Source organism: Kribbella sp. NPDC023972 (assembly GCF_040639075.1).
In the GTDB taxonomy this organism is placed as follows: domain Bacteria; phylum Actinomycetota; class Actinomycetes; order Propionibacteriales; family Kribbellaceae; genus Kribbella.
Window position 1 is genome coordinate 1,364,263 of sequence record NZ_JBEZZH010000001.1, and the last position, 55,423, is coordinate 1,419,685.

The following is a 55,423-nucleotide window of genomic DNA, read 5'->3' on the forward strand; positions in this document are numbered from 1 at the left end:
CGGACTCTGGCGAGATTTCCCTGGCAGTTCAAGGCTGCTGCCTCACCGGTCGCCTCACCGAGGTCGTGGAAGGCCGCAATCGCACGCCGCTGGTAGCTCTCTGCGGAGGCGTACTTCCCGACCGCCATCGCCAGCACGCCGGCGGCATGCAATGCCTCGGCATTGAGCCTGCCGTCGGTGCGAACCGAGCCGTCCGCCAGCGTCTCCTCCAGCATCTGCAGGCCCTCACACAAGTGGCCCTGACTGAACATGAACCGCCACATCCCAGTCGCCAGCGCAAGCGCGGCATCGGCGTGACCGCGGGCGCGCAGGTGCTGGTAGGCCGCCCGGGCGTTGGCCTGGTCCGACGTCAGCCGGCGAACATGTGCGGCTTGCCGTCCGCCGCGAAGATCCTGCTCGGCCTCGGCGACCAGTCGCAGGACGTACTCGGCGTGCCGGTCGCGCACCTCCTGCTCGTCCTCGGCGCTCCGCAGCCGTTCGACGCAGAACGCCCTGATCAGGTGCAACTGGTCGAACCGCGGCTCGCCATCCGCACCGACCGACGAAGTCAGCATCCCCTTGTCCAGCAGCGATTCCAGCAATTCCTCGGCTCGAGACTGCGTCAGCTGTACGACGGCCGCCACGGCCGCCGCAGTAAAGCCGCCCGCGAAAACGCCGAGCCTGACGAGCAAGTCACGCTCCTGTTTGGTCAGCAACTGATAGCCCCAGAGGATCGCCGCCCGCATGCTCTGCTGACGGCGCGGTACGTCGGTCAGTTCGAGGCGCAGGATGTCGATGCCGTCGCGGAGCCTGGCCAGCAGGGCAGGTGGACCGAACAGCCGGAGCTTCGTCGCGACGAGTTCGATCGCCAGCGGCAGTCCGTCGACCAGCCGGCAGATCTCGGCCACATCGCCCACGTTGTCCTCGGTCAGGGCAAAATCCGGTACGACTGCCCGGGCCCGTTGCACGAAGAGTGCGATCGAGGGGATCGCCGCGATCTCCGCCAATGGCATGCGCAAGGAGTGCACCAGCGGCAGCGGCCGGACCGGATACAACCGCTCACCGTAGATCCGCAGCGGTTGACGGCTCGTGGTCAGTACCCGCAGTCCGCGACAGTGCGACAGCAGACTGGCCAGCAGGTCGGCAACGCCGTCCGCCACGTGCTCGCAGTTGTCGAGCACCAGCAGCAGTTCGCGATCCCGCAACCCGTCGCGGAGATCGTCTGTGTGCCGGGAGTTGCTGTCGAACACGGCCCGGCAGGCAGCCATGACCGCGTCGGTGACCTGGCTCGGCTCGGACAGCGATGCGAGTTCGACAGGCCAGGCGCCGTCACGGAAGCCGGCCCGCACATCGCCGACCACAGCCTGAGCCAGCCGGGTCTTACCGGTACCGCCGGGGCCCGTCAGGGTGACCAGCTGTGCCGCGCCTTGGATGATCTGCCGAAGTGCGGCGCGCTCGTCGTCGCGGCCGACCAGCTGGTTGGGCGGCTGCACGCCGACCGCCCAGGCTGCGGCCGCCGGGACGATCCGATCCGAGGAACCACGGCCGCCGCCCTGCGGGTCGCCTGGTAGGCCCAGGGCTGCCGTATCACGTTGCCTTGCCACCAGTGCCTCCTAGTCCAACCTGGTGCCTGGAAACTCCGCTACCGCCTCCAACGACTGTTTCAAACACTCGGTGAGGCTAAACCCACGCTCGGTGTGTTGACGAAGTGGACAACCCCTCTCCCGTGGCCAGCTCCGACTCATCGCGCTGCGTAGCCGCCGTCGACCAGCAGGTCGGCACCGGTGACGAACGAGGCGTCGTCGGACAAGAGGAAGAGGACGGCGGCGGCGATCTCACCCGGCGCCGCCATCCGGCGCATCGGCGTCGCAGCCACGAAGTCGGCGACGAATTGCGCCGGCAGTGAGACAGTCATCGGTGTCTCGACCAGGCCAGGTGAGACGGCGTTCACCCGGATGCCCGCGCCCGCCAGCTCGACCGCCGCGGCGCGGGTCATTGCGGCCACAGCGCCCTTGGCCCCGTGATACGCGAACGCAGCGCCGGAGCCGACCAGACCGAACACCGAGGACACGTTCACGATCGCGCCGCCACCGGACAGGTGCATACACGGTACGACGGTCTGCATCCCCAGCCAGGTGCCGCGCTGACTGACATCGACGACCCGATCCCATTCGTCGGCTGTGACGCCGGAGAGGCCACGGCCCCCGAGGACACCGGCGTTGTTCACCAGCAGCGTCGGATAGCCGAAACACCGACGGGCAGTCCGGGTGAGCCTCGCCCACGCACCGGGGTCGGTGACGTCGGCCTCGGCCGCCACGACCCGGCCGGGGAGTCCGGCCGCTTCGATCTCCGCGGCTGCCGCCTCGCACCGACGGCCGTCGACATCAGCGAGCACGACCCCGGCTCCAGCCTCGACCAAACCCGCCGCCACCGCACGGCCGATGCCGCTGCCCGCACCTGTGACCAGGGCGCTGCGGCCGACCAGACCCGCGCCCGCTCGCCTTCGCGTCGGCCCCGCGGTCACGCTGCGGCCTCGTCGCGCCGGACCGGCAGCCAGGCCAGCGCAACGGCGTATCCGGCGGCATGGCTGAGAGAAACCCGCGGCACCACGAGATTGGCTTGCCTGCGCCACCGCTCGATCGCACCGGCCAGCAACACCACGGGTGCCGAAGGCGGCGTACGGAGAATCTCGATCTCCTTCCACGGAACCGGCCCGGGCCATTGCAGGGCCTCGGCGACCGCGTACTTCGCAGCCACCCGCGCGGCCAGGTGCTCGCCGGCGCGGGCGAGCCCCGAGCAGTAGGCCAGCTCTGCGGGGCTCACCAGTTGCCGCCAGGCTCGATCCGTCCAAGCATCGGAGGGAACCTGGACGACGCGAACACAAACAGAAGCCGGCGGTGTCACGGCCACGGCGTCAGCACCACCGATGCGTAGGTACCGCCCCAGTTGGCCGCCGTGATCAGTGCGGCACGTCCGGCGGGATCGTGGTCCGAGTCGACGTACGGCGCCAGCCCGGGCAGCGGGTCGCGCAATCCCGCGATCGGCGGCACCCAGCTGGTGCTGACACTCTCGGCCGCGGCGAGCACAGACATCAACGCAGTGGTGGCGTGGATGTGACCGACCTGGCCGGAGAGGTTGGCCAGTCGGGTCGAACTGGCCGGAAACACCGCAGCGACGGCCCTGGCCTCGGCCAGGTCGATTGCAGCCGTTCCACGGGCGTCGCCGTACACGACTCCGACGTCGGCCGGCGTCAAACCCGCCGAGTCCAGCGCGTTGCGGTGGCACTGCGCCCAGGCTTCCCCGGAGTCGTCATTGCCCGCCACCCGATAGGCGTCCCCTGTACTGGCGTGGCCGCGGACCTCGGCGAGGATCGTCGCCCCGCGCCGTTGCGCGTGCTCCAACGACTCGAGTACCAGGGCCACCGAGCCGGCACCGAGTGCGCAGCCGCCGGCTTCGCGGTCGTAGGGACGGACAACGTCCGAGGCCAGTATTCCGAGGTGGTCGTAGCCGAGGTGGAGCAGCCCGGTCAGCTCGTCCGCGCTCACCGCGGCCATCACTTCGGCTTCACCCCGCCGGATCAGGTCCGACGCATAGCCGAGACCGGCAACGCCGGAGGCACAGCCGATGGCCAGCGTGGACAACGGGCCCTTGATCTGCATCGAGAGGCAGGCGTGGCCGGGGGCCGCGTTCATGACCGAGTTCGGGAACAGCCGTGGGTTGACCCGGTGCGGACCCTCGGTGCCGATCGTCTCGGTCAGCTGTGCCACCGTTTCCAGCGGTCCGGTGCAGGTGCCGAAAACCATTCCGACCTCGGTCCCATTCTGCCGGGTGATCTGGTACCCGGCGTCCGAGAAGGCGCCTCGCGTCGCAGCCAGTACCAATGCTCCGAGCTGGTCCAGCCGCCGGGCATACGCCGGGTTGATCCAGCGCCGGTAGTTCTGGTCGGTGATCTCCGCCGCGAGCCGGCTTGCGGCCTGGCTGGTGTCGATCCGGGTCGCCGGCGCGATACCGACCGTGCCTGCCCGCAGGCCGGTGATCAGGCCGTCGCGTCCCAGACCCACCGGCGAAACCACGCCGGCACCTGTGATCACCACCCGGCGGTCCGGCCGCTGTGGCGCTGGTCCGGGCGTGCGGCCGAATACCAGGGAGCAGTTGTTGCCGCCGAACGCGAACGAGTTCGACACCACCAGTCCGAGATCGGCCGGCCGCGATGCGTTCGGCACGATGTCGTACGCCGGGCTGTCGGCCGAGGTGTCGACATTCACCGTGGGCGGCAGGGTCTGTTCGCGCATTGCCAGCGCGCAGACCACAGCCTCGAGCGCACCCGCCGCGCCGAGCATGTGGCCGACCTGCGACTTGGTGCTGCTCATCGGCGGCACCTGCCGGCCTCCGAACAGCGCTGTCACCGCTTTGCGCTCGGCGCTGTCGTTGGCCGGGGTCCCGGTGCCGTGGCCGTTCACGTAATCGACGTTCTCGGGGGCGTACCCAGCTTGCTCCAGCGCTCGCCGCATCGCTCTCAACGCACCGCCGCCTACTGGATCCGGCGCAGTCGCATGGTGCGCGTCACTGGTCAGCGCGTAGCCCAGGACATAGCCCAGCACCTGCGCCCCACGCGATTCGGCCAGCTGCGCGGACTCGAGCACCAGGACAGCGGCGCCCTCGCCGATGTTGAGGCCGCTGCTGCGTGAGTACGGCGCGCACGGCTGGTCGTCGAGCGCCTTGAGACTGTCGAACCCTGCCAGCGAGAGCACGTCGAGCACGTCCACGCCACCGGCCAGCATCACATCGGCCCGGCCTTCCCGGATCGCGTCCACCGCCCAGCCGATCGAGTTGGCGCCGGCCGCACAGGCGTTGGAGATCACCACCTTCGGACCCTTCAGTCCGAAGGCCGCGCAGACTGCATCGGTCGACGTGTACAGCGGGTACACCAGCAAGTGATGCTTCGAGGCGCCGGTGACGCCGTCGCGGAGCAACTGCCAGTGGTACTGCTCACCGGCGTCGAGACCGCCGACCGACGTACCCATGGCGATCCCGACCCGGTACGGATCGAACGCGGAGATGTCCAGCTTGGCGTCCTCTATCGCCTCTGCCGCGGTACTCAGCGCCAGGCTGATCGCACGATCGATTCGCCCTCGGCCCTTGAGCGGCGGTGCCGGGACCTCGCCGACCTCGCCGGAGTAGTGGCAACTCAGAGTGGAGGTGTCCAGGCGCCGGGTCCGGTCGATTCCGTTAGCGGCGTCGCGGACCCCGGACCAGACCGACTCGGCCCCGGTGCCCAGCGCGCAGGTCACCCCAATACCGGTGATGGCTACACCTGTGGCGTTCATGTGCTCTCCTCACGCAGACCTGTCGCGTTCATTCGAGCGGTACGCCGAAGCTGGTGGCGACCAGGAATGGTGCAGCGGTGGTTCGGACCGCCCGAGGGAGCTGCTCGAGGGTCAGCTTGAGACCGGCCGCAGCCACATCGGCGTCGACCCGGGCAGTGCCGATCACCCGGCCGAGCCGGGGTGAGTACACCGCGTGGGCGACGGCACCCACCGATACATCCTCCAGGACCAGCCCGCTGCCGGAGTCCGGGACCGACTGCAGCCGATCGGAGGCGATCCAGCAGACCGGGCGGCGCGGCGGACCAGCCTCCCAATGCGCGACGAGCGCCTCCTTACCGATGAACTCGTGACCGAAGTCGACCATCCACTGCAGGCCGACCTCGAACGGCGTCACGCCGGCCGCCTCCTGCTCCAGGTTCGCGAACCGCATCTCCATCCGGCAGATGTTCAGGGCAGCCTCGCCGACCTGCCGCGCACCGAGGTCCATGAGGTGCTCGCGCAACTCGTCGCCGGCGGCCACTGGGACGTGCAGTTTGTAGCCGTACTCGCCCGTGACTCCGGTGCGGCTCACGAGGAGCTCCAGGTCCTCGCGCCAGGGCGTCGTGACGAAGCCGGCGTACGACAGTGAGGTGATCGGGAACGGCAGGAACTTCTGCGCGACCGCGGGCGCCTGCGGCCCCTCGATGCCGAACACGCAGTACTCGTCGCCGACGTCCTGCACGGTCACGTCGTGCGCCCCGGTGTTGCCGGCGGCAACCAGGTATTCGGTCGCGGCGGCCGCCTGCGCCGGCCAGATCTCAACGAGGTAGTCGGCGCCGTGGCAATGGATCAACACCTCGGCCAGCACCGAACCGTCCGAGTTCAGCAGCAGCGCCGAAGAGATCTGCCCTTCGAGCAGGAAGTCGACGCTGCGGGTCGACACTTGGCTGAGGAAGGCCGCGGCCTCACTGCCGGCGATCCGGAGCAGGCCGAGACCGGTGTAGTCCAGCAGCCCGCACGCGCTGCGCAGCAGCTCGTACTCGGCGACGGTGTCGGAGTAGACGCTCTGCATGATTCTCCCCTTCATTGGCTTTCATTCCGTTCGGTCACGACGAGCCGGGTCGTCATCACCACGTCACGGCCGACCGACACCTGGCCGGTCACCGACATCAGGCTGCCCATCCTGGGACCGGTCTGGGCCCGGACGACCAGTTGGTCGCCGGGCACCACGGTGCGCAGGAACTTGGCCTGTTTGATCTCGGCGAGGTAGCCGACCCGCTCTGCGACGTCGGCCACCAAGTCGCCGGTGCTCCGAGTCGCCGCCGCGCTGCCGTAGATCACCGCGGCGAGCTGCGCGACACATTCGACGAGCAGGACGCCCGGGTACAGCATCCGGCCGGGAAAGTGGCCGGCCAGCACCGGATCGGAGGCGGTCACGTTCTTGATCGCTTCCGCCCGTACTCCTGGCTCGACCGAGGTGACCCGGTCCAGCAGGAAGAACGGGTATCGGTGCGGAAGCAGTCGCGCGATCTCGTCGGCCGACAGACCACCTGGTCGCACGGACGGCGTCACGGCCATACCCGTCACCGGTTGCCCGCCACGTAGTCGACGAGACGGTTGAGCGAGAGCAGGCTCTCGGTGTCGTCGTCGGTGATCATCACACCGAATTTCTCCTCCACGGCCATCGCCAGTTCGAGGGTGTCGATGGAGTCCAGCTCGAGTCCTCTACCGAACAGCGGCTGGTCGTCACCGATCAGCTCCGGATCCACCGAGAGGCCGAGCCGGTCCACCAGCAGGTGTTTGACCTCACTGCACAGGACCTGCCGAGCCTTTGCGGCTGTCTTCGTCTCTTCCAGCGTTGCCACCATGTGGCCTCTCCTGTCGCTTGTCGGATCGCCTTGTCATGGGACGGGAATGTGGGCTTGCACTCAGCAGGTGAGGCCGCCGTCGATGACGACGGACGCTCCGGTGACATAGGCGGACTCGGCGCCGAGCAGGAACCGCACGACCGGCGCGACATCCGCCGGTGTTCCGATCCGGCCCAGCGGTACCCGCTCCACGAAGGCGGTCAGCTGGTCCGGCGGCATCGAGCGCGTCATCGCGGTGTCGACGAAGCCTGGGACGACCGCGTTGACCCGGACGCCGTAGCTGCCGAGCTCCTTGGCCAGCACCCGGACCATGGCTAGCAGACCTGCTTTGGACGCGGCGTAGTTCACCTGCCCGGCCGGGGCGTTCACACCGCTGGTGGAGGCAACCGCGACGATCGCTCCGGCGCGCCGCACAGCCATCAGGCGGGCTGCCGCACGGCAGACCAGGAAGGACCCAGTGAGGTTCGTTTCCAGGACGGACCGCCACTTCTGCTCGCCCATCATCAGCGCGTAGCCGTCGTTCGCTATGCCGGCATTGCTGACCAAGCCGTCCAGCGTGCCGTGATCGGCGCGGATGCGGCCGAACATCCGGTCGACCTCGGCGGGCTCGGCGACATCGGCCTGGACCAGCTCCGCGTCCGGCTGCCGCTCGCGGACCTGATCGAGTGCCTGCTTGGCCTGCTCGAGGTCGCGCCGATAGTTCAGCAGCACCCTGCTGCCGGCGGCGGCAAGATCCAAGGCGATGCCGAGACCTATCCCCTTGGTGGCGCCGGTCACCAGAACCACGCTTCCGGACAGGCTCATGACTGGCTCACCGCGAGCGGACCCAGTGCTTCGCAACCGGCCAAATGCCTGGCGGTCCGGATCATGTTGCGCCCCAACCCGGTCAGCACCCGACCGGGGCCGACCTCGACAAAGGTTCGCGTATCAGTCCGGGCGAGCGACGCGACGGTATCGGTCCAGCGGACAGGCCGGGTGATCTGCCCGCCGAGCAGCTTCCGGTACTTCTCGATGTCCTGGACCACACCACCGGTCATGCTGGAAACGAACGGTATCCGCGGCGCCCGCAGGTCAGCCTCCGCGAGCAGCGGCGCAAGATCACGCTCGGCCGCGGACATCAGCGGCGAGTGATAGGCACCACCGACCGGCAGCCGCTTCACCCGCAGGGCCCCGGCCGCCTGGGCGGCGTCGACCACTCCGCAGACCTCATCAGTTGTCCCCGAGACAACCACCTGCCGGGGTGCGTTCAGATTCGCCATGACCACAACACCCCCGTCGGCCGAGAACTGCCTGCACAGTTCGGTCACCTGGTCCTCCGACAGCCCCGCGATGGCGGCCATCGCACCCGGTTGACGCCGCGCGGCATCGGCCATCGCCCGGCCTCGCCGGGCCACGATCGCCAGCGCGTCTTCCCAGCTGAGGCAGCCGGCGGCGACGAGTGCGGTGTACTCCCCGAGGCTGTGCCCGGCGACCGCTACCGGCCGACAGCCGGCTGCGGCGAGCTCGGCCGCCAGCACGCTGGACCAGACGAAGATCGTGAGCTGTGCGGCCTCGGGATCGGCCAGTGTCCTCTCGTCCGCCCGGGTCATCAGCTCGCCGACGGCAACTCCGGTCAGCCGCTCCGCCCGGACGATCAGATCGCGCGCCTCGACGCCGCAGCGGGTCAGCTCGCGGCCCATCCCGGGACGCTGGCTGCCCTGGCCGGGAAAGACGAATGTCGTGTCGGGCGCGATCATCGAGCCGCCTCCGTCTCGGTCGCGACCGCCCAGCACAGGTCGAGATCGGGCCCGAGTGCATCGCCGGAGGGCAGGACGCCCCCGGTCAGGACGACCCGGTGCTCGTCGGCCCAGCGGGCCAGCTCTCCCCGCACGTCGATGGGCCGGACACCATCGGTACCGGCCTGGGCGACAACGATGTCGCGGTAGCGGGCCCCGGCCGGCAGACCGCCGACCACCTTGACCACGCACTCCTTGATCCCGAACAGCCGGGCCAGGCGGGCCAAGTCCGCCGTACCAGGTAGCTGCTCGCACTCCGTCGAAGGGACCACGGCTGCCGCGGCCCATTCGGTGTCGTCGAAAATTCGCCGCAGCCACGCCGGACCGGTACGCCGTGCTGCCAGCGCGAACCGCTGCTGGTCCAGCAGGTCGACACCGGCACCCCGCAACCGGCCTGCGGGGACCCGGCAGGCATCGATGGCAGACATCATGAATTGCTCCCAACACGCGCTGAATCGAGGGGCGTATCGGCTCGGGTATTTATCTTCCAAGCCCTTGTTAGCGCGGGACAGAATGGATGTTAGGAATCGCGTCGACGCACTGTCAAGGAATCACCGTATGGCTGCTTCCTGCTAGCTCGAAAATGCAGTCAGGAGATAGCAGGGATCAGCCATGGCCCGCACTGATTGCTTGACACCAAGACAACCCGGACACCAGTCTGGGCGCAGCCCGTACGGCCTGGCTCGAAAATGTTGAGAGTCGCATCATCCGAGAAATATGAAGATTGTTTCATCTTTCTAAATCGAGCGGAAGGAAACGGCCTATGCCGCGCTGGGTCGAGACTGCGCCCCGGATCGTGCGCGGGGCATTCGTCGAGACGAGTGTCCGGGTGCGCTGGTCCGAGTGCGATCTGCAGCGCCACGCCTACTACGGCAACTACATGACCTGGTGCGACCTGGGCCGCGAGGCATTCGCCCTGGCCGCCGGCGTCGACTACCAGGACTACCTGGTCACCACGACCGAATTCCATATCCGATTCCACGCACCGGCCCACTACCTCGACGACCTGCTGATCCGGACCTGGACCGCGCCGCTCACCGTCCGGCTCGACTGTAATTACGAGATCTATCGCAAAAACGGTGGGCAACTGATCGCCGAGGCGAAGTCACAACACGCGCTGGTCGACCTGGAGAAAGGTCTCCTCCTGCGTGGCCCCGCATCCTGGCACGAGAAATTCGAAGCATTTCTCGAAAATCGGAAGGCTCACTTATGAATCAGCTACCGACCGATCGCCTGGCCGCGCAATTGCGCGGTGAACTCGTCGTACCGGGTGCTCCCGGCTACGACCACGCTCGCCGGGTCTACAACGGCATGATCGATCGTCGTCCCGCGATGATCGCACGCTGCCGGGGCGTCGCCGATGTGGTGCACTCTGTGCGCTTCGCGGTAGAACACTCGCTTCCGGTCGCGATCCGCGGCGGCGGCCATAGCGTCGCAGGCCACGGGACCTGCGACGACGGCCTGCTGGTCGACCTGTCCGGCATGCGCGACGTCCGAGTCGATCCGGCGGCGCTGACCGTGCGAGTCTCGGGCGGCGCCACCCTGGCTGACCTGGATGCCAACACCCAGCTGTTCGGCCTGGCGACACCCAGCGGCCAGGTTTCGATGACCGGTATCGCAGGGCTTGCACTGACCGGTGGCATGGGGATGCTGCAGCGTCGCTACGGCCTGACCTGCGACAACCTCCTGTCCGCCGACGTAGTCACCGCCGACGGAGCGGTCGTCACCGCCAGCGCTGACAGCCACCCTGAGTTGTTCTGGGCGTTGCGCGGCGGCGGCGGCAACTTCGGGGTGGTGACCTCGTTCGAGTTCCGCTGCCATCCGGTCGGCCCGACCATCCTCGCGGGCATGGTCGCCTGGCCGGTGGAGCAGGCGCCCGAGGTGCTGGCCTTCCTGCGGGACTTCATCGTGAACTCTCCTGAGGACCTGAGCGCGGATGCGGTCATCCAGTTCGCCCCGCCGCTCGACGTCATCCCAGACGAACACCGCGGCCGCCGGCTGATCGGGATCTTCCTGCGGTACTTCGGCTCCGACCTCGATCCCGAAGTGGTTCGGCCGGTCCAGGAGTTCGGCTCTCCCGTGCTCGACTTCATCTACCCGATGCCGTACGTCGCGGTGCAGCAACTGCTCGACCCGTTGAACCCGAACGGCAACCTGCATTACTGGACCGGGGAGTACCTTCCCGAGCTGGGTACCAAACAGATCGAAACCCTGGCCTCGTACGGCGCCACGCTCCCCACCGACCACTCGATCATCCAGGTGATCCCGTTCGACTCCGCCGTGACCAGGGTCGAGCCGGACGCGACCGCGTTCAGCCACCGGCAGGACAGCTGGCTGATCCACGTCATGGGCCAGTGGACAGACCCCGCAGACACCGACCGCTGCCGGACCTGGGTCAAGCAGGCGGGTGCGGACCTGCGCGCGATCGGATCAGGAGACAGCTACCTCAACCTGGTCACCGAGGACGAGGACGTGGACCGGGTGAGTGCATTCTGGAACGAGGAACGGCTGGAGCGGCTCGCGAAGGTGAAAGCGCAGTACGACCCACACAACACGTTCCGCTTCAACCACAACATCAAGCCGCGGAAGTAGCCGGAGTGTCGCTCGCGGCTACGACATCGCACCCGTATCAGTTCTCGGGCACACCTGGTCGACGGGTTGAGACGGTGAGGTCGATGAGGTGGATCGCGCCGTCGGTGACGAAGAGGCCCAGACGGCCTTGGGGGTGGTCATACAGGCGGAAGCTCAGTGCGATGCATTGGTCGACCACGACTTGTCCGGTGGTCGCCTCCACGAGAACCTGTACGGTGTGGCGGCCGGGTGGGAGTCGGCAGGGCCGTTCGAGTTCCACGGCATGCGGGACGTCGCCTTCGACCTGCCACTGGGCCGGACCGGTTTGCCCGCGCGGCCAGCGGTCGAAGACGATCCGGCCGCGTTGGGGCTCGATCCGGATGATGCCGGCTTCCTCACCGTCGGCGTTGGAGTGCAGCAGAAGTCCGAACGCGTGCGTACCGGCGGCCACATCGACCGTGAGGCTGATCACGCATCGTTCGGGCAGCGGGTCGCCGATCCAGGCGGCGTACCGATCGGCCGCTCCTTGGCCGGGCTCGGCCGCCGCACCGTCGATCGGCGCCAACGAGACGGGGCGCGGGTCGGAGTGGGCCGCGAGAATCTCCGCCGGGAACGCGAACGCGAGACTACCGTCCTCCTCCTGGTGCGCCTCCAGGATCGCGAGTTCGCCGGCCCACTGCCAGGAACCCGCATCGGATTCCCCTTGTTTTGTGGGGATCCAGCCGATGAAGAATCGCCGGCCTTGATGGTCGACCGACTTGGCCGCGTAGAACGCGCGCCCGTCGATGGTGTCGCGGCTGGGCGCGAGCCACGGGCCTTCCGCTTGGCGGGCGATCCGGTAGCGCGTCTGGAATGCGTCGCTGAACTCGGAGTACACCAGGTACCACCAGTCGCCCCACTGGAACACGTCGGGACATTCCTGGGTGATGAACCGGTGTGGCTGCCACAGGGGTTCCGCGATCGTCCACTGCTCCAGGTCGGGCGAGGTCAGTCGGGCCACGACTCCGCTCCGCCGATCCGGCTTACCGGAGTGACGGGCCGCCAGCACCATCTGCCACGGCTGATCGGGGCTTGTCCGGAATACGAAGGGGTCTCGCCAGTCCTGAGGCAGGTAACCCGACGGCGCACCGAAGGTGTGGTCGGGATGTTTGGTCCACCGCGTCGGATCCCCGTCGCTGGTCGCGTGACACACCACCTGGAACGCCCCGCTCGGGGTCCCCCGGCGCGGGTTGTGACCCGTGTAGAACAGATGCAGCCGATCGCCGTCGGCGATCACACTCCCCGTGTAACAGTCGAAGTCCTCGGCGTCCCGGTCTCCGCCGGGCAGTACGACGCCGTGGTCGGTGTAGTGGACGAAGTCGGTGGTTGACACCAGTGCCCACGGCATCCCGCTGGGGCCGGCTGCCGGGTCGTCCGGACGCTCGTCCAGCAAGTAGAACAGCCAGATGCGACCGGCGTGGCTGAAGGGGATGACGTCACCGACATAGCCGCGCTCTGGACGCCAGTGGACAGCGTTGTCGATCATGAACGGCGCCTTGCCGACGAATCCGCGCGCGGCCGGCGGCGACGCCGTGGCGGGTCGCCGACCGATTCCCGCTCGATCAGGTCGCAATCGACGACAACCCGCTCGGGCGCACCGTCGGGATCGGCCAGCACCAGTTCCCCGGCCCGGCGGCCCAGCATCAGGTGGGGCAACGCGGCCGTGGTCAACCGCGGACGGACCTGGTCCGCGACATCGGGCTGATCGTCGAAGCCGACGATGCTGACGTCGCGCGGGCACTCCAACCCCAGGTCGTGCAGCGCCAGCAGTGCCCCGATCGCCATCCGGTCGTTCCCGCAGACGAGCGCGGTCGGGCCGCTCTCGATCACCACCTCGGACGCCAGCTCGTAGCCCGACCCGATCGAGTAGTCGCCGTACCGATGCACCAGGTCAGCTGGACGCAGACCCGCCTCCCGGGCGGCGTCGGCGAAACCGCGCCGACGTTCCTTGCAGGCGTAGTTACTCCGCGGGCCGCCCAGGAAGGCCACCTCGCGATGTCCTCGCGCGAAGACCGACGCCGCGGCCGCACGACCGCCGCCGTACTCGTCGGCCAGCAGCACGGTGTCGGCCTTGCCCTCCTCGGGCCAGCAGTTGACGAAGATCGTCCGGATTCCGTCCAGTCGCGGGCTCCGGTGCAGCGGTTTGGGGTCGGGAGACGCGTACAGGATTGCCGCGACCCCCTGCCCCACCAGACTCGCGACCGCATTGTCACCCTGCTCCGGGTCGCCGGTCGTATCGACGACCATGCATACGTACCCGGCGGGCTGAACGGTCTGCTGGATACCGAGCACGATCAGACCGGCGTACGGCTGGGAGACGATCCCGCTGGTCACGACGCCGATCGTGAACGACCGGTTCGACCGCAGCAGCTGGGCGGCCCGGTTGGGCACGAAGTCGAGCTCGGCCGCGGCCTCGAGCACCCGGCGCCTGGTCTCCTCGGCGACCGCGACGTCGCGGCGGTCGTTCAGGACGAACGAGACGGTGGGCTGGGACACGCCCGCACGGCGGGCCACATCGGTCATCGTGATGCGCCTCGGCCGGCCGGCCGGATGGTTCGCCATGGTCCCCCTTGACGGTGCTCGACGTTGCAGCGGTCAAGAACATTCAGTATCACAGATCGGGCCAATACGTATTGCGCCCCAGCGTACGCCGCTGCTAATCTCCCCGCTCAATACGTATTGGGTGGCGAGCCGGGCCACTCAGCGGTCAAGGAGGCAGACCCATGACAGGCATCCATTCACCGGGTAACTCGATCGCTCGCCGTACCCTGCTGAAGGCCGGGGCCGGCGGACTCGGGCTGGCAGCGCTGGCCGATCTGGCCGCCTGCGGCAACAGCAGCGGCGGCGGCTCGTCGTCGAAGACGCTCAAGATGCTGTACTTCGGTGAGCAGGCGAGCGCGACCGAACTCCAGAACAGGTTGCAGCCGCAGATCACCAAGCTGGACTCCAGCATCAAGTTCGAGATCTCGGCCATCAACGGCACCGACTGGAACGACTTCCTCGCCAAGGTGCTCACCCAGGTCGCCGCCGGCACCCCGCCCGACATCATCAGCGTCGCCACCGAGGGCCTGCAGCTGATGGCGTCGAAGGAACTGGCCATTCCGCTCGACGACTACGTCACCAAGGACCTGGACGCGCTGAAGGACTACTTCACCGACATCCACCCGGCGCTGATCGAGTCGATGATGTACCAGGGCCATCTCTGGGAGCTGCCGGACAGCTTCAACGCCGGGAACATGTTCTACAGCACCAGCCTGTTCCAGCGCGCCGGGGTCGCGCCGCCGAGCGACGACTGGACGCTCGAGGATTTCGAGTCGGCCGCGACCAAGATCGCCAAGTTCAAGGGCATCAACGCCTACGGCTGGGTCGTGCGGCTGTGGGGCAGCTGGACGTCGTTCATGTACGCCAACAACGCCAACCTCCTCGAGGAGGGCAAGTACGACGGCGGCGACTGGCTGTGGAGCAAGGCGTACGCCGGCAACCCGGCCGCCGCGGGTCGTCAGGGCGGCTGGAAGTGGGGTGCGCCCACCGCCAATTCCGAGGGCACCGTCGAGGCGCTCAACTACATGATCGAGCTGACCAAGAAGGGACTGTCACCGTCGCCCGACGTCGGTGGCGGCGGCACGCTGCAGGGCCTGTTCGCCTCGAACCGGATCGGCATGTCGATCGGTGGCGGCTTCTGGGCCGGCGGCCTGACCAACGCCGGGATGAAGAACGGCAGCTTCGACGTCACGATGTTCCCGAAGTGGAAGAGCCAGCGGCACCTGTTCGGTGCGGGCGGGTACGCCATCTTCAAGTCCTCGAAGAAGAAGGATCTCGCCTGGGAGGTCCTGAAGCTGCTGGTGAAGCCGGAGTCGTTCGATCTGGTCTTCCCCGGGAACGTGACGACGCCCGGCCGCAAGTCCCTGGTGACGGCCGAGCGGTACGCGAAGACCGGTCCGAAGCACTGGTCGGTGTTCTACGACACGCTGACCAAGCACCCTGACACGGCCCCGATCCCGGCACCGCCGTACTACAACGCCCTCGCGACGGCGCTCAACCAGCGGACCACCCAGGCAATCTCCTCCGGCAACGCCAAGGCGGCCCTGGACGGGCTGCAGGCCGACCTGGAGAAGGCCGCGGGGGCCAGTTGATGTCCGCCGTCACCGCTGAAGTGCGGGCCACCGCGACGAAGCGGCGGGGGCATCCCTCCTCCCACCGGGAGGCCCCCTTCGGCTTCGCGATGATCGGGCTGTCCGTCCTGTTCGTCGCGGTGTTCACCGCCATCCCGATCGTCGCCTCGCTCGGGCTGTCGTTCTTCTCCTGGGACGTCATCTCGGACCCGCAGTTCGTCGGGCTGAAGAACTACCAACGGCTGTTCAACGACGGCCCGGTCCTCAAGTCCTTCGGCGTGACGCTCGGAATGTCGCTCGCCATCGTCGTACTCCAACTGACCATCGGCCTCGGCCTGGCGGTCCTGGCCAACCAGCGCAAGCTGGTGTGGGTGCGGACCCTGTTCCGGACCGCGTTCTACCTGCCCCTGCTGGCGTCGACAGCCGCCGTGTCGATCTTCATGGGCTACCTGTTCGACTACCAGTTCGGCGTCGTCAACTACTACCTCGGGCTGCTCGGGATCTCGAACGTGCCCTGGCTGACCAGCGGGTTCGGCGCGGCCACCACCATCGTGCTGATCACCGTGTGGCAACAGGCCGGGTTCACGTTCGTGCTCTTCGTCGCCGCCTTGATGTCGGTGCCCACGGACGTCCTGGAGGCCGCGCAGATCGACGGCGCCGGGGCCCTACGCACCCTGTTCCGGATCAAGGTCCCGCTCATCAGTCCGACCATCCTGTTCGCGGCGGTGGTCGCCCTGATCAACGCGATGCAACTGTTCGACCAGCCGTACATCATGACCAAGGGCGGGCCGGGATCGGCGACCACGACGGTGACGATCTCGATGTACCAGAAGGGCTTCCAGGACCTGCAGTTCGGGTACGGCTCGGCGATCGCCATCGCCCTGCTGGCGGCGATCCTGGCCATCACCGGGTTGCAGTTCCTCGCGGCACGGAAGCTGGTGTTCTACCAATGAGCACGATCCAGACGACAGCAACAATCGCCCGTATCGGCCGGATCACAGGAATCGCGGTGTTGATCGTCGCGGCAATGGTTGCCCTCGGCCCCTTGCTGTGGACGGTCACCACGTCGCTGCGCACCCCGGCCGAGGCGTTCAGCAACCCACCGGAGTGGATACCGTTGCACCCGGACTTCTCCAACTACAGCGCGGTGTTCGACCGAATCCCGATCGGCCGGTTCTTCGTCAACAGCGTGATCGTGACCGGGCTGATCGTCGTTGGCCAGACCATCACCTGCACGCTGTCCGGCTACGCGTTCGCGATGGTCAGCTTCCCCGGCCGCTCCGTGATCTTCGGCATCTTCCTCGCGACAATGATGGTGCCGCTGCAGACGATCATCATCCCGGTGTTCGTGATCATCCGGTACCTCGGGCTGTCGGACAGCCCGATGTCCCTGGTGGTGTCGGCGCTCGGCAGCGCCTTCGGCACGTTCCTGATGCGCCAGTACTTCATGCAGATGCCCAAGGAACTCGGCGAGGCGGCCCGGATCGACGGGGCCGGCCACTTCCAGACGTTCCTGCTGATCTACGCCAAGATGGCCGGCCCGGCGATCGCCACCCTCGCGATCCTGAACTTCTCCGGCTTCTGGGCGGAGTTCTACCGGCCGCTGATCTTCCTGCAGACCCAGGACAACTTCACGCTGCCGCTCGGTCTGGTCGGTCTCCAAGGGAATCTGGGCACCGGATCGATCTCGGTGGTGCTGGCAGGCGTGGTGCTCGCCATCCTCCCGAGCGTAGTGCTGTTCATCGTCGCGCAGAGGTATTTCATCTCAGGTATCACGGCAGGAGCATCACGGTGACCCAGACCCATTCCGCGCCCCGGTCAGCCGAGACGGTGGCACACCACCGCCCGGCATTCCATCTCCGGCCGCCCCGCGGATACATCAACGACCCGAACGGGCCGATCGAAGTGGGCCGCGACGTACACCTGTACTTCCAGTTCCGCCCGACGCTCGACCTAGATGTACCGGTCGAATGGGGCCACGCGACCTCGTCCGACTACGTCCGATGGACACTGCACCGGCCCGCGATGGCCCCGCTGCCCGGCGGGCCGGACCGCGACGGCTGCTGGTCCGGCAACACTGTGCGCGATGGCGACCGGATCCGCGCCTTCTATTCAGGACGGATTGACGGCCGCCCTTACCAATCAGTGCTCACCGCTGTCTCCGACGACGGTGGTAACAGCTTCGGTCCACCCCGCCAGTCGATCCCCGACCCCCTGCCGTCCGAACAGGCGATCATGTTCCGCGACCCGTTCGTGTGGCGTGAGCACCAGGCATGGTGGATGGCCGTCGGCGCTGGCTACACCGACCGAGGCGCGAGCATCGCGCTGTACCGCTCGACCGACCTGCAGGATTGGACGGCCGAAGGGGCACTCGCAGAACTGCCGCGAAGTCACGCGGCCGGCGAAGATACCGGAGCCGCCTGGGAATGCCCACAGGTACTCACGCTGGACGGTCGCCGGATTGCCGTCGTCTCGTCGTGGTCACCTGAAGGTGGCCCCAACCAGGTGCTGTCGTTCGACGTGGACACCCCGGCGAACCCACATCGTGTCGACCATGGCACCAACTTCTACGCGGCATCGGCACTGCGTGACAGCAGGTTCGGCCCTCTGCTCTTCGGCTGGCTGACCGAAGGGCGCGACAGCCCCGGCTGGACCGACGGCTGGGCCGGCGTCATCTCACTTCCCCGGGTCGTCTGGCTCGGCGCGGACTCCTCACTGCGCAGTGCACCGGTTCCCACCGTCGACAGTCTCCGCACCGGATCGGGGTCGGCCGCCGACGGAGCCAGGACAACTCCGCACTGCGAGATCGAAGTACCGAGAGGGTCCGGGCGAGTCGTCGTACACTTCGACGACCAGGAACGCCTCGAGATCGAGCTCGACGAGGCAGCCAACACCCTCGCGATCAACCGCGGCCAGGCTGGCCTCGATCCACATGCCCATGATGGATGGATGCAGGCAACCGACGCGTTCGACCGGACCTCTGAGCGCCCGGCAGCCCGAGTCTTTCTCGACGGCTCCGTAGTCGAGGTCTTCACCAGCGCCGGCCGCGTACTCAGCACCCGGCACTACCCGACAACCCCGCCCCCTTGGCGAATCGAAGCCCCGCCCAACGCGCGGCACTGGACACTTGCACGCTGAGCCCCTGATGCCGGGGCCAGTCACCGGGAACGAAAATCGCTGGCTGTGAGGCTGCTCGCGGTCTAGCGTGGCCCGCTGTGCCCACAAACGAACAGATCATCGGACAGGCCCTGGACAGAATCGACGCAGGGTACGTCTTTCCCGAGATGACAATAGAGATCGGCGCCGCGATCCGGCGCCGTCTCGCCGCCGGGCAGTACGACGAACTAGCCGGGCCGGTGCTCTGCCAGCTGGTGACCAAGCACCTTCAGGAGGTGTGCCCGGACAAGCACCTGCGGATGCTCTGGGTGGACGAACCGCAGTCTCTGGATCCGGCGGACGCGGATGATGGGCGGAACGCGTTCCTCGCGCTGCTCAGGGCGGAGAACCAGGGAATCCGCCGAGTTGAGCACTTGGACGGGAACGTCGGGCTCATCGACATCCGGCGCATCGCGTACGCCGACGAGGGTGCCAGCGCGATCGGCGCGGCCATGCAACTGGTCGCCCACAGCTCTGCGCTCATTCTGGACCTGCGCGCCTGTCGGGGCGGGGCACCAGAGGGGGCCGCGATGTGGTGCAGCTACTTCTTCCCCGACGACCAGGTTCACCTCAACGACATTTACGAGCGGTCCACCGGTGCCACCCGCCAGTTCTGGACCACCGCACACCTTCCTGCCCCGCGCTATGCGGACCGCCCGGTCTATGTGCTCACCAGTCCGATCACGTTCTCTGGGGGCGAGGACGTGGCGTACACCCTTCAGGCACACGGCCGGGCCGTCCTGGTGGGTGAGACCACACGTGGCGGCGCGCATCCGACGGCACGCCACGCGGTCACCGAACACATCCTCGTGACCGTGCCGACCGCCCGGACCATCAACACCGTTACCGGCACCAACTGGGAAGGCGTCGGAGTGATCCCCGATCTATCCGTCCCGGCCGACCAAGCACTCGACGCGGCACTCAAGGCCGCACTCGGACGCCTCGGCGCATAGCTCCGGCGGTGCTGCTGGCGCTCACCTGAGCGCGCGACCCGAAGACGCGCACTGCCCCAACCTGACAAGGTTCGGTAAAGCCCCACCGGAACAACCACAACTCCCGCACCGGGTCCTCCTCGGCCACGGGCCTACGGGCTGTCGCCACGGGAGACCGGTGTCGGCAGTCGCGGCGAGCTGGTCGGTCAGGTGTTCCTCAAGCACTATGCCTCGCGGTGTGAGCCAGTCGATCGTGACCGGCGAGGCGTCATCGAGCCGAATGGCGACGTCCTCAAGGCATGACCGCGCGGAACGCGGGACGTGCGGATGCCCGCAGCGCACGCTGTCTGGGTATTGCAGTGCACTTTGGATCGCCGGCTCAGTCGTGCTCGTCAGCGCAGTTCCCCGTCGCCATGGGGGCCGTCGATCCGAGCCACCAGGGCGGGGCGAGGTGCTCGGCGGACCTCCACGTCGGCGCCCAGCGCAGCCAACGCCGTCCTGATCTCGGCCGGCCGAGGGTGTTCCACCGACAGGGAGCGCAGGGTGAGGCCGACTGGTGCATCGACCGCCGGGTGGCGGGTGCCTCCCCAATTGATCAGGAACGGAATCGGGCCGGCGACCTGAGCATTGGCGGTCGCCCGCCAGTGCAGAAGCCTGCCGGTTGCGTCCTCCCGGTGCCCGTCCATCACTGGGCCGGGGTCGAATCCGTGCGAGCGCGCGTACGTGCGCGCGGCCTCGATGTCTTCGACCGCGATCACCCATCCGACCAGACCGCCCTGGGTGATGCCCTCAACTCCGTAAGGCCGCGGCGTCGCCGGGGCCGGCTGGCGGGGGTCCGGGGCGATGAGCTCCAGGTAGGTCCTCGGCCCCAACGCAAGCAGCTTGTTGTGCGTGCCTCGGCCCGGGTGGTTGCCGCCCCCGCTGGCCTCGACACCGAAGCGGCGATGGATGTCGGCCACAGCAGTGTCGAGGTCGGGATGGGCATAGATGAGGTGATCGATCAGCATGCGCCCTCCACAGCCAGCAACGCGGGTGGGACAGACCCAGCATGCCCGCCACCGCAGGCCCTGTCATCGGCAGATCCGGTAGCTGGAGCGGCGTGCGTCACGGAGGCGCGACCCGGTCTGTTGCGGTGGTCCAGCTCTGGCACTTCCGTGAGCGCCTGCCGCGGTCTCCAACGCTCATACTCGCCGCCATCGCGACGACCCACGCGTGCCCCTCGCGGCGTGACGGCAAAGGACGAAGTCGCTTCCGTCGTACGTCGTCATGCTCGCGTTCTCCTTCACATCAGAATTACCGCTACATACAATGTAGCTTAAATAGATGCGGAGCTATTCCCGGCAGACTGAAGCCATGCCCCACAGCACGACCGGTCGCGGCCGGCCCCGCCTCGAGTCGACCGATCAGCGCATCCTCCAGGCGGCACGCGAGTTGCTTCGCGAGAAGGGGCCCGCCGCGGTGAACATCGATTCGGTCGCGGCCCGGTCCGGCGTGGCCCGCACGACGATCTACCGCCGCTATCGCGGCCGAGATGAACTGATGAACGCGATCCTGGAGCAGCTGATCGACCCCGCTCCCGTGGCACCCGACCTCCCGGTCAGCGAGAAGCTGCGGTGGGTTCTCGACAGGATCAGAGACATCCTGGAGAACCGACTCGGTCCCGGCGCCACCGCGGCCATCATCGCCAACAGCGATCCCGAGTTCACCACCGCAGTTCGCGCACGACTGGCCAACCGGTTGAGTTCGCTCACCGAATTGATGAATCTCGACATCAAGAGTGGCCGACTCCACGCGACCGTGGATCCTGACACGGTCCTTGGCCTACTGATCGGCGCCTACCTCGCAGAGCTTCTCAGGTTCGGCTCGCCGCGCGACGGTTGGATGGACCGCGCCGTGGCACTCCTGACTCCTGCAGTTACGCAGCCCAGAGACTAGAGCCGGCACCGCAGCGGTTCGGTGAGGCCGCGAGTGGGGACGAGCCGCACTTCCAGGAGTACTGCGGAGGCCTGCCACGAGCTGCGCTCCGCGTCGTCACGGTCGCAGGTGTCCGGTCCAACAAGCCAACACCGACATCAGCACGACCATCCCAGTGAGCGTCCGCAGGAGCTGGCGGGAGTGGGCGCAGGTGCGCCTCAGGCCCCTACTTGGCGGAGGGCACTGATTCGCCTACCCCTTTGGGGATCCGGAGGACCATCCAGCTGAAGGCGCCGAGCGCGGGGACGGCTCGCTGATCAGCGGTCGATTCGCTGGATACGCCCCGTCTTCCCTCAGACCTGGATTCTCCTACCCGGCGGGGTGGTGGGGACTCCGGTCAATCCGAACAGACCGGTCAGCACGTCGTCGTACGCCGCGTCGAAGGCGGCGATGCCGTTCTCCTCGAGGGTGCGACCGACGTCGTCCATGTCAATACCCAGCCCCGCCAGCCGAGACATCAGCTCCGAGGCTCGCGGCAGGTCGGTGTCGACGGTCCGGGCCAGTGTGCCGTGATCCTCGAATGCCGTGATCGTTGCCTCTGGCAAGGTCGTGACCGTGTCGAGGCCGATGAGCTCGTCGACGTAGCGTGTGTCGCGAGCCTCTGGACTCTTGTTGGACGTCGAGGCCCACAATGGCCGCTGGACGTCAGCGCCCAACCGACCAAGCCGCTGCCAACGGTCGGTGGAGAATCGGTCGGTGAACAGTTTGTAGGCCAGCTTGGCTTGAGCCACCGCAGCCTGGCCGCGCAGCGCGAGCACCTCCTCAGTCCCCATCGCTTCGAGGCGCCGGTCGACCTCGACATCGACCCGGCTGACGAAGAACGATGCGACGCTGTTGACGGTGGTCGGGTCGCCACCGTTCGCGGTGAACCTCTCCAGCCCGGACTGGTAGGCCTCGATGATCTGAGCGTATCGGGACAGGGAGAACAACAGCGTGACGTTGATGCTACTTCCCTCGGCTGTCAGCGTCTCGAACGCGGTGACGCCTTCGTCGGTGGCCGGAATCTTGACGAGCAGGTTGGGTTGGTTGATCCGCCTGCTGAGCCACCGGGCAGCGGCGATCGTCGCCGGAGCGTCGTGTGCGAGCTCAGGAGACACCTCTACCGAGACGAATCCGTCAGCGGAGTTGCTCGCGTCGAACAGCGGCCGCAGTACGGCGAGGGCTTGACTGGCGTCTTCGATGACGAGCTCCCAGTACGCCTCGTCCACCGAACTGCCGGCCGCGATCAGCTGTGAGAACTGTTCGTCGTAGTCGTGCGACCCGGAGATGCTCCTGGCGAAGATGGTCGGGTTGGCGGTGACACCTCGAATCCCGTCGTCGACCATACGCGCAAGGGTGCCGTCGCGCAGAGAGGCGCGGGTGAGATTGTCCAGCCACGGGCTCTGGCCATAGTCGGCGTAGAGGTGTTCCAGTTTGGTCATCCTGCACCCGGTTTCCCTGGCATCCGCCAGCTGCGGCTATCGAGATGTGATTGGTTACTTGTCCATGTCAAGGAGCAGGTCGTCCCAGTCGATCCGTGCACGACCTACCGCGCTGTCTCCGAGGACGAACCTGCTGGGGTCTCCAGCTGCTCTCGCTCCAGACGCCAGCCACGCTGCCATGCCGTTGGCGGTACGACGCTCGATCTCGTCGAGATACGCCCGACGCTCCTCGACGACCCGCGACCGTTGCGTCGGCGAACTGGCCCTCTGCAAGGCCGAGAAGCTTGCCCGCCAGGCCAGGCAGAGGGCTTCGTCGCTCAGGGCCTCAGGCGCGACGCCAGGCTTGGACGCGTCGTCTGGTCCGATCTCCGGGACGGGGGACATCGCGGTCCTTGACGAGCGCTCGGCACGATGAGGTTGAGCTGCCGGGCCGGCCAGGTGTCCGTGTTCGGTGAGCCAGCGAACGCAGTAGCGAATCGCGTAAGGGGATCCGCCGACGATGATCGCGAGCAGTAGCACCGCTGTCGGAGCGCCTAGCAGCGTACCCAGGCCGACGAAGGAGACCGTGCCAACCCCGGTGAGGACTGTGCTGGCGGCCACTATCCGCCGTCGATCCCGCGGATGCCGGGTGGGACCGTTGGGGTCCGCCAAACTGACCATGGCCACGACAGCCCCCGTGAGGGCCGCGAGGATAAGCATCAGAATGACGCTCGAGAGTGACCAGGCGAGCGCCATGACTGCACCCAGCGCGCCCAGCACACCAGAGAAGAGCACCCAAACGACCCGATAGGCCCTCATGGCGTGTTCTCCCGCACCGTGGCGTCGGGTCGGGGAAAGACTGATTGATCCACGACAACCTCCCTCTCCGTGCAGCTACGACTATGCCGCTGCCGGTCCGGGACGGGTACGGCGTTGATCGGCCAACTGAGGCCGTCCTGATCGCCGAGCCCCGGCAAAGAAGGGCTCCCGCCGGGGCGGCTAGGAGAGGGCATCCGCTCCGCGAGGGAGATCACGCGAGGGCCAGTCGAGCAGGCGCGCGCCCAGAACGGCGATGTGCAGAATGAACCGCTGACCAGGATCACCCGGATCGTGGCCCGTGAGTTCCCTGACCTTTGTCAGCCGGTAGGTGACGGTGCGGACCGACACGTTCAGACGGCGGGCCGCGTCAGTGGCGACTTCGCCGGTCGCGAAGTACGCCTCGAGGGTTCGCAGCAATGGCTCCGCGCCCCCGCGAGCGCCGGTCAACGGGGTGAGCACGGCCTGGATGAGATCGACGATTGCGGCCTGATCGCGGACCAAGACCCTGTAGACGAGCATGTCCTGTGCGTCGACGACAGGAGTGTCGAGTCGCAGCCGGTCAGCCAGCGTCAGCGCCTCCCGCGCCTCTTCATACGAGCGGGCGATGCCGTACGAGCCGGGATAGGGCCGGCCCGTCGAGACGCGCCATTCGCGGCCCGAGCGGTGCCGGATCAACGCGTCGTGTATCAGCGTCCCCACGCCCTGATTGACGGTGCGCGGGGCGGTACTGGGGGTCGTCGCCGGGATCAGCACCACGAGGAGTCCCTCTTTGGTGGCCACGAGCACTTCACGGTCCCCAAATCGGTCGAGGATGAAGGCTTCCAGCATGTTCACGCTGGCGTCGGCCTCGGGGAGACCATCGGCCGGGCGGGCCAGGACAACCTGGTGCGGGCGGCCGAGGTCGAGCCCGAAAGGCTCGGCGCGCTCGACCATTCCGGCGACATCAGGATCGCCGCGCAGCAGGTCGTCGACCAGTTCGCGCCGCAGCGATTCCTCCTGGCGGATCAGGTGCTTGGTGGCGACCTGGTAGCTGTCGACGAGTACGGCGATCGCTTCACCGACAGCGCGGAGTACCGCCTGTGCCGAGGCGCGCACGGTGTCCCGGTCGCGGTACGGCACGACATCAGGAAGGTCCCGCCACATCCGCCAGGCCGCAGACAGATACAGGTCCGCGACCCGTCCGGCCGGGATGCCCTGTTCGGCGGCACGACGACCGAGTTCCCGAACGATCGCCAATTCGTGGTCACGGGGCCGCCTCCCCGAGATGGCGGCGTCCGCGAGGAGGGTGAGGTACTCGACCAGCAGCTCCAGCGGCGCTTCGGAGTCTCCGGCGGCCGCTTGCGCGATCGCCGTCAGCCACGCTTCATCCGCGCTGTTCTCGGCGCCGGAGCCCGGCCACCTCAGCGATCCGGTCTCGCTCATCCCCTCCCCCTCACACTGAATCGACGCAGGTGCTGGGCCGTACTTCAGTAGAGCATCGTTGCCGGGCGTCGGCCATAAGCCCGGTCACAGGTTCGCCGATCGCCGCAGTACGGACGACCATCAACGGGGAGCCGCACCAGCAGTCATCACGAACGTCACGAGACAGGCGGGAGATCTCGGAGGGAAAGAGCGGCCTGGATGAGGGCGGCGTGGGTCAGCGCCTGCGGGTAGTTGCCGAGGTGCGCGCCGGTATCGGGGTCCATCTCTTCGGCGTAGAGGCCCAATGGGCTGGCGCGGTCCATCAGTTCGGTGAACAGATCGACGGCCTCGCGCCCGCGGCCGTCAAGAGCCAACGCGTCAACCAACCAGAAGGAACAGGGCAGGAAGGCGCCTTCGCCGCCTGCCAGTCCGTCTCGACCGGGGGGATATCGGTAGAGCAAGGGACCCCCGGCACCCAGTCGGCTGCGGATGGCGTCCACTGTCCCGCGGACACGCGGCGATCCGCTCTCCTCGAGTCCGATCCGGGGCAGGATGAGGAGGGCAGCGTCGAGCTCTGGCGACCCGTAGCTTCTGGTGTAGCTACCGATACTGGTGTCGAAACCCAGCTTCTTGACCTCGATGCCGATCGCCTCGCGGACGGCCTGCCAGCCTCGTCGCCGGCGGTCGGAGAGCCGGTGCGTCTCGGCGATCCGCAGGGCACTGTCAAGCGCCAGCCATGCCATCAGCTTGGAATGCACATGATGCACCTGGTCGCCGCGGACCTCCCAGATGCCGGCGTCCGGCTCACTCCACCGTCGCGCGACCAGGTCGGCGAATCCTCGCATCGCCCGCCACGTTTCGGAGTACAGCGGATGCCCCGCCTGCACGAGGGTCCAGCCAGCGTTGAGAATCCATCCGTAGCCGTCAAGTTGGTGTTGCTGGGCCGCGTCGTTGCCCACCCGGACCGGGACGCTGCCGGCGTAGCCGGGCCAGTCTCGCAGGCCACGTTCAGGAGGTGCCTGACGACCGTCCAGCGTGAGCAGAACCGGCAGCCGGGGACGTTGCAGGCGACTGGCGTGCAGCAGCCACCACAGGAACCCTCGGGCTTCGTCGACCATGCCGACACCGAGGAACGCCGCGATCCCTATGCTGGCGTCTCGAGGCCAGGCAAAGCGGTAGTCCCAGTTCCGCACCCCGCCGCACTCCTCGGGGAGCGAGGTCGTCGGCGCGGCCACGGGCGCGCCGGAGGGCGAGTACGTCAACAGGCGCAACGTCAGCAGGCTGCGAACGACCTCCTCACGAAACGGCAGTTCCTGGTCGACCTGAGCGGTCCAGTCGCGCCACCGCCCCTCATCGTCGGCGAGAAGCGCCCAGCCTGCGGCAACGTCGACCTGGATCAGCGGTTCCCGGTGGGCGACGGTGAGGACGAACGTGACGGGCCGCTCAGGGGTAACCATGAAGGACGTCGATCTATCGGGCTCGATGGCCGGCACGGCGTCGCAGCTCAGCGACATGGCCAGCGCGCCCCACTCGCAGACGAGATCCTGGCCGCGGCGTCGGCTGCGCGGCCGGCTGTGCTCCTCACCGCGGCGGGGATCGAACTCCGCGAGAGCTTCGACGGCTCCATCCTCGGCGGACAGTCGCCGCACCAGGATCGTCGCGGGCAAGAGGCGTCCGGCTACCTCTGCCACCATCGCCTCGGTCAGGGTCAGCTTGCCGTTGGGGGTGATCCAGGTGGTCTCCAGGGTTGCGGTGTGGTGGCGGTACTTGCGCTCGACAACTGTGCCGGCGGTGGCCGGTCCCACTCGGAATCTTCCTGCGGCGGGCCCGCCGACCAGTCGTCCGAAGATCGGGTCGCCGTCGAAGCGCGGCACGCACAGCCAGTCGAGTGAACCGTCACTGGAGACGAGTGCTGCGGTGCGGGTGTCACCCAGCAGCCCGTAGTCGGCGATCGGCTTCATCTCAACGGGCCTGGAGAAGCAGGCCGAGCACGGCACCGTAGACAACGTGGGCGGCGACGGCTACCGCCGGAGTCTGCACGCCATAGTTGAGGGCGAGCAGACCCGGCGGCTCGAGCACGGCCCTGCTCGCGGGTCCGGCGCGGTGCGACGCCATCCGGGGATGCAAGCCGGGGAGGATTGGGAGCAGTACCATCAGCGCGACCGCGACATGCAGGAGCCCAAGCAGCCCGCCCAGCCACCAGGTGGCTCGATGCAGCAGGGCGAACATGGTCGCGTATCCAAGCGCGAACACCTGGCCGACGACCAGGTGGATGAGGAACCCTGCGACCCGGGCGCGATCGGGGTCCTCCGTCACCAGGGTGCCGAGTACGAGAGGAAGGTCCAGCCTGGTGAGGCCTGCCAGTTGCGCGGTGATCATCACGGCAGTCAGCGCGGAAGTGGCCACCAACCCGAAGACCGCCCATCCGAGCCAGTCCATGACATCGCCGGTCAGACTCGTCGGCTGCGAGAGTGTCGAAGGCGCCGCCAGTCGTTGCCGGTGCAGCGGCTGCTCCGGCGAGAAGAGCGCGGTGGCGACCCCGGATGCCGGCCGCGCACTGCCCCGGCTTCATGACCCACCACGCACCTCCTGCACGAGTGAAACGATCCGCGCATTTATATCGTAACACGATATACTGACTGAGCCGGTCCTTCCGGCGGAATCCCTGAGGACGTGATCACATGCAGCCCGACGCGATGGACGACGCGCAGGTGGCCGAGCCATTGACGAAGGCGGATTTCGAGGCGCTGGCCCGCTTCCGTTTCGGCATCCGCCGCTATCTGCGCTTCAGCGAGCAGACCGTTCGCAGCCATGGGCTGACCCCGCAGCAGTACCAGTTACTGCTGGCACTGAAGGGGTTTCCCGGCCGTGACTGGGCGACCGTGAGCGAACTGGCGGATCGACTTCAACTGCGTCATCACAGCGTTGGTGAACTGGTGAACCGCGCGCAGGCACAAGACCTCCTGACCAGGGCGTCAGATCCGACGGACGCCAGGGTTGTCCGGGTGGAGTTGACGCGGCACGGCGAGCAGGCGTTGGCGCGGCTCAGTGCGCTGCACCGGGACGAGCTTCGACGCATGGGCACCGCACTGGCAGTGCCCGACTGGAGCGACACAGCCGGCGGTGCAGCGTGACGCGCCATACCATCCGGGTCCGCAGGATCTACGATGACGCCTCGGCCGATGACGGCATCCGAGTCCTGGTCGATCGTGTGTGGCCTCGCGGGATCCGCAAGGAGGTGGCCGCCATCGATGAGTGGGCCAAGGACGTCGCGCCCTCCACGGAACTCCGCAAGTGGTACGGCCACGCCCCAGAGAAGTTCGCACAGTTCGAGGCGCGCTATCGCGATGAGCTGGCAACACAGGCCGGACGGAACGCGCTGGACCGCCTGCGCACGCTGGCAAAACGCGATGCCCTGACCTTGGTGACGGCGACCAGGGACGTGGACCACAGCCAGGCGGCAGTCCTGGCCCGCCTGCTGCGGGAGCCACGTTGACCCTTCGCTGCCCGGGCTATTCGGCCAGACCGGGTGGCCGCGGCCACCCTACTGACTGGGGCGACTCCTGATCTGCAGCCCGGCACGGCGACGATGGATGGTCAGGTAGGACAGGCCTTCTTGCCGGCGGTGATGTTGCGGGTCGAGCCGCGGGGCAGCCAGACAAGGTTGCCGTCAGCAAGAGTCTGCTCTCCGTCCAGCGTACCGACGGCGCCGCCGCCGGCGACGACGATGAGTACGACGTCGAGATCCGGCTCGGTGTGGGTCTCCACGCGCTGCCCGGCAGGTAGGTGGATGAGGTTCGCGTCGAGCTGGCGCCCCGGCTCGGCGAGCGTCCACCGGGCACCCGACGGTACGGGCGAATCATCGACGAGTTCGTGCACGTCGACCAGGACCCGCACCGTCGGCTGCTCACCAAGGCGGTCAGCTGGAACAGCGGGCGTGTCCTCAGGCATCAGCGGCGACCCGCCCGATCCGGACTCGCCATCCCTCCGGTCCGGTCTGCAGATACTCCCAGCTGAAGGCGCCCGGGTAAATGGCTTCGCACTCCCTTCACGGTGGGTGCCATCGCACACGACCATCCCCACATCGCGGCGCTACCGGCGCGGGAGCAGGCAGGCTGACCTCCATGACCAGGAATGACCACACGGCCGGCGACCAGCCACGCCGACAGGCGCTGCTCGAAGCCCTGCGAGCCTCCGACGCTCCGCTGGGGGTCACCGAGCTCGCAGAACGGCTCGGCATCCACCCCAACACGGTCCGCTTCCACCTGGACGCGCTGACAGCACAGGGACTGGTCGACCGCAGACTCGAGGAGCCGACCGGGCGGGGCAGACCTCGCACCGTGTACACACCACATCCCGGGATGGACCGTGGCGGTCGGCGTCAGTACCACCTGCTGGCCAAGATCCTGCTCGGCCAGTTGTCCACGACTCCCGACGCGGGCGCGGCAGCTGAGGCCGCGGGCCGCAACTGGGGCGGTTATCTGGTCGAGCACATCCCCCCGTCCCATCAGCCCGGCGCTGACGAGGCCGCCCAGCGGTTGACCGCGATGATGACCGACCTGGGATTCGCCCCGGAACCAGACAGCGACGCAGCCGAGCGCATCAGGCTGCGGCATTGCCCGTTCCTGGAGCTCGCGGAGGAGTACTCGTCCACCTTGTGTCCGCTGCACCTCGGCCTGATGCAAGGTGCGCTCACCGAGATCCGCGCACCGATCACGGCGACCAGCCTCGAGCCGTTCGCCGAGCCCGATGCCTACCGTTCACCTCTCCCCCACCCGCAGCCCCGGCGTGGGCAGCCGTCCACAGCAGCGTCGCAACAGGAGCACATCATGTAGCCACACCCCGGCGCCGGGCACCCATCCCCGGAGGTCCGACGACGGAAGTTCTCGTGGCCGCCACCGTGCAGCCGCGACGACCGCGTCCTCGCCGGTCAGCACCGGCCTCGGTCGACCATGCACCCTGTACTACGTCAGTCTCGAGGCCGCCAAGGTGCTCACATTGCGGCGCTCGGAATCTGCCTCCTCGTGGCCGGGTGACTCGCCGCCGCTACACCATGACGTGCGCGGCCAGAGGCACCGAGGCGTCCGCAAGCCGATCCGGATCCAGCGGTTGCCGGCTGCGGATCAGCTCCTCGACGGGCGCGATGCCGTCGTCCCACAAGTTGACGTGCATCCCTGCCACCACCCGGTCATCGGCCAGCCAGAACGCGTGGAACGCCTGCCCAGCGACATCACCGCGGGTGACGAGACGGTCGTAGCCGTCCGGGCCGATCCAGCCGGAGAACTCCATCCCGACGTCGTACTGGTCGGTGAAGAAGTACGGAAGCTTGTCGTAGGCAACCTGTCGACCGAGCATCGCCTGAGCCGCGACCGGCGCGCCATACAGCGCGTTGGCCCAGTGTTCGGTCCGCAGATGCCTGCCGTAGAAGGGCCGGTAAGAATTCGCGACGTCACCCACCGCATGGACGTCCGGGTCTTGCGTGCACAACATCTCGTCGACGACGATCCCGTTGTCGCAGCTCAAACCTGCATGTTCCGCCAGCTCGATGTTCGGCATCGCGCCGATCCCCACGATGACCGCGTCCGCCGCGAACTCGCTGCCGTCGTCGGTCCGAACACCGCTCACGTGATCGGTGCCCCGGAACTCGGTCACGGTGTGGCTCAACCGCAGGTCGACACCGTGGCGCAGGTGCAGCCCGGCGAAGAACGCGCCCATCTCGCTCCCGAGCGCCGCGAGGAGAGGCGCTGGCTGCGGATCGATGACGGTCACGTCGCAGCCGGACTCCCGGGCCGTGGCGGCGGTCTCCAGACCGATCCACCCGGCGCCAACGACGACGATCCGGCCGCCGGCGCGGATGGTCTCGCGCAACCGGTCGGAATCCTCTACCCGTCGGAGGTAGTGCACGCCCTCGAGGTTCGCGCCCGGCAGCCGGAGTCGGCGCGGCGAAGCACCCGTGGCCAGCAGCAACTTCGCATAGCCGATTCGCTCGCCGGTGTCGAGCTCCACCTGGTGGGCGTCGCGGTCCAGCAACGTGACGCGCCTGCCGAGCAGCAGTTCCACCGAGTGCTCTGCGTACCAGGACTCCTCGTGGACGTAGATCTTCGCTTGTTCATCCTTGCCCAGCAGATAACCCTTGGACAACGGAGGCCGCTCGTAGGGCAGCTCAGTCTCGTCGCCGACCAGGACAATCCTTCCGGCGAAACCCTGTTCCCTCAGGGTCTGAGCCGCCGTCGCTCCCGCCAGGCTCGCGCCGACGATGACGTAGGTGGGCTGGTTGTTCATGATCACCTTCCAGTGACGAAATCTCGGGATGAGGCAGAGCAGCTACTGGCGGATGCTGGGGTGAATCTGTTCAGGGACGGATGCCGGACAGCGCGAAGAACTCGTGGCGGGAGATCGGGCTGTCTCTCAGCAGTCCGTGCAGGGCCGAGGTGACAGTGCGCGAACCCGCGGCACGCACCCCGCGCGAAGACATGCACAGGTGCTCGGCCTCGATCACCACACCAACACCCTTGGGCGTCAGATGTTCCTGCAACCAGTCGGCGACCTGCTTGGTCAACCGCTCCTGGACCTGCAGATCACGAGCGAAGAGCTCGACGACCCGCGCCAGCTTGGACAACCCCAGGATCCGATCGCCGGGCAGGTAGCCGACGTGGGCGACGCCGTGGAACGGCAGCAGGTGGTGTTCGCACAGAGAGTTCACCGGAATGCTTCGGGCCAGCACCAGCTCGTCATAGCCCTCGTCGTTGGGGAAGGTGGTCAACTCGAACGCCGGTGGCGTGAGCAGCTCGGCATACGATTTGGCCACCCGGCGCGGCGTCTCGGCGAGATGCTCGCTGACCGGGTCCTTGCCCAGGGCAATCAGGAGATCAGTGACAGCCTGTTCGGCGGCCACCAGATCGATCTCGCCTCGACCAGGGACAACGCGGAGCCGCTGCCGCTTCAGCGAGTGCTGCACGAATCGGTCCGGCTCCAAGAGAGTCATTGCGGTTCGGTCCTTTCCCGCCCGCTAGGAGCTGTGCCGTGCCGGTGCGTACTTGGTGGCGAGGCGGGCCAGCGCGAGGGCGGCGACCAGGAGCCCGAAGTCGCGCAGGGCGACGTCGTAGAAACCCGAGAGCGTCAGCAGGTTGAGGATGATGCCGGCGAGCCAGGCTGCTACCAGGAGTGCTCCGTAGCGTGGGATCAGGGCGACCGCGATGCCGGCGACGATCTCGATGACTCCTACCACGTACATGGCGTCCTGGCCGGAGCCAGGGACGATGTCGTTGATCCACGGGGCCAGATAGCCGGGCCAGTCGGTGAGCAGGTTGGCGAACTTGTCCAGCCCGAACACGATCGGCGCCACCGTGAAGACGGTTCGCAGCACCAGGAAGGCCTGGTATGCCGGGTCCGACAGCGACCCCCGGCCGGTTGTGCGCGCGGTGCGCCCCTCAGTCGTCATGACTCTCACTCCTTCTAAAATCGATATATCTTGACTTTAGAAGGCGAGAGGTTTTTCGTCAATGGGAGTTGGCTTTAGAATCTAGGTCGTGGACGAGACGAGGGAAGCGCGGATCTTGGCGGTCGCCACGTTGGAAGAACCAACGCGGCGGCGTCTGTACGACCACGTCGTACGGCAGACAGCCGCGGTGACCCGGGACGAAGCGGCCGCGGCGTTGGGCCTGCCGCGTGCCACTGCCGCGTTCCATCTCGACCGGCTTGCCGACGAGGGCCTGCTGGACGTCGTGTATGAGCGTCGCACCGGTCGCTCCGGCCCGGGCGCCGGACGGCCGTCGAAGCTGTATCGGCGTTCGGAGCGGCAGGTCGAGGTGTCCCTGCCGGAACATCGCTACGACCTGGCAGGGCGCCTGCTGGCGGCCGCTATCGAAGACGCCGAAACCACGGGAGAATCGCCACGAGCAGCGCTCAACCGACGTGCTCGGGAAGTGGGCAACGAACTCGCCGCCGCGGCCCAAGCCGCGACCACGGCTGAGAGCGGCCCCGATGTGGTGATGCGCGTCCTCGAAGCGCACGGCTTCGAGCCCCGGGCCGACGAGGACGCGATCGTGCTGGGCAACTGCCCGTTCCACACGCTTGCCAGGCAGCACACCGACCTGGTCTGTGCCATGAACCTCTGCCTGCTCGACGGCCTGCTGGCAGGTCTCGACGCCCCCCAGTTGCAGGCCCGCCTCAAGCCTGAGCCCGGCCACTGCTGCGTCCGCATAGAGCCAGTGCCGACATCCAGCTGATGAGCCCGCCCAGGCCTTACGTCTCCTCCCCTGCGGTCTCGGTAGTCACGTTCTCTTCCAGGTTCTCGACCCGGCCCTGGTCCTCACCGGCGTCGAGGAGGTTGTCGTTCGGCGCCCGGTTGTCCGGGTACTCGGCCAGTGCGAGGTCCGCGTGGTGCAGGTCGAACGCCGGGCTCTCGGACCGGATCCGCGGCAGCCGCTCGAAGTTGTGCCGCGGCGGCGGCGAACTGGTCGCCCACTCCAGCGACCGGCCCCAGCCCCACGGGTCGTCGACACCGACCAGCGGTGCCTTGCGCGACTTGTACACGTTGTAAAGGAACAGCAGCGTCGAGGCACCGAGGATGAAGGCGCCGATGCTGGACACCTGATTCAGCGTGGTGAAGCCCTCGTTCGCACCGTACGACGCGTAGCGCCGCGGCATGCCCTCGACACCGAGCCAGTGCTGCACCAGGAACGTGGTGTGGAACCCGATGAACAGCAGCCAGAAGTGCAGCTTGCCGAGCTTCTCGTCGAGCATCCGGCCGGTCATCTTCGGCCACCAGAAGTAGAACCCGGCGAACATCGCGAAGACCACGGTGCCGAAGACGACGTAATGAAAATGCGCCACCACGAAGTAGGTGTCCGTGACCTGGTAGTCCAGGACCGGCGAGGCCAGGATGACCCCGGTCAGACCGCCGAACAGGAAGGTGGTCATAAAGCCGATCGACCAGAGCATCGGGGTTTCGAGGGACACCGAGCCGCCCCAGATCGTGCCGATCCAGTTGAAGAACTTCACCCCCGTCGGGACCGCGATCAGGAAGGACATGAACGAGAAGAACGGCAGGCTGACCGCGCCGGTGACGAACATGTGGTGGGCCCACACGGTCGCTGACAACGCCGCGATCGCGAGAGTGGCGCCAACCAGGCCCATGTAGCCGAAGACCGGTTTGCGGCTGAACACCGGCAGCACCTCGGTCACGATGCCGAAGAACGGCAACGCGATGATGTAGACCTCGGGATGCCCGAAGAACCAGAACAGGTGCTGCCACAACAACGGCCCGCCGTTGGCCGCGTCGAAGACGTGCGCTCCGAGGATCCTGTCTGCGGCGAGCATCAGGAGCGCGCCGGCCAGGATCGGGAACGCGATCAGCACCAGGATCGAGGTGACCAAGATGTTCCAGACGAAGATCGGCATCCGGAACATCGTCATCCCCGGCGCCCGCATGGTGATGATCGTGGTGACGAAGTTGACCGCACCGAGGATGGTGCCCAGACCGGCCATCCACAGACCCATGATCCACAAATCGCCCCCGACGCCCGGCGAGCGGACCGCGTTCGACAGCGGCGCATAACCAGTCCAGCCGAAGTCCGCGGCGCCTCCGGGGGTGAGGAAGCCACTGAACGCGATGAGACCACCGAAGAGGAACAGCCAGAAGCTGAACATGTTCAGCCGCGGGAACGCGACGTCCGGGGCGCCGATCTGGACCGGCATGATCACGTTGGCGAACCCGACGAACAGCGGCGTCGCGAACAGCAGCAGCATGATCGTGCCGTGCATGGTGAAGAGCTGGTTGTAGACCTCCTCGTTCACGATCTGCAGGCCCGGCTTGGCCAGCTCGGCGCGGATGACCAGCGCCATCACACCGCCGATCAGGAAGAACGCGAACGAGGTGATCAGGTACAGGTGACCGATCAGCTTGTGGTCGGTGCTGGTCAGCCACTTCACGACGGCTGCACCGAGACGGCGGCGCGGACCTGCTGTGGGTTCGGCGGGTCCGGCTCTGCCGGTCAGTGACCAAGGACGGTCCTGGTAGGTGCCGACATGGGCCAGCTGCTCATGCAGCGATTCTTCGTCGGTCTGACTCGTCCCCACGGGCCGGCTCACCAGTTCGCCGGCGGGTCGCTGGCCGGAAACGAATCCTCGCCCCACACATCGACGATGTCCCACCCTGCTGGATCCGGGCGTTGCGATGGCCAGGTCGCCCGCGCGGCTGCAAAGCGCGAGGGTTCGACAGTAGCGCTAGGTAGCGCCACCGGATCCAGATCTGTCATCGAAGCCTCCTCGTCGCAACAGCGCGACCACGCGATACCCCCACCTTCGTGACCGCACGCTCCCAACGATGTCGTTTCGCATCAGGACTGAATAGGTGCCCGCCCAGCCAAGGTCAAGCTCCGTCGTTGCCGGGCTTCGGCAGCCCAACAAGTCTTGACGCACTTACAGCCCACCCCACGGCAGCGGGTTGGGCTGTAAGTCTTGTTGAGTCTTAGGTGCTCCAGCAGGGGCGGCGCGAGGCAGTGGCGGCCGGTCAGACGAGGGCGAAACCGCCAGACCAGGAGATCTTCTCGCCGACTGCGAGCGTGAGCTGGAGGAAGCCGAGCGCCTCGAGTTCACGAGCACGGCTGAGGGGCCCGGCATCGACCGCGCGCAGGCCGCCAGCGGAGACGACACCGGCCAGCAATGCCTTCGCGTCGGCGTCGTCGCCGGCGATTGACACCGTCGTCGGAACGTCACCGACCTCACCAGAGGCCAGGGTCGCGGCGAAGGTGGTGTTGAAGGCCTTGATAACCCTCGACTGGGGTAGCGCCGCCGCGATCTCGGCGGCGGCGGAACTGTCCGCGGGGACGACGAGCGAGTCGAACGTCTCGAAGTTCAGCGGGTTCGTGATGTCGACGACGATCTTGCCGGCGAGTTGATCACCGCGCTCGGCGATGACCTGCGCCACGACCGGGTACGGCACGGCCAGGACGACGATCTCGCCGGTGACCCGCTGATCCTTGTCGGCGGAGCCGAACAGCTCGACAGTGTTGCCGCCCTTGGCGACGACGCTCGCGATCGCCTGCCCCATGTTTCCAGATCCGATGATGCTGACATGTGCCATGACTACTCCTTGCTGAACGTTGAATGGTTGTCGCTACAACTATTACTGTAGCACGAAATAGTTGTAGCGACAACCAAACCCTGTCATGATGGTCGTTGTGACGACACGATGGCTTGACGAGACTCAACTGAGCGCGTGGGTGCGGCTGGCCGCCGTACTCGAACTCCTGCCCGGAGTCCTTGATTCGCAACTGCGGCGGGACGCCGGACTGACGCACTTCGAGTACTACGTGCTCGCCATGCTCTCGGAAGCTCCGGATCACACCTTGCGCATGACATCCCTTGCACTGCAAACGAACGCCACTCTCCCCCGGCTGTCCCACGTCGTCAAAAGACTCGAGGACCGGGGTCTGGTCGAGCGCTTTCCATGTCCGGAGGATGCTCGCGCGACCAACGCGCGACTGACCCCGGAAGGCTGGAACAAGGTGCGCGAGACTGCACCAGGCCACGTCGCCACAGTCAGACAGCACGTCATCGACGTCCTGACGCCGGAGCAGCTCACCCAGCTCAACGCGATAGCCGACTCGATCCTGGGCACCCTGGATCCCGATGGCAACCTGGCCGCGCTCTACCACCGGTACGACGCATCACCCGAAGGCTGACGCCTCCGTCGTTTCGGCTGGCACATCGTCGCGATCTGCGTGGCTCGACCACCGAGGAAGGCTCGGTCCGTCAGGCTCCGATCTCCTCGGCACGGTGACAGCGGGCACAGTAGCGGGTATGCGGCACGATTCGCAGGCGCTCCAGGCTGATGGCCGCTTCGCACAGCTGGCATTCGCCGTACTGGCCGGTGTTCATTTGGATCAATGCGGACTCGATGTCGCCCAGTACCTTCACTGCTGCTGCGGTTAGCTGGCCTTGAACCTCAATCCGCGCCGCGGTGCAGCGCGCCTGCGGCTGACCCGGCCTGGTCGGGTCCAAGAGATCGCGCAGTTGGTTCTGGCGGAAGTGGCGCTGTTCCTGCAGCCTGATCTTCAGGCTGGCCAGTTCGTGGGCAGGCAGCCGCCACTTGCTCAGGGCAACTATCTGATCGGCCACCATCGGACCTCCTCCACAACCTCGAGGGGAACCCATCTGTCAGCCATCCCGGTGGTTGCTGTGCCCGTCCGCCGCTGTCGCGGCCGGTGGAATGATGACGACTGGGACGGAGGCCTCGTGAGCGACCTGCTGGCTGACCGACCCGAGCAACAGTCCGGCGAAGCCGCCCCGCCCGCGTGAGCCGACGACCAGGAGGGATTTGTCCTGTGCGGCTCCGATAAGAGCTGGTGCGGCGGGGCCCTGGACGAGCAGTTGTTCGGGTTCGCCCGCGAGCCCGGTGAGGTCCGCCGATGCCACGCTGTCGGCCAGCGTTTGTCGTGCCGTCTCTGCGAGCGTGGCAGGGTCGGCCAGGAGTGGGGCGTACGGGGACATCAGGGCTGCGGTGGGTTGCTGCCATGCATGAACGATGACGAGGCCGGTGCCGCGTAGCGTTGCCTCAGCCACCGCCCATTCGAGCGCTTGCTGTGCGCTCTCGCTGCCGTCGATGCCGACGACGATCTTCTCCATCACTCCTCCGGTATCTGAGGTTTCGTTGAACGTGTCTTCTGTTGCTGTCGCGGTGCTTCGCTCCCGCGATCCGGTCACCCTTGTCCGCACACTCACTGACCGGGACGTCACTGCGCCGAGCGCTCTCGCTCGGAACCCCGCAGCTCAGCACCGTGTTCGGTGGCGTGACGGCCGGCGCCGGGCGCCTTCTTGGCCGAGCCCTTCTCCTCCATCCGGTAGGCCCACCCGATACCTCCGACACAGATGAGGGGCGTTACCACCCCGATCAGGGCCAGCAGCGCCATGTCGATCACGTCGAACGTCGCCGTACTCATCGCTTCCTCCTCCTCACTGAGAACATCAAGCTTTATCGCTACATGCTATGTAGCGTAAATCAGCGTGGATCTATTCCCGGAGGGGGAGGGTGACCACCCCGTAGAGCCACCGTTGCCGGTGGTCGGCCATGACGACGTTCACGGATCGCCGGGCGCGGCACTACCCGTCAGCTGACCCCGATGACAGGGTCGATGCCTCGGTGAGCGAGTGCCTAAGCGGAGCGATGACATGTTCAGCAGAACCGCGGTTCGGGGCCATCGAGCGGTGCTCGTCGGGGTCGACGGGTCTGTGTCTGCCCAGGGCGCACTGGCCTGGGCCGCCGGGGAGGCCTCGTACTGGCACTGTCCATTGCGTATCGTCCACGCCTTCAGTTCCCCGACCATGGGCGATCCGGTGGACATGACCGTCGTCGGACCTGTGAATGACGGTGTCCGATCGGCGGCTGAGTGGATCGTCAGCGAGGCGGCGGACTATGCGCGGCAACTGACCCCCAGCATCAGGATCACTGGTGAGTTGTTCGTGGCCGGCGCCGCAGATTCCTTGCTGCGCGAGGCGCGCGATGCCGATCGTTGTCGTGGGCAGCCGCGGCCTCGGCGGCTTCCATGGTCTTCGAGTCGGGTCCGTGAGCGCGACGGTAGCAGCCCACGCTCCGTGCTCGGTGATCGTTGTCCGGCCGCGGCCGGACGGAAGTGCGTTCCCGGCCACGCCGACAGGCCGGCGCAGGCCCAAGCTTCAGCTCGCCGCATCCAGCCGGACCTCAAGGACCTGTCATGACGTCGGCATCAGCACCTCCGCCGCCTCTCGTTGCTCTAGGCAACGATAGGCGGGCCAGCGCGTCAAGGTTGCCACGCCGGGTCGGCACAACCTGTGGGTAGTCCGCCCCACTGTGGTTGTGCCGACCCGGCCTCCTTCGGGGACCTGGACACGGCCGCACCTTGTGCTCTGGTTGTCAGGGCCGGTACTGCGTTGTCAGCCGTCGTCTCGGTGGTCTCCGGTACACCGCCACCAGTGGACTTGGTGGTCTCAGGAGGAGTTGAGCGTTCCAGAAAACGGAGCAACTCGACCGGGAACGGGAGGACCAATGTCGAATTCTTCTCCGCAGCAACCTCGACGACCGTCTGCAGCAGCCGCAACTGCAGCGCAGCCGGATGGTGCGACATCACCTCGGCCGCCTGGCCCAGCTTCTCCGACGCCTGCAGTTCGCCGTCCGCCGTGATGATGCGGGCACGACGCTCCCGCTCCGCCTCAGCCTGACGCGACATCGACCGCTTCATCGTCTCCGGAAGCGCGACATCCTTGATCTCCACCCGTTCAATGTGGACGCCCCAATCCAACGCCGGGCTGTCGATCATCAACTCCATCCCCTGATTGAGCCGTTCCCGGTTCGACAGCAGGTCGTCCAAGTCACTCTTCCCGATGATGGAGCGCAGCGAGGTCTGCGCGACCTGGCCGATGGCCGAGACGTAGTCCTGCACATCGACGCCCGCCCGGACCGGATCGATCACACTGAAATACACGACCGCGTCGACGCGAACCGTCACGTTGTCACGCGTAATGCCGTCCTGCGCGGGAACAGGCATCGTGATGATCTGCATGTTCACCTTCTGCAACCGGTCGGCGAACGGCACCAGCAAAGCCAAACCAGGCTCCCGGATCGTCGGAAGCACCCGACCGAATCGAAAGACCACGCCTCGCTCGAACTGCCTGACCACACGAAGGCAGGCTGCCGACCCGATCAGGCCGACGACAACGGCTGCGAGTAGTAGGTAGAGGACGATCATCACTGCTCCATTGGGAAAGGCACCCGCGGTTGCGCCATCACCGGGTGGGTCAGCTGTTCATTCAGCGAAACGTCAGCGTCCTGAGCGGTCTGCATGCGTCGGCTCACCAGTTCGCCGGTGGATCGCTGGCCGGGAACGAGTCGATTCCCCACACATCCACGATGTCCGGCCCCAGCTGGTGGGATTCCTTGACGTACTGGCACGGCAGGCACAGGCCGGCCATCGGAATGGCTTGCAGTCGGTCCACGGAGATGGCGCGGCCACAGCGTTGACACACACCGAAGGAACCGATCGCGAGGCGGAAGAGAGCAGCATCGATCTCAGCCAGGACGGTCCTGGCCCCGCTCATCAGCGCGGCGGTCACCTCGCCTTGGACATCGTCAGCGGCGCCTGCTGCTTGGTACGACAGGTCGGTGAGCTGATCGAGACGAAAACGACGCTGTTGCTCGAGCTCACCGCGGAACCACTGCAGGTCGACGGCGTGTCGGCCACGTGGTCCGCTGGACGGCGCTGCCTGATCCAGATGACTCATCGAAACCTCCTCATGGCGTCAGATCGCTGAGCCGCCGACAGCTACGGCGAGCTTCCGATCCGCACCAGGCCACGATCGCGCCAAATGGACGGGCGCAGTACGGCGTCGACCGGCGAACGTCGGACGCTCTGGTTGCCGAGAATCGGCAACCTCGCCCGCGGACCTTGGTTTCTATCGTAATACGACATATTTTCGAAGCGAGCCTTGCCTGAGACGGCGCACCGGCCGAGTGCGGCTGGGTACGAGGGCTGGGTCTCGCCGCTGCGCCGTCCGGCAAGGGGCGATGTCCGGAGACACCCCCCGCACAAATGGGTGTCAGGCCCGATGGTCTCCGCTCGGCGCTTCGGTCATGGTGGTGCTACGACGCAGTCACAACCCGACCAGCGTCCTCACCAGCCGGCGTGTGCGATACCTCCGTAGCGCACGCCGGCTGCCAGCATGCGCCCGCTGGCCCCGGTCATGAGAGGAACACAATGATCGAGCGTCCGCAGCTCGGAGCAGGGCGGCGCCGTGGCACGTCGTCCGGCGGCCGATGCCTCGCACTCGATCTCGGCAGTGCGCGTACCCGCGCGTGGATGCCCAAACGCGGCCTGGTACTGGATGCACCCACCATGACGCCCGCCGAAGCCGGCTACCCCGTTCGTCGCGGCAGCATCGTCGATGCCGCCGGCGCGACACGCATGCTCGATCGCCTCCTCAACAACCGCAGCGCTCCAGGGTATCGACCGGCGATCGTCGTCATGACCATTCCAGTCTTGTTCACCGACGCTGATCGAAGCGCCGCCCTGACCGCGGTCGAAGTGCTCCAGCCGCGCACCGTGCTGACCATCGAAAGCGTCAAAGCCGCCGCTCTCGGAGCGGGTGCCCACTTCGTCAAACCTCTCCTCGTCGTCGATCTCGGAGCCGACCTGACCGAAGTGGCTGTCCTGAGCAACGGCTCGCTGATCGAAGCACGCCGAACCCCGCTCGGCCTCAGCGACTTCGGCAACTCGCTCACGGCCGATGATCTCGTCGCATCTGTTGGCGACATGGTGATCGAGCTCTTGCGCCAGGATTGTGGTCCCCAGGTGGTCGACGCCCTCGAGAGAGGGCCACTCCTCACCGGCGGCGGCGCGATGCGCCCGGCCATCACCTACCGAATCGCCAAACGGCTATCCACTCCGATCCGACCAGCGCCGGCACCACACACCGTCGCCGTACGCGGCGCGTGCGCGGCTATGCTCGCCGTCGACCGTCACCCAAGCTCGGCCTGAACCAACCTGATTACAGCGAGAAGGTCCCGGGATGCTTGTATCCCGGCGCCCAGAGCGGCGGATAGTCGTAGTACACATACACATCCTCGTAGTACTGCTGCTCGAGGACCGCATCCGGGTCGTACGCCGGACCCGCCGCAACCCGAATGCGTTCCGGCGAGATCTGCACGACGCTGTCGCCCACCCGGGTGATCGCGTCAGCCGGGACCAGGCGCTCCCCTCCTCCGAAGCCGAGGAAGGCGCCGCAACTGACCTCGATGAAGCGGACCCTGCGCTCGTCCTCATCGATGATCAGTCCGTCGACGTTGCCGACCTCGTCGCCGCTCAGATCCTCAACCGTGCGTCCGCGGATGTCGACTTCCGAGTCAGCCAAGGTCAGATCGGTGTCTTCCAGTCGAACCAGCGGGTGTGTCACGTCGTTCGGCGCCGAGGGCCGTCAGTCATGAAGGGGTTTGGCGGTCCAGGAAGTCGAGGATGCGGGGACCGACCAGGTCCGCGTGGGTGTGCTGGACGGTATGCCAGGCGTGGTTGACGATCAGCCACTCGGCGCCGGGGACATGCCTCTTGAACGCGATCATCTGCTCGGTGTTGGCAAACGGATCCGTCTCTCCTGCGATGAACAGCGCCGGGGTCGTGATCCGTGCGAGGTCGGCCTCGGAGAAGTTGGGGCTGGTCGAGGCCATGGCCACGATCTGTCGCATCAGCTCGCGCCAGTAGCCAGCGCCGTGGTGTCGGTCGTGGCGGCGAGCGAGGTCGGACGCCCACTGGGGGAACAGCCTCTCTGCGGTCTCGGGTTCGGCATTGCGCAGGGCCTCGCGAATGGGTTCGTCCACGCGGAAGTTGGTGCCGACACAGACCAGGCTGCTCAGGATCTCGGGGTTGTCGAGGGCCAGATGGAGACCGGTGATGCCGCCGTCGCTGACGCCTGCGAAATGGACCGGACCCAGCTCAAGCGCGTCCACGAAGGCACGCAGGTCGGTGGCGAGGAGGTCGTAGCTGAGTCGCCCCGCGGGGTTGCCGCTGCGTCCGTGGCCGCGGTGCTCCAGCGCCAGCACCCGGTAGTGCTCGGCGAACGTCGGGATAAGCGCGGACCAACTGGCCTCGGCATCGTCGAGGGAGCCGGAACCGCCGTGCATCAGCACCAGCGGGGTGGCGTCCGGCGCACCGGATTCCTCGTAGTAGAGGTCGAGGTCGTTGGCGTGCACGAAAGGCATAGGTCATTCATGTCACATGGCGGTGCGGCCGAGCACCTGGATTTCCCCGGCAAGGGCCCTCCGACCTGAGGCCACGGCACGATCTCCAACTCCATCCAGCCATGCAGCAGCTCGTGGTGCCGTTCTGGGCGAAGGACATCAAGAACGGCCCACACCGTGGAACCAGGATCCAGGCGCAGGGTCAGACTGGGATTGAGTCGTAGCGGGCAGAGATCGCTTGGCGGGCGGCCGGGTCGCGGATCGCGTTCGGTGGCAGTTCGCCGAGCTCGAAGAACATCTCCTCCAACCCACCCGGCACCATCAAGGTCAGGAACCGGCCGCCGCCTTCGGCCGCGGTGATCGTGTGCGCCGTACCCTGCGGTACCAGGATGTACGTTCCCGGGTCCGCCACGATCGCTTCCTCTCCGACGGTGAACGTGAACCGGCCGTCCAAGACGAAAAACGACTCCTCGAACTCGCGATGCAGATGCGGCACCGTCCAGGCGCCCCCGCTGGTACCCCAGAACTCTGTCAGTGCGAACGCGTCCGTGCTGTCGGCACCAGCCAGCAGCCGCATCCGCGCGACCCCGAGATCCACCGTGCGCCCATGCCCCGACGCCACCACATGCGCCTGTCCCGGCACGACCATCTGACCCACCCCCTTCTCCGAAGGTCGGCACGACGCCGACCTGCTGCTCTCAACGTCCCGCTGATCACACGGCGGGGCAACATCAAAATCTGAAGTTGCCATCTGGGGCCGACGGGGTGACGCTGGCAGGGTGCGGAATTACAGTCAGTTCTGCCCGATCGCCAGGAGCTCCGAGCTGCTGGCGGAACGCTGGACGCCGATCATCGTCCGCAACCTGCTCAACGGCTGCCGCACGTTCAACGAGATCCGGCAGGGGGCTCCGGGCATCTCAACCGCCCTGCTGGCTCACCGGCTCGACACCTTGGAGCGGCACGGAGTCCTTGTCCGCACCGTGAACTCATCCGGCCGCGGCGTGACGTACGAGCCTACCGAGATGGGACTGGCTCTACGGTCGGTCCTGGATGCGATGGGGCAGTGGGGCGCCCAGTGGCTGGAGATCGAACCGAGTCACGTTGACCCGGCGTATGTGCTCTGGGCCACGCTCAAGCTCATCGACGTCGACCGGATCCCCGCGCAGACCACGGTGATCCGGTTCGAGCTGAGCGACCGACCATCGGACCGCTACTGGCTGATCCTGCGCCATCCGCAGCCGGAACTCTGCACCCGCCCCAGCGGGTACTCGGAAGACATCGTGTGCCGCACCGACTCGAACACTCTCGTCGACCTCCACCTGAGCCGACTGACCTACCCCGCCGCGATCCGCGCCAACCGCCTCGAGCTGCTCGGCCCACCCCACCTCACCCGTCAGTTCCGAAGCTGGTTCGGCACGAGCCCCTTCGCGCCCTTCATCCCGCCAATGCCGACGACAGCCCTGCGGACACGTCCGGCCGGGCCGCCCTCGAGCTAAGGATCATGGAGCTCGGGTACGGGGTCTAATCTCCGCAACCAGGGGGCGGCCTGTGTCCTGAGGGTCGGACGTAAGTCCGCTCGTACCGCTGGGAGTGGGCGTTATCGGAACCTGCGCTACTCCAGTTAACCGGGCGAAACGGCTGTTCTCACCGGGTTTGGGCATTCGCCGCCGTCATAGGGATGCGAGCAAGGCGAGGAGCTTGGCGTGCGCGTCGGCCTGGGCGGCGTGGGTGCCGGCCACGGTGCCGCCGAAGCGGGTGAGGGCATCGTCGGTCAGGCTGGCGTAATAGGCGGTGAGGCCGCCAACGAGGTGACCGGCGTCGGGATAGCGCAGTACCGTCACTGGATGGGCGAACCGGTGTTCCCGCAGGCGCGTGGTGATGGCGTCGACGTAGGCACACGACGGCCAGGACACGTCTTGTGCGCCGCAGGCGAGCAGGACCGGGCCGCGGATGCGCTCGACCGGGATGACCGCCTGCGGCTTCCCGGGCGGGTTGGGTTGCCCGAAGTCGGACGGGCTGACGGCCGGGAGAGGGCGGCCGCGCAACGTCCAGGCCGGTTGGCCGCCGCCGGGCCCGCCCGCCGGGTTCACGACCGAGCTGGGAACGCCGGCGACGACGCCGTTGACTAGCCGCGGGAAGTGCGCGCCGAGCAGCAGGGCGACCTCACCGCCGCGCGAGTGCCCGCTGACGAGGACATGTCGGGGGTCCACCCCCGGTTGGGCGCGCAGCACCTGGAGTGCCTTGGTGAAGTACTCCAGGGGGATATTGGTGAGGGTCGGAGGCAGGCTCGGTGCGTCGAAGTAGGCCAGGGCCAGGCTCGGATAACCGCGGGCCGCGAGCAGTCCCGCGGCGAAGCTGGTGGTGAGGCCACCCTCGGAGCCGCCGAACATCAGTACCGCGGGGCGTCGAGCCGCCATGGTCTTGGGCAGGTACAGGTTTCCGTAGATACCGTCCGTGGCCGGGCGCAACTGCTTCTCGACCGCGCCGACCGCGGTCGGGCCCTGCCGTCGGGCGATGGCCTTGGCAACCTCGCGGTCGTCGACCATAGCCCGGAGGGTGACGTCGTAGCCCGCAGGAGAATGGATGAAGCCCTCGAGTGTGGAGTCTCGCGGGGGTGCCATGAGTGTGAACAGGCCCATCGGGTTGACCCCGGAGTAGCTGCCGCCCAGCGATGGCTGGCCCAGCGACACCTCCCCCGTCGGGGTCGCCTGGAACTGGGCCGACGATGACCAGGTGGACCCGGTCGTATCCACGGTCTCGGCGGTGATCGTCGTCTTGGCCTCGGCGGGAAGTCCTCGCACCGACACGGCGACCGGTTCATCCACCAGCGCCGCCTGCGGTGACACCGACATCGACGCCTGCGTCTTGGCGCGGTCGCCGTCGCTGGTGCATCCGGTCAGCCCGGCGGCAACCGCCATCGTTGCGATGAGCACCTGCAGCCGCCGTGCCCACCAAGACCCAGCACGCACACACCCAGGATAGGCGCCCACCGCCCGCGCGGCGGGCGACCGCCGGTATACCGATCCGCGCCATCGCAAACGCTTGACGGTGCGTGCAGGCTCAACCGGCGCGGTAGAAGGTCTTCGTCGCGCGGGCCACGACCGATTGCAGGCCGACCAGATCCTGCTTGCGGCCGGCCGCCGTAATCTCCACGGTGGCCGTGGTGGGCCGGCCGTAGTCCGTGGTCCAGCGGCTGATCACCAGCCGGGTGCCCCCGGTGTCGTCGGTGTAGGTGTAGGTCAAGGTCTTGGTGTGCAGGACGTCGTAAGGCTCGCCGTTGGGGTGTAAACGCGGTGTCAGGCCGTCGACGATGGAGAGGACACGGAAGCCCTTCGTCCCTCGGAGTGCGGCGATCCTCTCGTTGACCATGTCCGCCCTGGTCTTCGTTCCTGGGAGGACGCAGTTGATCCGCAGCACCCAGAGGCCGTTGCTGCCGCTGAACTTCGCGTGGTAATCGGCGAGCTTTGCCTTCGGCCAGCCCTGCGGCACCTGGGCTCCACAGCCGGACTCGTAGCCGGGCCCGGACACGCCCCAGCCGTCGTACTGGTATGTCACCTGACCGGGCTGGAGCGGCGGTGCGCTGGTGGCGGCCGCAGCCGTGGCAGGCAGGCGCGTGGCGGGCAGGGGCGGGGCGGGCAGGGGCGGGGCGGGCAGGGGCGGGGCGGGCAGGGGCGTGGCTGTGCCGGTCCGACCGGCGTGGGCGATGCCGAATCCCCCGGCGGCGAGTGCGGCGACGACGGCAGTCACGCCGGCGGTACGCGCGAGGCTGAACCTCATGGTCCTCCCTTGCTGATGCTGGCTGATCGCATCGGTAGCTGCGAGCACTTGGACAGCCCCTGGGGCGGAAAAGTTCGAGCCGCCAACACCCGTTGCCGAAGGCAACTCTCAGTCACCGGGATCGGTTACCTCGACGTGGATGCCGAGGACCCGACTCCACGTGTCCGTGCGGACGGTGGAAAGTCAGGCGAGGACGGCACATCCTGCGCCCCCAGTTCGCCGTCGCCTTCGAGGCGTCCGGGCTCCGGAGTTCGCCAGTTGACGCCTTCAGCGGAAGAGGTCGAGGCCATTGCCGATCATGACGGCGGCCAGCACCACCAGGAGAACGATGGTGATCGTGTGGAGATTGGTCAGGAGCCAGGTTTCGAGGGACTTCAGGGTCTGCGCCGACCTGTCCGCCCCGAGTACGACGACCGCCACCAGCGGAACGAGAACTGTCAGCGAGGCCGCGGTGACGAAGACGGCCGCGGCGCCGATCACCGACCCAGGACCAAGGCCTGCTCCACCGAGGTAGCTCCCGGCGCTCACGACCAGCGGAAGGTTCTTGAGGTTCGCCCCGACTGCAGCGGCACCTGTCACCACCAGAGCGGGTGCGGAGAGTGTCACGATGCGATCGACGATTGCCGGCCGAGGTGGCGGCACATCCGGCTCCGGACGACGATGCCAGTACCTGACCGCGAGAATCGCGAACAAGACACCGACCGCCAGCTGGACAAGGTCGACGCCGTCACGCGCCGCCTCCCCGTTGTCCTCGGCAACCGCATCAGTGAGCCATGCGACCAGTCCGATGGCGATCGCCAAAGCGCCGAGCCAGCCGGCCGCAAAGCTCAGCCCGGCACGGACCGGTTGGGGGGCCAACAGCACCAGCACGATGCAGACCATCGGCACCGGACTCAGGGCGATCGCCATCGCCTGCGGAAGAACCGCACCAACGACGGGCCACAAGCTGACCACGCTCAGGGACCTTCCGGCGGGCGGGTCGGAGGGACCTGCATGACCTCGAGAATGTCCACGCCCAGCATGTCGAGGTGATTGAGGATGCCGGCCAGCGCCGCCTGGTCGGCGAGATAGCCGTGCAGCACAGTCTGCGCAGGTTCCGGATCGGCCGCCATCGAAGGGAATACATCCGTCAGGTCGCGCGACAAGGTGCCCTTCACCCGGATGACGTAATGGCCCATGGGAACGCCCCTTTCACGGCCCGCCGACACGACTCTGCCGCGCCCGCCGCCGGGAAACATCACCCTTCTCGGGCGACGAGCCGGCCGATCGACCAGGAAGGTAGCGGGAATCAGGCGTCGCGCAGGATTTTGGCCTTCTCGGCCTCGAACTCCGCTTCCGTGAGTACGCCGGTATCCCGCAACTCACCGAGTTCCTTCAGTTGCCGCAGCACCGCCGACCGTTCCTGGAGGGGTGCCGTCGCGGGCGGCGGCGGAGCCGCGGTTGACGATGCCCAGGTTCCCTGCTGCCTGGCGGCGACGCGGCTGCGGAGGCGGGCTGCCGTCCCGGCAACGACGGCTGTTCGCGCCGCGGAGCTGAACAATCTCACCGCGCGCTCCTTTCAGTCCGCGCCGAGTGCGGCGTCGAAGTCCGCGGCCGGGATCCGTCCCGTCGCGGCCAGCCGGGCGCCTTCGCCCCGGAGCGCAGCCTCCATCGACACGATCCACTCGTTCTCGTAGATGACGACGACCCCCAGGTTGCCGGGCTCGATGAAGGCGCCGGCCTCGCGGATGTCGTCGCCGTCCAGCAACCCCGACGAAGCGCCGGTGAACGGCGTCAGCGCCGACAGTTCCGGGACCGCGCTCGGCGTGACCAGCGACATCCCACCGTTGGCGGCTTTGCTCACCACCTCGAGATCGAGGATGCGGACCAGATCCCGCTCGGCAAGGTTCAGCAGCGCTCCGAATCCTCGGGTCCCGGGCCGGCCGGAGGAATTTCGACCACCAGCAGGTCGATCGGACCGAGAACATGATCAGCGTCCTGTTCCGGCATCGGGCCTCCACTCGTACTGCGTGACTCCGGGAGACGGCCACCGTCTCAAGCGGCCAGGACAGGACGCATCACCCGGATCGGGTGACCTGCCCGGCGTAGGTCAGGTCGGGGTCGGATGGTGCGGGGATCGCGTCGACGTGCGCATGCTGTCGGCATGACGGCGTCTGCTGGGAGAAGGGCTCTGCCGCCGGTGCTGGCCGCCGTGATCACGGTGATGCTCCTCTGCCTGTCCGACCAGGCCGTGGCCGCGGACTCACCGGAGGACGCGGCCGCGCAAACGCTGGCCGAGCGCTACGCCCCCGTGGTCAGACTGCAGCAGGCTTCGTCGACCTGCGAGCAGGGTGAGCAGTTCCAGCCCACCGATGTCGAAGCGGTGCTGGGTGACCAGCAGGTCGCGCTCCGTGGGCCCTGGCGGCCGCCCGACCTCGTCAAACCGCAGCCGGAAGGCAAGGACATCGGCCTCGGGTTCCCCGGCCATTTCCTGGACTTTCCCGGCGATCCACTGCGTCCCGGCTGCGACTATGCCGAGTGGTCGGCGCGCATCAACGTCGCGCATCCGGCAACCGTCTACGCGCACGTCGCCGTCGACCCCGGGTTCCCCGGGCAGCTCTCCCTCGACTACTGGTTCTTCTACGTGTTCAACGACTACAACAACAAACACGAAGGCGACTGGGAATCGATTCGGCTCGTCTTCGAGGCGGCCACACCTGCGGCCGCTCTGACCACGACCCCGACCGCCGTGGGGTTCAGCCAGCACGGCGGAGCCGAGCGAGCGCGCTGGGGCGACACCAAGCTGGAGATCGTCGACGGAACTCATCCGGTCGTCTACCCGGCCGCGGGTTCGCACGCCAACAAGTTCGGGCGACGCCTGTACCTCGGTCGCGGCTCGGAGGGGCTGGGGTGTGACGACACCACGAGTCCAGCACTCGAGCTGCGGCCTCGCGTCGCCTATGTGCCGATGGCCCGCGCCGACTACGTGCGGCAGTATCCGTGGCTGACTTTCGAGGGACGATGGGGCGAACGGCAACGATCCTTCTTCGACGGACCGACCGGGCCGAACATGAAGGTCTCGTGGACCGCGCCCATCCGTGATGCCGAGACGACCTGGCGGGACGACAGCACCACCGTGCCGGCCGGCACGTTGCTGGGGCCGAGCAGCACCGAAGTTTTCTGCACGGCGGTCGCGACCGGATCGAACCTGGTCCGCGAGACGCTCGACCGGACCTGGCTGCTCGGCCTGCTGCTCGCTGCGCTCGTCGTACTGATCTGGTTCGCGGCAAGCCGGACGCGGTGGAGTGAGGCTGATCCGCTGCCCGCCCGGAGGCAGCGGGCGTGGGGCCAGGCGGTCAGTTCCGCGCTGCGGTTGTCCCGGGATCGGCCACGCCTGTTCGCCGGCTTCGCCGCGGCCTTCGTCGTCCTGAGCCTGGTGACGGTCGCCCTGGCCAGGCTGCAGGTGGCCAGACGTGATGCTCCCACCGACCTTGGTGCTCCAACCGAAAGTGCGACCGGTTTCTGGGCCTCTCTGGTCGCGCTGGCCGTCACGATCCTCACGATCGCGACATACTTCGCACTTCTGGCGGCCGTCGCGGCGACGCTCGACCAGCTGGACCGTGGGGTACCGGTGACAGCCGCGCTCACGATGCGCCAGGTGGTGTCGAACTGGAGGGCACTGACCAAGGCGGCCGCACAGTACGTCGTCGTACTCGCCATCCTCACCATCTTCGTCGCGACGATCCCGTTGGCCGTCTACTACGCGGTCAGCCGGGCGTTCGCCGTACCGGCGGTGGTCGCGGAGGGCTGCTCGGGAGGTACGGCGCTCAGGCGCAGCCGGATGCTGGTCAGGGGCCGATGGTGGCGCACCGCTGTCCCGCTGGCCATCATCACCGGACTGGGACTGGCGGCCGGGCCGGTCGCCGGGATCACCTTGCTGCTCGGCACGGATCTGTCGCCCACGCTGATCAACGTGGTGTCGTCGATCCTCTTCGCCCTGGCGATGCCGGTCGCCTCCGCGGCCGTTGTGTACCTGTACTTCGACCGCGCCGCGTCGATACCGGAGTCACCTGGATCGGGTGAGCTGCCGGACACCCGCCGAACCTATTCTCGGGATGGCGCCGGGCCTGTCGAGCAAGACTTGCCACCGGTGCGCTCCGACTCCTGAGCGGACCGGAGGAGGTCGAGATGGTCCAGGCCGACAGCGGACCGCCGATGCCGCCAGCCACCGACCACGGGAGCTTCTGGTCTGCCCACCGTCTGCCGCTCGCGATCTCAGCAGGCGCGATCGTCGGTGCGATCGTCACCGCACTGATCCTCGTCGCTGTGCAGCCCGACGGAAGTACGGCCGGCGGCTTGTCATCGACCGGCCAGGCGGATGCGGGTACGGCGATGTGCGCGGCGACCCCGGTCGCGGACGAGGTCCTGCCCTCGATCGTGACGATCTCGGCGCGCCGCGGCGTCCAGGCCGGCACCGGGTCGGGGCAGATCTACAAGGAGGGCGGCTACATCCTCACCAACGACCATGTCATCTCGGTCGCCGCCGGTGGGGGCAATGTATCCGTTCAGTACAGCGACGGCCGCAACTCCGAGGCCGTGATCGTCGGCCGTGATCCCAGTACCGATCTGGCGGTGCTCAAGGCCGCGGACGCCGCCGAGAACTATCCCCTGATCGGTCTCGGGTCGTCCGGATCGCTCCGGGTCGGGCAGCCCGTTGTCGCCCTCGGCGCTCCGCTCGGACTCGCCAGTACGGTCACCTCCGGCATCGTCAGTGCACTGGATCGGTATGTACCGGTGCCGGGTGATGGGGTGACACACCATCTGATCGGTGCCATCCAGACCGATGCGGCCATCAATCCCGGCAACAGCGGCGGCGCGCTGGTGGACTGCGCGGGACGGCTGGTCGGGGTCAACGCCGCGATTGCCACCGTGCCGAACGCCTCCGGGGTCAGCGGCGGCGGAAGCGTGGGCCTCGGGTTCGCGATCCCGGTGGACCTGGCGAAGCCGATCGCCGACGAACTCGTCCGCACCGGGCGGCCGGGTCACCCGACGACCGGCCTGCAGGTCCAGGAGATACTGCCCGCGGTCGCGAAGGCGTCGGGCACTCCGGCCGGGCTCTTCGTCCTCGCGGTCGACCCAGGAGGTCCTGCTGCGAAGGCCGGACTGAAGGCAGGTGACGTCATCACCAAGGTCGGCGACGAAGCGGCGGTCAGCAGTGAGCAGATCGTGGTCGCGACCCTGACCCGCGCGGTCGGGGACACCCTCAACCTGACCTACCAGCGGGCAGGTATGTCGGCCACCACCACGCTCACCCTGGCCGCACCCTAGGACCGGCTCAGGACGAAACAGCGGCCGCCGGCACCGGCTGTGAGGCGAGCAGGTCGAGGCCGAGCCGGCGGGCGAGGAACTGGGCAGCCAGTTGGCCTTTGACGCTGTTACCGGCCCGATCGAGCCGCGGCGCGAAGGTTCCCAGCGCGCCCTTGCCGGGTGAGACCGTCACGACGCCGCCACCGATCCCGCTCTTGCCCGGAACTCCGACGTCGATCAGCCAGTCACCGGAGGTTTCGTACAGACCCGCGATCGTCATCACCGCCAGCGTCACCCGGGCGACGTCCGGGTCGATCACCCGCTGCTGCGTCACCGGGCAGACCCCGCCGTCCGCCAGGGTTGCGCCCATCACCGCGAGGTCCGTCGCGGCGACACTCAGGCAGCTCTGCCGGGTGTAGAGCTCGGTCGCTTCGTCGGGATCACCGGCCAGTCCGTCGACGCTCCTGAGGAGAGCGGCCAGAGCACGGTTGCGGTGGTTCGTGGCCAGCGCCGACGCCAGCACGTCCAGGTCCAGGTGAAGCTCACGGCCCGCGAAGCGGGAAAGACCGTCGACGATGAACTGCCAGCGGTCGGCCAGCAACCGGCCCGGCGTCAGGCTGGTCGTCGCGATCGCACCGGGATTCACCATCGGATTGGTACGCCCGGCCGACGACCGTTCGACCGCCTGCACCGAGTTGAAGGGCAACCCGGTCGCGTTCACGCCCACCAGTGTGCGGATGGCATCGACACCCACCGCCTGACACGTCAGCGCGAACACGAACGGTTTGGCGACGCTCATGATCGTGAACGACCGACGGGAGTCGCCCGCCTCGAACAGCCGGCCGTCAGTTGCCGCGATGCAGACGCCGAAGGAATCCGGATCGACCCGCGCCAACGCGGGATACACGTCCGTCACCGCCCCGTCGCCGTTGGCACGAAACCTCTCGTACGCCGCCCGGACCAGCTCGGCGACAATGGTCTCCACGGGCAGACCACCGGTGGAGACGTATCTGTCGGCGGTCGGCATGTCAGAACGGCCAGACCAGGGGGACGACGACCAGCCCCGTGAGCAGCCACCAGGCCATCACGACGAGGCCGAGCTTCCAATAGTCCCCGAAGCGGTAGCCCGCCGGACTCATGATCATCATGTTCGCGGGTGTGGAGATAGGCGTCAGCAGCGATGCCGCCCCGGCGACGGCGATGAGCATCAGGACCGGGCGCACGGAGGTCCCGGTCCCCTGGGCGGCCGCCACCGCGATCGGCGCGACGATCAGCACCGTCGCCGTGTTGCTGACCATCTGCCCCAGCGCGGCGGTGAGGACGAAGAGTGCCAGCAGCAACAAGTACGGCCGGCCCGGTCCGACCGCGTCCATGATCAGGTCGGCGATGCGGTCCGCGCCGCCGGTGGTCCGGATCGCGACCGACAACGGAATCAGGGCACCGATCAGGACGACGATCTCCCAGGCGATGGCGCGATAAGCCTGTCGGGGTCCGACGACCTTCGTCAGCACCATCGCGGTCGCGGCGAGCAGACCCGCCATCGCGGGCGGGACGACGGCGGTCGCGAGCAGGACGACCATCGCAGCGAGGATGGTGACGGCGATCGATGCCTTCGGCCCCCAGGGCACGGCCTGACGCCGGACGAGTTCCGGCGAGTCCACGAGCAGGACGTCCCGGTCCCGGGTCAGCTCGTCGAGAGCCGGCCACGGGCCGTGCACGAGGACCGCATCTCCCTCGGCCAACTGGGTGTGTCTGTTGCCGCGGTCCTTGCCCATCCGCTGCACGGCGATGATGACCAGCTCAGGTCCCCGGTGCATGCCCGGGAAGACGGTGTCGCCGACGAGGGACGACCGCGGCGGGATGACGACCTCGACCACACCGGCTTCCCGGGTCATCAGGTTGTCGACCGGCGTCGGTTCCATGCTGACCGCGAGCAACGAGTTGACGGTCAGGCTGCTGACCTGGTCCGGCGGACCGGTCACCACCAAGACGTCACCGACGTCGATGGCGGCGTCCTCGCGGGTCTGTCCCCGTCCGTCCTGGACGCCGACGACGGCGACGCCCGGGTACGGCGAGAGGTCGAGAGCGCCCACCTCCTGTCCGAGCAAGGGCGACACCTCACGCACGCGCAGCCGGTAGAGGCCGTTCGGCAGCGCGTAATGACCGTCGAGCGTCTGGGCGTGCAAGGAAAGATCCGCGGTCGGATGCGCCGGCCGGGCCGCGGGCAGCAGTCTGGGGCCGAGGAGCACCGAGATGGCGATGGTGCCGATGACGAGCGGGACACCCACCACGGCGAAGGAGAAGAACGGGAAGGCGCCCGCACCGGCATCACCGGCCGCGTCGGAGACGATGATGTTGACGGGGGTGCCGGTCAGCATCAGCAGCGATCCGGCGCTCCCGGCGAAGGTCAGCGGCATCAGCATCCGCGACGGCGGTTGGCCGACGCGCACGGCGAGCATGACCACCAGCGGAAGCAGCGCGGCGACTGCTCCGTTGAGGGTGATCAGGGCCGACAACACCGCGCACAGACCCGTGACGGCGATCAACAGCCGGGCCCCGGTGGAACCGGCGTACCTGACGATCGTCTGGCCCGCCCAAGCGGTCACGCCGGTGGAGTCCACGCCCTCGCTCACCACAAACAGCGTCGCGATGAAGATCACCACCGGGTCACCGAAGCCCGCGAGTACGGCGGTGAAGTCCAGCACGCCACTCGCCCACAGGGCCAGGGCGACCAGCACCGCGACGAGGTCGACGGGCAGTCTGTTCCAGACGAACAAAGCAACGGCGAGCCCCAGGATGATCAGGCTCAGCGTGCTGTCATCCATGGCTCAGATGCACTGGTGCGGACGGGCCCCACGGGATCCCGATCAGGTACCACGCGATGTAGAAGAGCATCCACGCGACCAGTACGACGAAGGTGTACGGCAGCATCATCGACACCACCGTGCCGATACCGGCCCTCTTCCGGTACTTCTGGCACACGAGCACGATGAACGGCAGGTAGACCATCAGCGGCGTGATCACGTTGACCGGTCCGTCGCCGACCCGGTACGCCGCGACGACGGTCTGCGGCGCGATGCCGAGCCGGTAGAACAGCGGGACGAAGATCGGTGCCAGGATGGCCCACTTCGGGATCACGCCGGGCATGATCAGGTCGATGATCACGACCAGCAGGATGAAACCGATCAGCAACGGCAGGGCGCCGATGTCGGCCCGCTCTAGCAGGTCGGCCAGACCGGTCGCGGCCAGGGTCGATATGTTCGTGTAGTTGAAGTAGGCGATGAACTGGGCGATCAGCAGCATCAGGAAGATCAGTCCGCCCAG

58 protein-coding genes and 1 pseudogene (2 of these 59 running past the window's edge) are annotated in these 55,423 nt (G+C 67.4%); 18 read left to right on the plus strand and 41 right to left on the minus strand.

Annotated features, from left to right (window positions below; all coding sequences use genetic code 11):
• The 10 genes from AB0F43_RS06340 to AB0F43_RS06385 all read right to left on the minus strand — a co-directional run.
• Positions 1–1,583, minus strand: partial view of a LuxR C-terminal-related transcriptional regulator gene (locus AB0F43_RS06340; protein WP_360471396.1) — the 5' portion only. It extends 859 nt beyond the left edge of the window; the window shows 1,583 of its 2,442 coding nt (coding positions 1–1,583); it begins with the start codon at positions 1,581–1,583; its stop codon lies beyond the left edge, outside the window.
• Positions 1,584–1,720: 137 nt separating this feature from the next.
• Positions 1,721–2,503 (minus strand): glucose 1-dehydrogenase, encoded by a 783-nt coding sequence (locus AB0F43_RS06345; RefSeq protein ID WP_360471398.1) that lies wholly within the window; start codon positions 2,501–2,503, stop codon positions 1,721–1,723.
• Positions 2,500–2,802, minus strand: coding sequence for a hypothetical protein (locus AB0F43_RS06350; RefSeq protein WP_360471401.1), 303 nt, complete (start codon positions 2,800–2,802; stop codon positions 2,500–2,502). The genes AB0F43_RS06345 and AB0F43_RS06350 overlap by 4 nt, the downstream gene beginning before the upstream one ends.
• 77 nt (positions 2,803–2,879) lie before the next feature.
• Entirely contained in the window at positions 2,880–5,306 is a 2,427-nt protein-coding gene (locus AB0F43_RS06355) for a beta-ketoacyl-[acyl-carrier-protein] synthase family protein (protein ID WP_360471403.1), read from the minus strand.
• 28 nt (positions 5,307–5,334) lie between these two features.
• On the minus strand, positions 5,335–6,357 hold the full coding sequence (locus tag AB0F43_RS06360) for a glycine cleavage T C-terminal barrel domain-containing protein (protein ID WP_360471406.1): 1,023 nt from the start codon (positions 6,355–6,357) through the stop codon (positions 5,335–5,337).
• An 11-nt stretch (positions 6,358–6,368) separates the two neighbouring features.
• Complete coding sequence (gene fabZ, locus AB0F43_RS06365) at positions 6,369–6,863, minus strand: 3-hydroxyacyl-ACP dehydratase FabZ (protein WP_360471409.1); 495 nt, start codon at positions 6,861–6,863, stop codon at positions 6,369–6,371.
• 5 nt (positions 6,864–6,868) lie between these two features.
• Positions 6,869–7,153, minus strand: coding sequence for a phosphopantetheine-binding protein (locus tag AB0F43_RS06370; RefSeq protein WP_360471411.1), 285 nt, complete (start codon positions 7,151–7,153; stop codon positions 6,869–6,871).
• Between the two features lie 60 nt (positions 7,154–7,213).
• Positions 7,214–7,957, minus strand: a complete 744-nt coding sequence (locus AB0F43_RS06375; RefSeq protein ID WP_360471414.1) for an SDR family NAD(P)-dependent oxidoreductase — start codon at positions 7,955–7,957, stop codon at positions 7,214–7,216.
• Entirely contained in the window at positions 7,954–8,889 is a 936-nt protein-coding gene (locus AB0F43_RS06380) for an ACP S-malonyltransferase (protein WP_360471417.1), read from the minus strand. Before AB0F43_RS06380 ends, AB0F43_RS06375 begins: the two co-directional genes overlap by 4 nt.
• Positions 8,886–9,359, minus strand: coding sequence for a hypothetical protein (locus AB0F43_RS06385; RefSeq protein ID WP_360471420.1), 474 nt, complete (start codon positions 9,357–9,359; stop codon positions 8,886–8,888). Before AB0F43_RS06385 ends, AB0F43_RS06380 begins: the two co-directional genes overlap by 4 nt.
• A 332-nt stretch (positions 9,360–9,691) precedes the next feature.
• On the opposite strand from AB0F43_RS06385, the gene AB0F43_RS06390 reads away from it, so the two are divergent.
• Positions 9,692–10,141 carry a thioesterase family protein gene (locus AB0F43_RS06390; protein WP_360471422.1) on the plus strand — a complete coding sequence of 150 codons (450 nt, stop codon included), beginning with the start codon at positions 9,692–9,694 and terminating at the stop codon, positions 10,139–10,141.
• On the plus strand, positions 10,138–11,520 hold the full coding sequence (locus AB0F43_RS06395) for an FAD-binding oxidoreductase (protein ID WP_360471425.1): 1,383 nt from the start codon (positions 10,138–10,140) through the stop codon (positions 11,518–11,520). The genes AB0F43_RS06390 and AB0F43_RS06395 overlap by 4 nt, the downstream gene beginning before the upstream one ends.
• Positions 11,521–11,557: 37 nt before the next feature.
• Here AB0F43_RS06395 and AB0F43_RS06400 read toward each other — a convergent pair whose 3' ends face one another.
• Both AB0F43_RS06400 and AB0F43_RS06405 read right to left on the minus strand, forming a co-directional pair.
• Complete coding sequence (locus AB0F43_RS06400; RefSeq protein WP_360471428.1) at positions 11,558–13,024, minus strand: glycoside hydrolase family 32 protein; 1,467 nt, start codon at positions 13,022–13,024, stop codon at positions 11,558–11,560.
• Complete coding sequence (locus AB0F43_RS06405) at positions 13,021–14,100, minus strand: LacI family DNA-binding transcriptional regulator (RefSeq protein WP_360471431.1); 1,080 nt, start codon at positions 14,098–14,100, stop codon at positions 13,021–13,023. The genes AB0F43_RS06400 and AB0F43_RS06405 overlap by 4 nt, the downstream gene beginning before the upstream one ends.
• A gap of 161 nt (positions 14,101–14,261) precedes the next feature.
• On the opposite strand from AB0F43_RS06405, the gene AB0F43_RS06410 reads away from it, so the two are divergent.
• The 5 genes from AB0F43_RS06410 (at position 14,262) to AB0F43_RS06430 (ending at position 19,759) form a co-directional block, all read left to right on the plus strand.
• Positions 14,262–15,671: a sugar ABC transporter substrate-binding protein gene (locus AB0F43_RS06410; RefSeq protein ID WP_360471434.1), complete on the plus strand. Its 1,410-nt coding sequence runs from the start codon at positions 14,262–14,264 to the stop codon at positions 15,669–15,671.
• Positions 15,671–16,603 (plus strand): sugar ABC transporter permease, encoded by a 933-nt coding sequence (locus AB0F43_RS06415; RefSeq protein WP_360471436.1) that lies wholly within the window; start codon positions 15,671–15,673, stop codon positions 16,601–16,603. The genes AB0F43_RS06410 and AB0F43_RS06415 overlap by 1 nt, the downstream gene beginning before the upstream one ends.
• Positions 16,600–17,445 carry a carbohydrate ABC transporter permease gene (locus AB0F43_RS06420; protein WP_360471439.1) on the plus strand — a complete coding sequence of 282 codons (846 nt, stop codon included), beginning with the start codon at positions 16,600–16,602 and terminating at the stop codon, positions 17,443–17,445. Before AB0F43_RS06415 ends, AB0F43_RS06420 begins: the two co-directional genes overlap by 4 nt.
• On the plus strand, positions 17,442–18,788 hold the full coding sequence (locus AB0F43_RS06425) for a glycoside hydrolase family 32 protein (RefSeq protein ID WP_360471442.1): 1,347 nt from the start codon (positions 17,442–17,444) through the stop codon (positions 18,786–18,788). Before AB0F43_RS06420 ends, AB0F43_RS06425 begins: the two co-directional genes overlap by 4 nt.
• Positions 18,789–18,865: 77 nt before the next feature.
• Positions 18,866–19,759: a S41 family peptidase gene (locus AB0F43_RS06430; protein WP_360471445.1), complete on the plus strand. Its 894-nt coding sequence runs from the start codon at positions 18,866–18,868 to the stop codon at positions 19,757–19,759.
• Positions 19,760–20,130: 371 nt separating this feature from the next.
• Here AB0F43_RS06430 and AB0F43_RS06435 read toward each other — a convergent pair whose 3' ends face one another.
• Positions 20,131–20,745, minus strand: a complete 615-nt coding sequence (locus tag AB0F43_RS06435) for a VOC family protein (protein WP_360471448.1) — start codon at positions 20,743–20,745, stop codon at positions 20,131–20,133.
• Between the two features lie 346 nt (positions 20,746–21,091).
• Here AB0F43_RS06435 and AB0F43_RS06440 point away from each other — a divergent pair, with 346 nt between their 5' ends.
• Positions 21,092–21,673: a helix-turn-helix domain-containing protein gene (locus tag AB0F43_RS06440; protein ID WP_360471451.1), complete on the plus strand. Its 582-nt coding sequence runs from the start codon at positions 21,092–21,094 to the stop codon at positions 21,671–21,673.
• A gap of 332 nt (positions 21,674–22,005) precedes the next feature.
• Here the strand turns inward: AB0F43_RS06440 and tal are convergent, their stop codons facing one another.
• The 5 genes from tal to AB0F43_RS06465 all read right to left on the minus strand — a co-directional run bounded on the left by tal (position 22,006) and on the right by AB0F43_RS06465 (position 27,771).
• A complete protein-coding gene (tal, locus tag AB0F43_RS06445) occupies positions 22,006–23,133 on the minus strand; it encodes a transaldolase (RefSeq protein WP_360471453.1) in 1,128 nt (375 codons plus the stop codon).
• A 54-nt stretch (positions 23,134–23,187) separates the two neighbouring features.
• Positions 23,188–23,868 carry a hypothetical protein gene (locus tag AB0F43_RS06450; RefSeq protein ID WP_360471456.1) on the minus strand — a complete coding sequence of 227 codons (681 nt, stop codon included), beginning with the start codon at positions 23,866–23,868 and terminating at the stop codon, positions 23,188–23,190.
• Positions 23,869–24,111: 243 nt separating this feature from the next.
• Positions 24,112–25,353: a helix-turn-helix domain-containing protein gene (locus AB0F43_RS06455; protein ID WP_360471457.1), complete on the minus strand. Its 1,242-nt coding sequence runs from the start codon at positions 25,351–25,353 to the stop codon at positions 24,112–24,114.
• 155 nt (positions 25,354–25,508) lie between these two features.
• Complete coding sequence (locus AB0F43_RS06460) at positions 25,509–27,293, minus strand: glycoside hydrolase family 15 protein (RefSeq protein ID WP_360471460.1); 1,785 nt, start codon at positions 27,291–27,293, stop codon at positions 25,509–25,511.
• Between the two features lies 1 nt (position 27,294).
• The gene (locus AB0F43_RS06465) at positions 27,295–27,771 is read right to left on the minus strand and encodes a hypothetical protein (RefSeq protein ID WP_360471463.1); all 477 of its coding nucleotides are present in this window, start codon (positions 27,769–27,771) and stop codon (positions 27,295–27,297) included.
• 242 nt (positions 27,772–28,013) lie between these two features.
• Here AB0F43_RS06465 and AB0F43_RS06470 point away from each other — a divergent pair, with 242 nt between their 5' ends.
• Entirely contained in the window at positions 28,014–28,466 is a 453-nt protein-coding gene (locus AB0F43_RS06470) for a helix-turn-helix domain-containing protein (RefSeq protein ID WP_360471466.1), read from the plus strand.
• Positions 28,463–28,828: a DUF488 family protein gene (locus tag AB0F43_RS06475; RefSeq protein ID WP_360471468.1), complete on the plus strand. Its 366-nt coding sequence runs from the start codon at positions 28,463–28,465 to the stop codon at positions 28,826–28,828. Before AB0F43_RS06470 ends, AB0F43_RS06475 begins: the two co-directional genes overlap by 4 nt.
• Before the next feature lie 101 nt (positions 28,829–28,929).
• Here AB0F43_RS06475 and AB0F43_RS06480 read toward each other — a convergent pair whose 3' ends face one another.
• Positions 28,930–29,283 (minus strand): hypothetical protein, encoded by a 354-nt coding sequence (locus AB0F43_RS06480; RefSeq protein WP_360471471.1) that lies wholly within the window; start codon positions 29,281–29,283, stop codon positions 28,930–28,932.
• 173 nt (positions 29,284–29,456) lie between these two features.
• Between AB0F43_RS06480 and AB0F43_RS06485 the strand changes: the two genes are divergently transcribed.
• Positions 29,457–30,167, plus strand: coding sequence for a helix-turn-helix domain-containing protein (locus tag AB0F43_RS06485; protein WP_360471474.1), 711 nt, complete (start codon positions 29,457–29,459; stop codon positions 30,165–30,167).
• Between the two features lie 211 nt (positions 30,168–30,378).
• Here the strand turns inward: AB0F43_RS06485 and AB0F43_RS06490 are convergent, their stop codons facing one another.
• From AB0F43_RS06490 to AB0F43_RS06500, 3 genes are all read right to left on the minus strand, one after another.
• Positions 30,379–31,614, minus strand: coding sequence for an FAD-dependent oxidoreductase (locus AB0F43_RS06490; protein ID WP_360471476.1), 1,236 nt, complete (start codon positions 31,612–31,614; stop codon positions 30,379–30,381).
• A gap of 70 nt (positions 31,615–31,684) precedes the next feature.
• On the minus strand, positions 31,685–32,317 hold the full coding sequence (folE, locus tag AB0F43_RS06495) for a GTP cyclohydrolase I FolE (RefSeq protein WP_360471479.1): 633 nt from the start codon (positions 32,315–32,317) through the stop codon (positions 31,685–31,687).
• A 24-nt stretch (positions 32,318–32,341) separates the two neighbouring features.
• Positions 32,342–32,773, minus strand: a complete 432-nt coding sequence (locus tag AB0F43_RS06500; RefSeq protein WP_360471481.1) for a DoxX family membrane protein — start codon at positions 32,771–32,773, stop codon at positions 32,342–32,344.
• 88 nt (positions 32,774–32,861) lie between these two features.
• Here AB0F43_RS06500 and AB0F43_RS06505 point away from each other — a divergent pair, with 88 nt between their 5' ends.
• Positions 32,862–33,560 (plus strand): helix-turn-helix domain-containing protein, encoded by a 699-nt coding sequence (locus tag AB0F43_RS06505; RefSeq protein WP_360471484.1) that lies wholly within the window; start codon positions 32,862–32,864, stop codon positions 33,558–33,560.
• Between the two features lie 16 nt (positions 33,561–33,576).
• Here AB0F43_RS06505 and ctaD read toward each other — a convergent pair whose 3' ends face one another.
• Together ctaD and AB0F43_RS06515 are read right to left on the minus strand one after the other, a co-directional pair.
• Entirely contained in the window at positions 33,577–35,256 is a 1,680-nt protein-coding gene (gene ctaD / locus AB0F43_RS06510; RefSeq protein ID WP_360473048.1) for a cytochrome c oxidase subunit I, read from the minus strand.
• 589 nt (positions 35,257–35,845) lie between these two features.
• The gene (locus AB0F43_RS06515; protein ID WP_360471486.1) at positions 35,846–36,418 is read right to left on the minus strand and encodes an NADPH-dependent F420 reductase; all 573 of its coding nucleotides are present in this window, start codon (positions 36,416–36,418) and stop codon (positions 35,846–35,848) included.
• Positions 36,419–36,515: 97 nt separating this feature from the next.
• Here AB0F43_RS06515 and AB0F43_RS06520 point away from each other — a divergent pair, with 97 nt between their 5' ends.
• A complete protein-coding gene (locus tag AB0F43_RS06520; RefSeq protein ID WP_360471488.1) occupies positions 36,516–37,019 on the plus strand; it encodes a MarR family transcriptional regulator in 504 nt (167 codons plus the stop codon).
• Positions 37,020–37,089: 70 nt separating this feature from the next.
• Here AB0F43_RS06520 and AB0F43_RS06525 read toward each other — a convergent pair whose 3' ends face one another.
• From AB0F43_RS06525 to AB0F43_RS06535, 3 genes are all read right to left on the minus strand, one after another.
• Positions 37,090–37,458, minus strand: coding sequence for a TraR/DksA C4-type zinc finger protein (locus AB0F43_RS06525; protein ID WP_360471491.1), 369 nt, complete (start codon positions 37,456–37,458; stop codon positions 37,090–37,092).
• Between the two features lie 36 nt (positions 37,459–37,494).
• Positions 37,495–37,962: a universal stress protein gene (locus AB0F43_RS06530; RefSeq protein WP_360471494.1), complete on the minus strand. Its 468-nt coding sequence runs from the start codon at positions 37,960–37,962 to the stop codon at positions 37,495–37,497.
• A gap of 107 nt (positions 37,963–38,069) precedes the next feature.
• Positions 38,070–38,276 carry a hypothetical protein gene (locus AB0F43_RS06535; RefSeq protein WP_360471497.1) on the minus strand — a complete coding sequence of 69 codons (207 nt, stop codon included), beginning with the start codon at positions 38,274–38,276 and terminating at the stop codon, positions 38,070–38,072.
• Positions 38,277–38,505: 229 nt separating this feature from the next.
• Between AB0F43_RS06535 and AB0F43_RS06540 the strand changes: the two are divergent.
• A pseudogene (locus AB0F43_RS06540) lies at positions 38,506–39,100 on the plus strand (universal stress protein).
• A 13-nt stretch (positions 39,101–39,113) separates the two neighbouring features.
• On the opposite strand, the gene AB0F43_RS06545 reads toward AB0F43_RS06540, so the two are convergent.
• Both AB0F43_RS06545 and AB0F43_RS06550 read right to left on the minus strand, forming a co-directional pair.
• A complete protein-coding gene (locus AB0F43_RS06545) occupies positions 39,114–40,058 on the minus strand; it encodes a slipin family protein (protein ID WP_360471500.1) in 945 nt (314 codons plus the stop codon).
• A 103-nt stretch (positions 40,059–40,161) separates the two neighbouring features.
• Positions 40,162–40,590, minus strand: a complete 429-nt coding sequence (locus tag AB0F43_RS06550; protein ID WP_360471503.1) for a TraR/DksA family transcriptional regulator — start codon at positions 40,588–40,590, stop codon at positions 40,162–40,164.
• A gap of 473 nt (positions 40,591–41,063) precedes the next feature.
• Between AB0F43_RS06550 and AB0F43_RS06555 the strand changes: the two genes are divergently transcribed.
• Entirely contained in the window at positions 41,064–41,843 is a 780-nt protein-coding gene (locus AB0F43_RS06555; RefSeq protein ID WP_360471505.1) for a rod shape-determining protein, read from the plus strand.
• A 10-nt stretch (positions 41,844–41,853) separates the two neighbouring features.
• On the opposite strand, the gene AB0F43_RS06560 is transcribed toward AB0F43_RS06555, so the two are convergent.
• From AB0F43_RS06560 to AB0F43_RS06570, 3 genes are all read right to left on the minus strand, one after another.
• Entirely contained in the window at positions 41,854–42,216 is a 363-nt protein-coding gene (locus AB0F43_RS06560) for a PRC-barrel domain-containing protein (protein WP_360471507.1), read from the minus strand.
• Between the two features lie 67 nt (positions 42,217–42,283).
• Entirely contained in the window at positions 42,284–43,057 is a 774-nt protein-coding gene (locus AB0F43_RS06565; protein ID WP_360471510.1) for an alpha/beta hydrolase, read from the minus strand.
• A gap of 181 nt (positions 43,058–43,238) precedes the next feature.
• A complete protein-coding gene (locus tag AB0F43_RS06570; RefSeq protein WP_360471512.1) occupies positions 43,239–43,685 on the minus strand; it encodes a cupin domain-containing protein in 447 nt (148 codons plus the stop codon).
• A 130-nt stretch (positions 43,686–43,815) separates the two neighbouring features.
• Here AB0F43_RS06570 and AB0F43_RS06575 point away from each other — a divergent pair, with 130 nt between their 5' ends.
• Positions 43,816–44,532 carry a helix-turn-helix domain-containing protein gene (locus AB0F43_RS06575; RefSeq protein WP_360471515.1) on the plus strand — a complete coding sequence of 239 codons (717 nt, stop codon included), beginning with the start codon at positions 43,816–43,818 and terminating at the stop codon, positions 44,530–44,532.
• Positions 44,533–44,706: 174 nt separating this feature from the next.
• On the opposite strand, the gene AB0F43_RS06580 is transcribed toward AB0F43_RS06575, so the two are convergent.
• The 6 genes from AB0F43_RS06580 to AB0F43_RS06605 form a co-directional block, all read right to left on the minus strand.
• Positions 44,707–46,005 carry an acyl-CoA thioester hydrolase/BAAT C-terminal domain-containing protein gene (locus AB0F43_RS06580; RefSeq protein ID WP_360471516.1) on the minus strand — a complete coding sequence of 433 codons (1,299 nt, stop codon included), beginning with the start codon at positions 46,003–46,005 and terminating at the stop codon, positions 44,707–44,709.
• Positions 46,006–46,096: 91 nt separating this feature from the next.
• Positions 46,097–46,813 carry a hypothetical protein gene (locus AB0F43_RS06585; RefSeq protein WP_360471519.1) on the minus strand — a complete coding sequence of 239 codons (717 nt, stop codon included), beginning with the start codon at positions 46,811–46,813 and terminating at the stop codon, positions 46,097–46,099.
• Positions 46,814–47,080: 267 nt separating this feature from the next.
• The gene (locus AB0F43_RS06590; RefSeq protein WP_360471522.1) at positions 47,081–47,767 is read right to left on the minus strand and encodes a GAP family protein; all 687 of its coding nucleotides are present in this window, start codon (positions 47,765–47,767) and stop codon (positions 47,081–47,083) included.
• A gap of 2 nt (positions 47,768–47,769) precedes the next feature.
• Complete coding sequence (locus tag AB0F43_RS06595) at positions 47,770–47,991, minus strand: hypothetical protein (RefSeq protein WP_360471525.1); 222 nt, start codon at positions 47,989–47,991, stop codon at positions 47,770–47,772.
• 110 nt (positions 47,992–48,101) lie between these two features.
• Positions 48,102–48,359 (minus strand): SHOCT domain-containing protein, encoded by a 258-nt coding sequence (locus AB0F43_RS06600; protein WP_360471528.1) that lies wholly within the window; start codon positions 48,357–48,359, stop codon positions 48,102–48,104.
• A 12-nt stretch (positions 48,360–48,371) separates the two neighbouring features.
• Positions 48,372–48,707, minus strand: a complete 336-nt coding sequence (locus tag AB0F43_RS06605; RefSeq protein ID WP_360473051.1) for a DUF6325 family protein — start codon at positions 48,705–48,707, stop codon at positions 48,372–48,374.
• Positions 48,708–48,956: 249 nt separating this feature from the next.
• On the opposite strand from AB0F43_RS06605, the gene AB0F43_RS06610 reads away from it, so the two are divergent.
• Positions 48,957–50,960: a hypothetical protein gene (locus AB0F43_RS06610; RefSeq protein ID WP_360471531.1), complete on the plus strand. Its 2,004-nt coding sequence runs from the start codon at positions 48,957–48,959 to the stop codon at positions 50,958–50,960.
• Positions 50,961–50,980: 20 nt separating this feature from the next.
• Positions 50,981–52,120: a trypsin-like peptidase domain-containing protein gene (locus tag AB0F43_RS06615; protein ID WP_360471534.1), complete on the plus strand. Its 1,140-nt coding sequence runs from the start codon at positions 50,981–50,983 to the stop codon at positions 52,118–52,120.
• Between the two features lie 7 nt (positions 52,121–52,127).
• Here AB0F43_RS06615 and glsA read toward each other — a convergent pair whose 3' ends face one another.
• The 3 genes in view from glsA to AB0F43_RS06630 are tightly spaced (at most 1 nt apart) and all read right to left on the minus strand, a layout consistent with a single transcriptional unit that may run on beyond the window.
• The gene (gene glsA / locus AB0F43_RS06620; RefSeq protein WP_360471536.1) at positions 52,128–53,126 is read right to left on the minus strand and encodes a glutaminase A; all 999 of its coding nucleotides are present in this window, start codon (positions 53,124–53,126) and stop codon (positions 52,128–52,130) included.
• A gap of 1 nt (position 53,127) precedes the next feature.
• On the minus strand, positions 53,128–54,924 hold the full coding sequence (locus tag AB0F43_RS06625; RefSeq protein ID WP_360471538.1) for an SLC13 family permease: 1,797 nt from the start codon (positions 54,922–54,924) through the stop codon (positions 53,128–53,130).
• A protein-coding gene (locus AB0F43_RS06630) for an AbgT family transporter (RefSeq protein WP_360471541.1) crosses the window boundary here: on the minus strand, positions 54,917–55,423 show its 3' portion. It continues 1,167 nt past the right edge of the window; the window shows 507 of its 1,674 coding nt (coding positions 1,168–1,674); its start codon lies off the right edge, out of view; its stop codon occupies positions 54,917–54,919. The genes AB0F43_RS06625 and AB0F43_RS06630 overlap by 8 nt, the downstream gene beginning before the upstream one ends.

Bases quoted from the DNA above. Each gene is read 5' to 3' on its own strand.
- AB0F43_RS06355 (WP_360471403.1), bottom strand. From the start codon at position 5,306: ATGAACGCCACAGGTGTAGCCATCACCGGTATTGGGGTGACCTGCGCG.
- AB0F43_RS06360 (WP_360471406.1), bottom strand. From the start codon at position 6,357: ATGCAGAGCGTCTACTCCGACACCGTCGCCGAGTACGAGCTGCTGCGC.
- fabZ (WP_360471409.1), bottom strand. From the start codon at position 6,863: ATGGCCGTGACGCCGTCCGTGCGACCAGGTGGTCTGTCGGCCGACGAG.
- AB0F43_RS06370 (WP_360471411.1), bottom strand. From the start codon at position 7,153: ATGGTGGCAACGCTGGAAGAGACGAAGACAGCCGCAAAGGCTCGGCAG.
- AB0F43_RS06375 (WP_360471414.1), bottom strand. From the start codon at position 7,957: ATGAGCCTGTCCGGAAGCGTGGTTCTGGTGACCGGCGCCACCAAGGGG.
- AB0F43_RS06380 (WP_360471417.1), bottom strand. From the start codon at position 8,889: ATGATCGCGCCCGACACGACATTCGTCTTTCCCGGCCAGGGCAGCCAG.
- AB0F43_RS06385 (WP_360471420.1), bottom strand. From the start codon at position 9,359: ATGATGTCTGCCATCGATGCCTGCCGGGTCCCCGCAGGCCGGTTGCGG.
- AB0F43_RS06390 (WP_360471422.1), top strand. From the start codon at position 9,692: ATGCCGCGCTGGGTCGAGACTGCGCCCCGGATCGTGCGCGGGGCATTC.
- AB0F43_RS06395 (WP_360471425.1), top strand. From the start codon at position 10,138: ATGAATCAGCTACCGACCGATCGCCTGGCCGCGCAATTGCGCGGTGAA.
- AB0F43_RS06400 (WP_360471428.1), bottom strand. From the start codon at position 13,024: ATGATCGACAACGCTGTCCACTGGCGTCCAGAGCGCGGCTATGTCGGT.
- AB0F43_RS06405 (WP_360471431.1), bottom strand. From the start codon at position 14,100: ATGGCGAACCATCCGGCCGGCCGGCCGAGGCGCATCACGATGACCGAT.
- AB0F43_RS06410 (WP_360471434.1), top strand. From the start codon at position 14,262: ATGACAGGCATCCATTCACCGGGTAACTCGATCGCTCGCCGTACCCTG.
- AB0F43_RS06415 (WP_360471436.1), top strand. From the start codon at position 15,671: ATGTCCGCCGTCACCGCTGAAGTGCGGGCCACCGCGACGAAGCGGCGG.
- AB0F43_RS06420 (WP_360471439.1), top strand. From the start codon at position 16,600: ATGAGCACGATCCAGACGACAGCAACAATCGCCCGTATCGGCCGGATC.
- AB0F43_RS06435 (WP_360471448.1), bottom strand. From the start codon at position 20,745: ATGCTGATCGATCACCTCATCTATGCCCATCCCGACCTCGACACTGCT.
- AB0F43_RS06440 (WP_360471451.1), top strand. From the start codon at position 21,092: ATGCCCCACAGCACGACCGGTCGCGGCCGGCCCCGCCTCGAGTCGACC.
- tal (WP_360471453.1), bottom strand. From the start codon at position 23,133: ATGACCAAACTGGAACACCTCTACGCCGACTATGGCCAGAGCCCGTGG.
- AB0F43_RS06450 (WP_360471456.1), bottom strand. From the start codon at position 23,868: ATGGCGCTCGCCTGGTCACTCTCGAGCGTCATTCTGATGCTTATCCTC.
- AB0F43_RS06455 (WP_360471457.1), bottom strand. From the start codon at position 25,353: ATGAGCGAGACCGGATCGCTGAGGTGGCCGGGCTCCGGCGCCGAGAAC.
- AB0F43_RS06460 (WP_360471460.1), bottom strand. From the start codon at position 27,293: ATGAAGCCGATCGCCGACTACGGGCTGCTGGGTGACACCCGCACCGCA.
- AB0F43_RS06465 (WP_360471463.1), bottom strand. From the start codon at position 27,771: ATGGACTGGCTCGGATGGGCGGTCTTCGGGTTGGTGGCCACTTCCGCG.
- AB0F43_RS06470 (WP_360471466.1), top strand. From the start codon at position 28,014: ATGCAGCCCGACGCGATGGACGACGCGCAGGTGGCCGAGCCATTGACG.
- AB0F43_RS06480 (WP_360471471.1), bottom strand. From the start codon at position 29,283: ATGCCTGAGGACACGCCCGCTGTTCCAGCTGACCGCCTTGGTGAGCAG.
- AB0F43_RS06485 (WP_360471474.1), top strand. From the start codon at position 29,457: ATGACCAGGAATGACCACACGGCCGGCGACCAGCCACGCCGACAGGCG.
- AB0F43_RS06490 (WP_360471476.1), bottom strand. From the start codon at position 31,614: ATGAACAACCAGCCCACCTACGTCATCGTCGGCGCGAGCCTGGCGGGA.
- folE (WP_360471479.1), bottom strand. From the start codon at position 32,317: ATGACTCTCTTGGAGCCGGACCGATTCGTGCAGCACTCGCTGAAGCGG.
- AB0F43_RS06500 (WP_360471481.1), bottom strand. From the start codon at position 32,773: ATGACGACTGAGGGGCGCACCGCGCGCACAACCGGCCGGGGGTCGCTG.
- AB0F43_RS06515 (WP_360471486.1), bottom strand. From the start codon at position 36,418: ATGGCACATGTCAGCATCATCGGATCTGGAAACATGGGGCAGGCGATC.
- AB0F43_RS06525 (WP_360471491.1), bottom strand. From the start codon at position 37,458: ATGGTGGCCGATCAGATAGTTGCCCTGAGCAAGTGGCGGCTGCCTGCC.
- AB0F43_RS06530 (WP_360471494.1), bottom strand. From the start codon at position 37,962: ATGGAGAAGATCGTCGTCGGCATCGACGGCAGCGAGAGCGCACAGCAA.
- AB0F43_RS06535 (WP_360471497.1), bottom strand. From the start codon at position 38,276: ATGAGTACGGCGACGTTCGACGTGATCGACATGGCGCTGCTGGCCCTG.
- AB0F43_RS06545 (WP_360471500.1), bottom strand. From the start codon at position 40,058: ATGATCGTCCTCTACCTACTACTCGCAGCCGTTGTCGTCGGCCTGATC.
- AB0F43_RS06550 (WP_360471503.1), bottom strand. From the start codon at position 40,590: ATGAGTCATCTGGATCAGGCAGCGCCGTCCAGCGGACCACGTGGCCGA.
- AB0F43_RS06555 (WP_360471505.1), top strand. From the start codon at position 41,064: ATGATCGAGCGTCCGCAGCTCGGAGCAGGGCGGCGCCGTGGCACGTCG.
- AB0F43_RS06565 (WP_360471510.1), bottom strand. From the start codon at position 43,057: ATGCCTTTCGTGCACGCCAACGACCTCGACCTCTACTACGAGGAATCC.
- AB0F43_RS06570 (WP_360471512.1), bottom strand. From the start codon at position 43,685: ATGGTCGTGCCGGGACAGGCGCATGTGGTGGCGTCGGGGCATGGGCGC.
- AB0F43_RS06585 (WP_360471519.1), bottom strand. From the start codon at position 46,813: ATGAGGTTCAGCCTCGCGCGTACCGCCGGCGTGACTGCCGTCGTCGCC.
- AB0F43_RS06595 (WP_360471525.1), bottom strand. From the start codon at position 47,991: ATGGGCCATTACGTCATCCGGGTGAAGGGCACCTTGTCGCGCGACCTG.
- AB0F43_RS06610 (WP_360471531.1), top strand. From the start codon at position 48,957: ATGACGGCGTCTGCTGGGAGAAGGGCTCTGCCGCCGGTGCTGGCCGCC.
- AB0F43_RS06615 (WP_360471534.1), top strand. From the start codon at position 50,981: ATGGTCCAGGCCGACAGCGGACCGCCGATGCCGCCAGCCACCGACCAC.
- glsA (WP_360471536.1), bottom strand. From the start codon at position 53,126: ATGCCGACCGCCGACAGATACGTCTCCACCGGTGGTCTGCCCGTGGAG.
- AB0F43_RS06625 (WP_360471538.1), bottom strand. From the start codon at position 54,924: ATGGATGACAGCACGCTGAGCCTGATCATCCTGGGGCTCGCCGTTGCT.